This window comes from Paraburkholderia xenovorans (assembly GCF_046030735.1).
GTDB lineage: Bacteria > Pseudomonadota > Gammaproteobacteria > Burkholderiales > Burkholderiaceae > Paraburkholderia > Paraburkholderia xenovorans_A.
The window spans coordinates 1-57,455 of sequence record NZ_JAQQBV010000032.1 but is presented as its reverse complement, the minus strand read 5'-3'; the positions used below and the strand labels follow the sequence as shown (position 1 = coordinate 57,455).

General features: G+C 60.6%; 51 protein-coding genes and 2 pseudogenes (1 of these 53 running past the window's edge). 37 read left to right on the top strand and 16 right to left on the bottom strand.

The window, feature by feature from the left end:
- On the bottom strand, positions 1-256 hold the 5' portion of the coding sequence (locus PQQ51_RS26415; protein ID WP_408499905.1) for a DUF2471 family protein. Its footprint begins 146 nt before the window's first position; the window shows 256 of its 402 coding nt (coding positions 1-256); the start codon lies at positions 254-256; the stop codon falls past the left edge of the window.
- A 105-nt stretch (positions 257-361) separates the two neighbouring features.
- The gene (locus tag PQQ51_RS26410; RefSeq protein WP_408499904.1) at positions 362-988 is read right to left on the bottom strand and encodes a helix-turn-helix domain-containing protein; all 627 of its coding nucleotides are present in this window, start codon (positions 986-988) and stop codon (positions 362-364) included.
- A 152-nt stretch (positions 989-1,140) separates the two neighbouring features.
- Between PQQ51_RS26410 and kbl the strand changes: the two genes are divergently transcribed.
- Together kbl and tdh are read left to right on the top strand one after the other, a co-directional pair.
- Positions 1,141-2,340, top strand: coding sequence for a glycine C-acetyltransferase (kbl, locus tag PQQ51_RS26405; RefSeq protein WP_408499903.1), 1,200 nt, complete (start codon positions 1,141-1,143; stop codon positions 2,338-2,340).
- Between the two features lie 12 nt (positions 2,341-2,352).
- Positions 2,353-3,384: an L-threonine 3-dehydrogenase, zinc-binding type gene (gene tdh / locus PQQ51_RS26400; protein ID WP_408499902.1), complete on the top strand. Its 1,032-nt coding sequence runs from the start codon at positions 2,353-2,355 to the stop codon at positions 3,382-3,384.
- 55 nt (positions 3,385-3,439) lie between these two features.
- On the opposite strand, the gene PQQ51_RS26395 is transcribed toward tdh, so the two are convergent.
- A complete protein-coding gene (locus PQQ51_RS26395; RefSeq protein ID WP_408499901.1) occupies positions 3,440-4,090 on the bottom strand; it encodes a YceI family protein in 651 nt (216 codons plus the stop codon).
- Positions 4,091-4,200: 110 nt separating this feature from the next.
- Here PQQ51_RS26395 and PQQ51_RS26390 point away from each other — a divergent pair, with 110 nt between their 5' ends.
- The 6 genes from PQQ51_RS26390 to PQQ51_RS26365 all read left to right on the top strand — a co-directional run bounded on the left by PQQ51_RS26390 (position 4,201) and on the right by PQQ51_RS26365 (position 9,877).
- Complete coding sequence (locus PQQ51_RS26390) at positions 4,201-4,926, top strand: TetR/AcrR family transcriptional regulator (RefSeq protein WP_408499900.1); 726 nt, start codon at positions 4,201-4,203, stop codon at positions 4,924-4,926.
- An 18-nt stretch (positions 4,927-4,944) separates the two neighbouring features.
- A complete protein-coding gene (locus PQQ51_RS26385; RefSeq protein WP_408499899.1) occupies positions 4,945-5,424 on the top strand; it encodes a nuclear transport factor 2 family protein in 480 nt (159 codons plus the stop codon).
- A 213-nt stretch (positions 5,425-5,637) separates the two neighbouring features.
- Entirely contained in the window at positions 5,638-6,156 is a 519-nt protein-coding gene (locus PQQ51_RS26380) for a hypothetical protein (RefSeq protein ID WP_408499898.1), read from the top strand.
- 556 nt (positions 6,157-6,712) lie between these two features.
- Entirely contained in the window at positions 6,713-7,801 is a 1,089-nt protein-coding gene (locus tag PQQ51_RS26375) for a glycosyltransferase family 2 protein (protein WP_408499897.1), read from the top strand.
- On the top strand, positions 7,794-8,210 hold the full coding sequence (locus PQQ51_RS26370) for a GtrA family protein (protein ID WP_408499896.1): 417 nt from the start codon (positions 7,794-7,796) through the stop codon (positions 8,208-8,210). Before PQQ51_RS26375 ends, PQQ51_RS26370 begins: the two co-directional genes overlap by 8 nt.
- Before the next feature lie 173 nt (positions 8,211-8,383).
- Complete coding sequence (locus PQQ51_RS26365; protein WP_408499895.1) at positions 8,384-9,877, top strand: glycosyltransferase family 39 protein; 1,494 nt, start codon at positions 8,384-8,386, stop codon at positions 9,875-9,877.
- 440 nt (positions 9,878-10,317) lie between these two features.
- Here PQQ51_RS26365 and PQQ51_RS26360 read toward each other — a convergent pair whose 3' ends face one another.
- Positions 10,318-12,090: a phospholipase D-like domain-containing protein gene (locus PQQ51_RS26360; protein ID WP_408499893.1), complete on the bottom strand. Its 1,773-nt coding sequence runs from the start codon at positions 12,088-12,090 to the stop codon at positions 10,318-10,320.
- Positions 12,091-12,399: 309 nt separating this feature from the next.
- Between PQQ51_RS26360 and PQQ51_RS26355 the strand changes: the two genes are divergently transcribed.
- The 6 genes from PQQ51_RS26355 to PQQ51_RS26330 all read left to right on the top strand — a co-directional run bounded on the left by PQQ51_RS26355 (position 12,400) and on the right by PQQ51_RS26330 (position 18,899).
- Positions 12,400-14,787, top strand: coding sequence for an ATP-binding protein (locus PQQ51_RS26355; protein ID WP_408499891.1), 2,388 nt, complete (start codon positions 12,400-12,402; stop codon positions 14,785-14,787).
- Positions 14,788-14,820: 33 nt separating this feature from the next.
- Positions 14,821-15,543 (top strand): methyl-accepting chemotaxis protein, encoded by a 723-nt coding sequence (locus tag PQQ51_RS26350; RefSeq protein WP_408499890.1) that lies wholly within the window; start codon positions 14,821-14,823, stop codon positions 15,541-15,543.
- A gap of 9 nt (positions 15,544-15,552) precedes the next feature.
- Positions 15,553-16,092: a hypothetical protein gene (locus tag PQQ51_RS26345; RefSeq protein ID WP_408499889.1), complete on the top strand. Its 540-nt coding sequence runs from the start codon at positions 15,553-15,555 to the stop codon at positions 16,090-16,092.
- A 20-nt stretch (positions 16,093-16,112) separates the two neighbouring features.
- Positions 16,113-16,478 (top strand): response regulator, encoded by a 366-nt coding sequence (locus tag PQQ51_RS26340; protein WP_408499888.1) that lies wholly within the window; start codon positions 16,113-16,115, stop codon positions 16,476-16,478.
- A 186-nt stretch (positions 16,479-16,664) separates the two neighbouring features.
- On the top strand, positions 16,665-17,513 hold the full coding sequence (locus tag PQQ51_RS26335) for a class II glutamine amidotransferase (protein WP_408499887.1): 849 nt from the start codon (positions 16,665-16,667) through the stop codon (positions 17,511-17,513).
- A 213-nt stretch (positions 17,514-17,726) separates the two neighbouring features.
- A complete protein-coding gene (locus PQQ51_RS26330) occupies positions 17,727-18,899 on the top strand; it encodes a porin (protein ID WP_408499886.1) in 1,173 nt (390 codons plus the stop codon).
- A 183-nt stretch (positions 18,900-19,082) separates the two neighbouring features.
- Here the strand turns inward: PQQ51_RS26330 and PQQ51_RS26325 are convergent, their stop codons facing one another.
- Together PQQ51_RS26325 and PQQ51_RS26320 are read right to left on the bottom strand one after the other, a co-directional pair.
- Positions 19,083-19,499, bottom strand: a complete 417-nt coding sequence (locus PQQ51_RS26325; protein WP_408499885.1) for a type II toxin-antitoxin system VapC family toxin — start codon at positions 19,497-19,499, stop codon at positions 19,083-19,085.
- Entirely contained in the window at positions 19,486-19,719 is a 234-nt protein-coding gene (locus PQQ51_RS26320) for a FitA-like ribbon-helix-helix domain-containing protein (protein ID WP_408499954.1), read from the bottom strand. The genes PQQ51_RS26325 and PQQ51_RS26320 overlap by 14 nt, the downstream gene beginning before the upstream one ends.
- A gap of 406 nt (positions 19,720-20,125) precedes the next feature.
- Between PQQ51_RS26320 and PQQ51_RS26315 the strand changes: the two genes are divergently transcribed.
- Together PQQ51_RS26315 and PQQ51_RS26310 are read left to right on the top strand one after the other, a co-directional pair.
- Positions 20,126-20,617, top strand: a complete 492-nt coding sequence (locus PQQ51_RS26315) for a hypothetical protein (protein ID WP_408499884.1) — start codon at positions 20,126-20,128, stop codon at positions 20,615-20,617.
- Positions 20,618-21,235: 618 nt separating this feature from the next.
- On the top strand, positions 21,236-21,985 hold the full coding sequence (locus PQQ51_RS26310; protein ID WP_408499882.1) for a winged helix-turn-helix domain-containing protein: 750 nt from the start codon (positions 21,236-21,238) through the stop codon (positions 21,983-21,985).
- Between the two features lie 58 nt (positions 21,986-22,043).
- Here PQQ51_RS26310 and PQQ51_RS26305 read toward each other — a convergent pair whose 3' ends face one another.
- The gene (locus PQQ51_RS26305) at positions 22,044-22,799 is read right to left on the bottom strand and encodes an SDR family oxidoreductase (RefSeq protein ID WP_408499881.1); all 756 of its coding nucleotides are present in this window, start codon (positions 22,797-22,799) and stop codon (positions 22,044-22,046) included.
- An 82-nt stretch (positions 22,800-22,881) separates the two neighbouring features.
- A complete protein-coding gene (locus tag PQQ51_RS26300) occupies positions 22,882-23,844 on the bottom strand; it encodes a GlxA family transcriptional regulator (protein WP_408499880.1) in 963 nt (320 codons plus the stop codon).
- Positions 23,845-24,088: 244 nt separating this feature from the next.
- Between PQQ51_RS26300 and PQQ51_RS26295 the strand changes: the two genes are divergently transcribed.
- The 9 genes and pseudogenes from PQQ51_RS26295 to PQQ51_RS26255 all read left to right on the top strand — a co-directional run bounded on the left by PQQ51_RS26295 (position 24,089) and on the right by PQQ51_RS26255 (position 32,965).
- Complete coding sequence (locus PQQ51_RS26295; protein WP_408499879.1) at positions 24,089-24,727, top strand: HD domain-containing protein; 639 nt, start codon at positions 24,089-24,091, stop codon at positions 24,725-24,727.
- 97 nt (positions 24,728-24,824) lie between these two features.
- Positions 24,825-25,103, top strand: coding sequence for a YlcI/YnfO family protein (locus PQQ51_RS26290; protein ID WP_408499877.1), 279 nt, complete (start codon positions 24,825-24,827; stop codon positions 25,101-25,103).
- On the top strand, positions 25,100-25,408 hold the full coding sequence (locus tag PQQ51_RS26285; RefSeq protein ID WP_408499876.1) for a type II toxin-antitoxin system RelE/ParE family toxin: 309 nt from the start codon (positions 25,100-25,102) through the stop codon (positions 25,406-25,408). The genes PQQ51_RS26290 and PQQ51_RS26285 overlap by 4 nt, the downstream gene beginning before the upstream one ends.
- A gap of 22 nt (positions 25,409-25,430) precedes the next feature.
- Positions 25,431-25,601, top strand: a pseudogene (locus tag PQQ51_RS26280) (LysR family transcriptional regulator); the annotation flags it as partial.
- Between the two features lie 33 nt (positions 25,602-25,634).
- Positions 25,635-25,947: pseudogene (locus tag PQQ51_RS26275) on the top strand (MFS transporter); the annotation flags it as partial.
- A 293-nt stretch (positions 25,948-26,240) separates the two neighbouring features.
- Positions 26,241-28,298: a DUF6531 domain-containing protein gene (locus PQQ51_RS26270; RefSeq protein ID WP_408499875.1), complete on the top strand. Its 2,058-nt coding sequence runs from the start codon at positions 26,241-26,243 to the stop codon at positions 28,296-28,298.
- A 132-nt stretch (positions 28,299-28,430) separates the two neighbouring features.
- Positions 28,431-28,682: a hypothetical protein gene (locus PQQ51_RS26265; RefSeq protein WP_408499874.1), complete on the top strand. Its 252-nt coding sequence runs from the start codon at positions 28,431-28,433 to the stop codon at positions 28,680-28,682.
- 1,570 nt (positions 28,683-30,252) lie between these two features.
- A complete protein-coding gene (locus PQQ51_RS26260; protein ID WP_408499873.1) occupies positions 30,253-32,637 on the top strand; it encodes a DUF6531 domain-containing protein in 2,385 nt (794 codons plus the stop codon).
- Between the two features lie 88 nt (positions 32,638-32,725).
- On the top strand, positions 32,726-32,965 hold the full coding sequence (locus PQQ51_RS26255; protein ID WP_408499872.1) for a hypothetical protein: 240 nt from the start codon (positions 32,726-32,728) through the stop codon (positions 32,963-32,965).
- Positions 32,966-33,370: 405 nt separating this feature from the next.
- Here the strand turns inward: PQQ51_RS26255 and PQQ51_RS26250 are convergent, their stop codons facing one another.
- A complete protein-coding gene (locus PQQ51_RS26250) occupies positions 33,371-34,099 on the bottom strand; it encodes a GntR family transcriptional regulator (RefSeq protein WP_408499870.1) in 729 nt (242 codons plus the stop codon).
- A 153-nt stretch (positions 34,100-34,252) separates the two neighbouring features.
- Here PQQ51_RS26250 and PQQ51_RS26245 point away from each other — a divergent pair, with 153 nt between their 5' ends.
- The 4 genes from PQQ51_RS26245 to PQQ51_RS26230 all read left to right on the top strand — a co-directional run bounded on the left by PQQ51_RS26245 (position 34,253) and on the right by PQQ51_RS26230 (position 40,804).
- On the top strand, positions 34,253-35,473 hold the full coding sequence (locus tag PQQ51_RS26245; RefSeq protein WP_408499869.1) for a pyridoxal-phosphate-dependent aminotransferase family protein: 1,221 nt from the start codon (positions 34,253-34,255) through the stop codon (positions 35,471-35,473).
- Positions 35,474-35,690: 217 nt separating this feature from the next.
- On the top strand, positions 35,691-36,977 hold the full coding sequence (locus tag PQQ51_RS26240; RefSeq protein WP_408499868.1) for an MFS transporter: 1,287 nt from the start codon (positions 35,691-35,693) through the stop codon (positions 36,975-36,977).
- Between the two features lie 17 nt (positions 36,978-36,994).
- Complete coding sequence (locus PQQ51_RS26235) at positions 36,995-37,744, top strand: 2-keto-4-pentenoate hydratase (protein WP_408499952.1); 750 nt, start codon at positions 36,995-36,997, stop codon at positions 37,742-37,744.
- A gap of 24 nt (positions 37,745-37,768) precedes the next feature.
- Entirely contained in the window at positions 37,769-40,804 is a 3,036-nt protein-coding gene (locus PQQ51_RS26230) for an FAD-binding and (Fe-S)-binding domain-containing protein (protein WP_408499866.1), read from the top strand.
- A 5-nt stretch (positions 40,805-40,809) separates the two neighbouring features.
- On the opposite strand, the gene PQQ51_RS26225 is transcribed toward PQQ51_RS26230, so the two are convergent.
- On the bottom strand, positions 40,810-41,751 hold the full coding sequence (locus PQQ51_RS26225) for an AraC family transcriptional regulator (protein ID WP_408499864.1): 942 nt from the start codon (positions 41,749-41,751) through the stop codon (positions 40,810-40,812).
- A 142-nt stretch (positions 41,752-41,893) separates the two neighbouring features.
- On the opposite strand from PQQ51_RS26225, the gene PQQ51_RS26220 reads away from it, so the two are divergent.
- The 6 genes from PQQ51_RS26220 (at position 41,894) to PQQ51_RS26195 (ending at position 47,685) form a co-directional block, all read left to right on the top strand.
- Positions 41,894-42,793: a DMT family transporter gene (locus PQQ51_RS26220; protein WP_408499863.1), complete on the top strand. Its 900-nt coding sequence runs from the start codon at positions 41,894-41,896 to the stop codon at positions 42,791-42,793.
- A gap of 505 nt (positions 42,794-43,298) precedes the next feature.
- Positions 43,299-44,015, top strand: coding sequence for an ABC transporter permease (locus PQQ51_RS26215; protein ID WP_408499862.1), 717 nt, complete (start codon positions 43,299-43,301; stop codon positions 44,013-44,015).
- Complete coding sequence (locus tag PQQ51_RS26210) at positions 44,012-44,917, top strand: glycine betaine ABC transporter substrate-binding protein (protein ID WP_408499861.1); 906 nt, start codon at positions 44,012-44,014, stop codon at positions 44,915-44,917. The genes PQQ51_RS26215 and PQQ51_RS26210 overlap by 4 nt, the downstream gene beginning before the upstream one ends.
- Positions 44,918-44,931: 14 nt before the next feature.
- On the top strand, positions 44,932-45,585 hold the full coding sequence (locus PQQ51_RS26205; protein WP_408499860.1) for an ABC transporter permease: 654 nt from the start codon (positions 44,932-44,934) through the stop codon (positions 45,583-45,585).
- A complete protein-coding gene (locus PQQ51_RS26200) occupies positions 45,582-46,784 on the top strand; it encodes an osmoprotectant ABC transporter ATP-binding protein OsmV (RefSeq protein WP_408499859.1) in 1,203 nt (400 codons plus the stop codon). Before PQQ51_RS26205 ends, PQQ51_RS26200 begins: the two co-directional genes overlap by 4 nt.
- Positions 46,785-46,887: 103 nt before the next feature.
- Positions 46,888-47,685, top strand: coding sequence for a sce7726 family protein (locus PQQ51_RS26195; protein WP_408499858.1), 798 nt, complete (start codon positions 46,888-46,890; stop codon positions 47,683-47,685).
- Between the two features lie 3 nt (positions 47,686-47,688).
- Here PQQ51_RS26195 and PQQ51_RS26190 read toward each other — a convergent pair whose 3' ends face one another.
- The 3 genes from PQQ51_RS26190 to PQQ51_RS26180 form a co-directional block, all read right to left on the bottom strand.
- Positions 47,689-48,768: a beta family protein gene (locus PQQ51_RS26190; protein WP_408499857.1), complete on the bottom strand. Its 1,080-nt coding sequence runs from the start codon at positions 48,766-48,768 to the stop codon at positions 47,689-47,691.
- Positions 48,769-49,275: 507 nt separating this feature from the next.
- Positions 49,276-50,268 (bottom strand): LysR family transcriptional regulator, encoded by a 993-nt coding sequence (locus PQQ51_RS26185; RefSeq protein WP_408499856.1) that lies wholly within the window; start codon positions 50,266-50,268, stop codon positions 49,276-49,278.
- Positions 50,265-51,692: an MFS transporter gene (locus PQQ51_RS26180; protein ID WP_408499855.1), complete on the bottom strand. Its 1,428-nt coding sequence runs from the start codon at positions 51,690-51,692 to the stop codon at positions 50,265-50,267. The genes PQQ51_RS26185 and PQQ51_RS26180 overlap by 4 nt, the downstream gene beginning before the upstream one ends.
- A 65-nt stretch (positions 51,693-51,757) precedes the next feature.
- On the opposite strand from PQQ51_RS26180, the gene PQQ51_RS26175 reads away from it, so the two are divergent.
- On the top strand, positions 51,758-52,444 hold the full coding sequence (locus tag PQQ51_RS26175; protein WP_408499854.1) for a helix-turn-helix transcriptional regulator: 687 nt from the start codon (positions 51,758-51,760) through the stop codon (positions 52,442-52,444).
- Between the two features lie 147 nt (positions 52,445-52,591).
- Positions 52,592-52,849, top strand: a complete 258-nt coding sequence (locus PQQ51_RS26170; RefSeq protein WP_408499852.1) for a hypothetical protein — start codon at positions 52,592-52,594, stop codon at positions 52,847-52,849.
- Positions 52,850-52,950: 101 nt separating this feature from the next.
- Here PQQ51_RS26170 and PQQ51_RS26165 read toward each other — a convergent pair whose 3' ends face one another.
- The 3 genes from PQQ51_RS26165 to PQQ51_RS26155 all read right to left on the bottom strand — a co-directional run bounded on the left by PQQ51_RS26165 (position 52,951) and on the right by PQQ51_RS26155 (position 57,184).
- Positions 52,951-54,174, bottom strand: a complete 1,224-nt coding sequence (locus tag PQQ51_RS26165) for a winged helix-turn-helix domain-containing protein (protein ID WP_408499850.1) — start codon at positions 54,172-54,174, stop codon at positions 52,951-52,953.
- Between the two features lie 204 nt (positions 54,175-54,378).
- Complete coding sequence (locus tag PQQ51_RS26160; RefSeq protein WP_408499848.1) at positions 54,379-56,097, bottom strand: FAD-dependent oxidoreductase; 1,719 nt, start codon at positions 56,095-56,097, stop codon at positions 54,379-54,381.
- 94 nt (positions 56,098-56,191) lie between these two features.
- Positions 56,192-57,184, bottom strand: a complete 993-nt coding sequence (locus PQQ51_RS26155) for a DedA family protein/thiosulfate sulfurtransferase GlpE (protein ID WP_408499846.1) — start codon at positions 57,182-57,184, stop codon at positions 56,192-56,194.
- Positions 57,185-57,455 lie beyond the last annotated feature (271 nt).

The following is a 57,455-nucleotide window of genomic DNA, read 5'->3' as shown; positions in this document are numbered from 1 at the left end:
CGTCCGTTTCCGGATAAGGCAGATCGGACGGGCGTTGGAACAGCCCGAGCATGATCGCGTCGTGGCGGCTGGCAAAGCCGAGATCCGCGAGTGCTTCAGCCTCGATAGCCTGCAGGAGGCGCCACGTGAGCGGCACCTGCTGGACGATATAGCGCACGGCGATATTGCGCACGATATGTTCGAGATCGCGCGCGGCAGTTTGGTAGCGCCGCGCGGCCAATTCATGGTCGGCAGGCTCGGTCGTCAGGTCGTTCATGGTCGGCTCCAGTCGATACCCTGTACTGTACAAACATACAGTGTTCCGCGCAACCCAAGCCGTCCTTCCTATTCCGACAACGACCAGCACAACCGCGCCCGAAACTCAGCCGTGAATCACCACCAGCAGCGCTTTCGCCTCGCCTTTGCCGGCATTGCGGATCGCATGCGGCTCGTCGGCGACGTAACGCGCGGTGTCGGCGGCCTTGAGCCGTCTCGTCGCACCCGCCGCCTCGATTTCGATCGATCCGTGCAGCACGGTCAGGTGCTCCCGCGTGCCGGGTTCGTGCGCGTTCGACACCAATGCGCCGCCCGGCTGTAGCGTCAGCTCATACCATTCGAACTTGCCCGCCAGTTCGATCGGCCCCCACACGCGCAATTGATATTTGGCCTCGTGCCCGCTCAACGTCGGGATGTCGTGCGGACCGGACACGGCAATCGCTTCCGGCGCTTTTTGCGGCGCGAACAACGAGTCGAGACTGACGCCGAGCGCGTTCGTCAGGCGCCATGCAACCGCGATCGTCGGATTCGCCTTGTCGCGTTCGATCTCCGAGAGCATCGATTTCGACACGCCCGCCGCGCGTGACAGATCGTCGAGTGTCATCCGACGTTCGGCGCGCAGGCGCTGAATCTGATCGCCGACACGCGGCGGCGCCGCGATCGCCGCGACCGACGTCGCGCCTGAAGTGGGTGTCGCGCTGGCTGCCGCGCGCCGTGTCCCCGAACTTGCCATTTACAGACCTATCGTTTAGAGTTGTTCGACATACCGGATTTTAGTTCGGAAAAACGAAAATTTCCGATAAAACTGACAGCCGACTATAACAGGCCGCCGCATCGTCGAATATCCTGGCCGCGAGCGCCAATACCCATTCAGGAGTCTGGTTCATGCGTGACCAATATCTCGCCCATCTGCGGGGCACCCTCGAGCAGATCCGCGCCGACGGCTTTTATAAAAACGAGCGCGTGATCGCCAGCCCCCAGTCGGCCGACGTGCGGCTTGCGAATGGCACGAACGTGCTCAACTTCTGCGCGAACAATTATCTGGGCCTCGCGAACGATGTTCGTCTGGTCGAAGCCGCCAAACAGGGCCTCGATGTCGACGGCTTCGGCATGGCCTCGGTGCGCTTCATTTGCGGCACGCAGACCGTGCACAAAGACCTCGAAAAAGCGCTCGCCGCCTTTCTGCAAACCGACGACTGCATCCTTTACTCGAGCTGCTTCGACGCCAACGGCGGCCTGTTCGAAACGCTGCTCGACGACAACGACGCGATCATCAGCGACGAGCTGAATCACGCGAGCATCATCGATGGCGTGCGGCTTTCCAAAGCAAAGCGCTTTCGCTACAAGAACAACGACCTCGCCGATCTCGAAGCGAAGCTCAAGGAAGCAGATGCCGCCGGCGCGCGCTACAAGCTGATCGCGACAGACGGCGTGTTCTCGATGGACGGCATCATCGCCGATCTCGCGGGCATCTGCGATCTCGCCGACCGCTACGGCGCGCTGGTGATGGTCGACGACTCGCACGCGGTGGGCTTCGTCGGCGAACATGGGCGTGGCACGCCGGAACATTGCGGTGTGCTGAAGCGCGTCGACATCATCACCGGTACGTTGGGTAAAGCGCTGGGCGGCGCATCGGGCGGCTACGTTGCCGCTCGCAAGGAAGTCGTCGAATTGTTGCGTCAGCGTTCGCGTCCGTATCTGTTTTCGAACACGCTTACGCCGAGCATTGCCGCGGCGTCGCTGAAAGTACTCGAACTGCTCGCCAGCGACGAAGGCGCACAACTGCGCAAACGCGTCCGCGAAAACGGCGCACGTTTCCGCACAGCGATGAGCGCGCTCGGCTTCACGCTCGTGCCTGGCGAACATCCGATCATTCCGGTCATGCTCGGCGACGCGCAACTCGCGTCGAACATGGCCGATGCGTTGTTGAAAGAAGGCGTCTACGTGATCGGCTTCTCGTTTCCGGTCGTGCCCAAAGGCCGCGCGCGCATCCGCACGCAGATGAGTGCTGCGCACACGCCCGAACAGATCGACCGCGCGGTGGATGCATTTGCGCGAGTCGGCCGTCAACTCGGCGTGATCTGAACGGAGGCGCACATGAAGGCACTGGCAAAACTCGAACGCGCGCCCGGGCTCACACTCACGGACGTCAAAAAACCCGAAGTCGGTCATAACGATGTGATGATCCGCATCACACGCACCGCGATTTGCGGCACCGACATTCATATCTGGAAATGGGACGACTGGGCGCAAAAGACGATTCCGGTGCCGATGCATGTCGGTCACGAGTACGTCGGCGAGATCGTTGAAATGGGTCAGGAAGTGCGCGGCTTTGCGATCGGCGACCGCGTGTCGGGCGAAGGACATATCACCTGCGGTTTCTGCCGCAACTGTCGCGCGGGGCGCCGGCATTTGTGTCGCAATACGGTGGGCGTCGGCGTGAATCGTGAGGGCGCGTTCGCCGAGTTTCTGGTGATTCCCGCGTTCAACGCGTTCAAGATTCCGCCCGAAATTTCCGATGATCTCGCCGCGATCTTCGATCCGTTCGGCAACGCGACGCACACCGCGCTGTCGTTCAATCTGGTCGGCGAAGACGTGTTGATCACCGGCGCCGGGCCGATCGGCATCATGGCGGTGGCGATTGCAAAACATGTCGGTGCGCGCAACGTGGTGATTACCGACGTCAACGATTATCGTCTCGAACTCGCGCGCAAAATGGGCGCGACGCGCGCGGTGAACGTGTCGCGCGAATCGCTGCGCGACGTGATGGCCGACTTGCACATGGCCGAAGGCTTCGATGTCGGGCTGGAAATGTCCGGCGTGCCGAGCGCTTTTACCAGCATGCTCGAAGCGATGAATCACGGTGGCAAGATCGCGTTGCTCGGCATTCCGCCCGCGCAAACTGCGATCGACTGGACGCAGGTGATCTTCAAGGGCCTCGAGATCAAAGGGGTTTATGGTCGCGAAATGTTCGAGACCTGGTACAAGATGGTCGCGATGTTGCAAAGCGGCCTGGATCTCTCGCCGATCCTCACTCATCACTTCAAGGTCGACGACTATCAGCAGGCGTTCGCCACGATGCTCTCAGGCGAAAGCGGCAAGGTGATTCTCGATTGGACCGCCGCCTGAGCGGACAATCCGATCAGCGCTCGTTCAAAGCGCTTTAAAGACGCCCGCATCGCGCTCACGCGCCTGCGGGCGTTTTGCCGAATTCAGCCTGAATGCGCACGTGAATGTCGTCGCCGACGGCCGGATACCACGTCGCCAGCCCGAACTTCGCGCGGCTGAAATGGCCGTCTGCGGAAAAGCCCAGCGTGTCTTTCTTCGTTAGCGGATCGCGCGCGAAGCCATTGAAGGTGACGTCCAGCGTGACCGGTTGCGTGACGCCGTGAATCGTCAGATCGCCGGTCAGCGTGCCGCGCGATTCGCCGGTGCGCGCGAAGCGTGTGCTGACAAAGCGCACTTCCGGATAACGCGCCACGTCGAGCAGGCTGTCGCTTTTCACCATCTTGTCGAGTAGCGGCACGTTCGTGTCGATGCTTGCAGCGTCGATCGTGATCGCTACCGTGCTCTTGTCCATCCCGCCTTCGTTCCACTGGAGCTGCCCCTGCTTGCGATCGAAGCGCATTGTAAAGCGCGAGTACTTGAAGTGGTCGACGTCGAAGGTAATGCTGCAGTGGTCGTGATCGAGATCGTATTGACCGGCCGGCACACGCGCCTCGTTCTGGCTGACGCTGTGGGTGAGAACCTGCACGGGTGTGCAGGCGGCAGCGGCCAGCAGCACCGCGCCGAGTAATGTGCGCACGAAAGCGGCGCGGGCAATAGAGGCATTCATGAGCTTCGTTCCGGTTGATCGATCGTCGTCACGATAGCAGCTTGCGTCAAGAAACCGCAGAAGCAGCATAAAGTCTTGACGAGGGAGAATGATCGTTCTACCCTTCGCCTATGGCTACCCGAACACGAATTACCGCGCAAACCGAAACCCCGACCGAGGCCGCTGCAACCGGCAGCGCGCGAGAGCGGCTGCTTGCCGCTGCGGAGGCGTTGATCTACGCGGGCGGCATCCACGCAACCGGCGTCGACGCAATCGTCAAGCAGTCCGGCACGGCGCGCAAAAGCTTCTACACCCATTTCGAATCGAAAGATGCGCTCGTTGCCGCCGCGCTGGAGCGGCGCGACGAACGCTGGATGAACTGGTTTATCGCCGGTACGCAGCAGCGTGGCGAGCGCGCGCGGCAACGCCTGCTCGGCATGTTCGACGTACTGCGCGAGTGGTTCGCTTCAGCGGATTTTCACGGCTGTGCGTTTCTGAACGCCGCCGGCGAAATCGCTTCGGCGGAGGATCCGATCCGGATCGTCGCGCGTGAACACAAGGAGCGCCTGCTCGCGTTCGTCCGGACGCAATGCGATGTCTTTGCCGTGGAATCCGCTATGGACGCGAGCCGCGTGGCGCAATTGTCGCGGCAATGGCTGGTTTTGCTCGACGGCGCGATTGCCGTCGCTTTGGTGAGCGGCGAGGCCGACGCGGCGCTCGACGCGCGTGCGGTCGCCGAGGCTTTGCTCGAAAGCGAAGACCCGACCGGCTCGACGCGCGACACCGGTAAGCCGAGCACGAAGCCGAGCACGAAGCCGAGCACCAAACGACCGCCATCCCGGCGAATCGAACCGTAATCTGACCGAGGACTCACCATGACCGATACGATCGAAACCCGTCCACCGCTGCCGCCGTTCACACGCGAAACCGCGATCCAGAAAGTACGTGCCGCGGAAGACGGCTGGAATACCCGCGACCCCGAGCGCGTGTCGCTCGCGTACACGCCGGACAGCGTGTGGCGCAATCGCGCCGAGTTCACGCACGGCCGTGCGGAGATCGTCGGCTTGCTGCGCCGCAAATGGGCGAAAGAACTCGACTACCGGCTGATCAAGGAACTGTGGGCGTTTACAGAGAACCGCATCGCGGTGCGCTTCGCGTACGAATGGCATGACGATTCGAACAACTGGTTCCGCTCATACGGCAATGAAAATTGGGAATTCGACGAGCACGGTTTGATGGCGCGCCGTCATGCGAGTATCAACGATCTGCCGATTCGCGAATCCGACCGCCTGTATCACTGGCCGCTTGGCCGCCGTCCTGATGACCATCCGGGTCTGTCCGACCTCGGTCTTTGATCACGCGACGTGAAACGCGCGATGCGCGTTCACCGCTCTGCCATCGGTTCTCCGCTATTGTTGCGTCTGCGCCGTGGGGCACGTGTTGTGCCCGGGCGCCCGAGCGCGTCCTCGACATCGGCTGTGCGGCTTGAGGTACAGTGCGCGACGGACAGCAAACAGGCATAACCAGAACATTGATGACATCGGCACGCGACCGGTGGCGGAGAACACATGCATTGTCGGCAGATCAACAAAAACATTCGAAATATCGCGGTCGGCCTCGTTGCGAGCCTGACGGTCGCTTCGTCCGCGTATGCGGGCGACTGGTGCGGAGGCGGCATATGGGTCGACGCGATGCTCGGCTCGTACCACATCAACCCTGACCCGAACACGCATTTCGACCAGTTCAACCCTGGCCTCGGCGTGGAATGCTGGATCAACAATCAATGGGCGGTGACGGCAGGCGGCTTCCGCAACTCGCTGCGCCGGCCTTCTTACTACGGCGGCGGCGTTTGGGCGCCGGAGTTCGCGCACTGGGGCATCGTGCGGATTGCGGCGATCGGCGGAATTATCTCCGGCTACAACTACGGCAACTGGGGTCTTGGCCGCGATCACACGATCGGGCCGGTGGTCGCACCGATCGTGATGCTCGAATACAAACGCGTCGGCGCAAACTTCATTGTGATTCCGCCGATTCCTTCCGACGATTTGCCGTTTACGATTGGGTTTCAGGTGAAGGTGAAGTTTTAGGCGGATGCCTACGCGCGGAGCCGAAGAATCTGATGAAAAACTCCCAAGCGTTAGGGCCATCGTTGTCGAGCACGAAAACCGTCGAAAAGGTCAGGATTCCCGGATAAGCGGAGGCTGGCTGTAAGCACGGTCGGCAAGCAACGTTTCGCAAAGGTGAGACGTTCCAGGATGGTGAGCCCTTCCAGGAGATGTCCTCACCGATCGCCATCTCACCTCCCGCGGTGAAAAAGATATCGAATCCGCACGCACCTCTCACAAGGTGAGGATTTCCAGGGAGTCAACGCAAAGCCGCTCATCGGTGATGCCGACAACCTCCAATACTTCACCAACACTCCAGCTCTGCTCCTCGCTAAAAAGCGAAAAATTCGAAGCGGCACCTCACCTCAGGGATTGCCCGCACCCCGCACCCCGCGCGCGCGCTCAGGCAATGTGGGACGACGAACAAACGTTCAGACCGATCCCCGATACATTGGCCTTCAACGTCCCGACACGCGCGCGCAGCGCCGGGCGGCCCATTCACCGTACTCGTCGGCTGTGCTGTTGAGAGAGGCGAAACATGATTTATGTCGGTCGCGACGAACTACTGGCCTCGCCGCTCTTGAGAGAACGCTATCCGGAAGTACCGGGTCTCGGCGACAGCCGTGTGCCGCCCGCGCAGGCCCAGGCGACCTCCGTCGCCCACCAGGCGGAAGTAAAAACCGCGCTGCTGTCGCTCGTCGTCCCGTTCTTCAACGAAGAGGAAATGATCGCGCAGTTCTTCGACGCCACGCTGCCGGTGCTCGAAGCGATCGACGGTGTGAAGTTCGAAATCGTCTGCGTTAACGACGGCAGTCGCGACAGCACGTTGGCGAAGTTGCTGGCTCGGTCCGCGATGGACGGGCGCATTCACGTGATCGATCTCACACGCAACTTCGGCAAGGAAGCGGCGTTGTCGGCGGGACTCGACGAAGCCGCGGGCGACATCGTCGTACCGTTCGATGCCGATCTGCAAGACCCACCGCACGTGATCGTGCAACTGGTGAGCAAGTGGCGCGAAGGCTACGACGTCGTGCTCGCGCGCCGCAGCAACCGCGACTCCGACTCCGCGCTGAAACGGGTGACGGCGGCGCAGTTCTATCGTATGCACAACGCCGTCTGCGATACGCACATTCCGGAAAACGTCGGTGACTTTCGTCTGATTACGCGCGAGGTGGTCGACGCGCTGAAGAAATTGCCGGAAACGCGACGTTTCATGAAGGGACTATTCGCATGGGTCGGTTACCGCACGGCGGTAGTCGACTATGTACGCGAGCCGCGCGCGGCGGGAACCTCGAAATTCTCCGGCTGGAAGCTGTGGAATTTCGCGCTCGAAGGGTTCACGAGTTTCAGCACGCTACCGCTGCGCGTATGGACATATATCGGCAGCTTTGTCGCGCTCGGCGCATTTTTCTATGCGGCGTTCCTTGTTACGCGCACGCTGATCCAGGGCATTGCCGTGCCGGGTTACGCGTCGATCCTGACGGTCGTCCTGTTGCTGGGAGGCGTGCAGTTGATCGGCATTGGCGTGTTGGGCGAGTACATCGGGCGAATTTATGTCGAGTCCAAAAAACGGCCCGTGTATCTCGTGAAAAGCCGATACCGCAAGCCTGGCGCGAGTCATGATTGAGCGGGCGTCCGCGGCGCGCTTCGTCGCTTATGCCGCAGTGGGCGCGCTCGGCACGCTTGCGCAGTACGTGGTGTTGATCGCCACGGTGCATGCCGGCCTCGCGACACCGGCAGTCGGATCGATGGTGGGCGCAAGCGTCGGCGCGTTGATCAATTACGGGCTGAATCATCGCGTGACGTTCCGCTCCACTGCGAGCCATCGCTCGACATTGCCGAAGTTCGCGGCAATCGCATGCCTCGGCGTGCTGGTCAACGGAATGGTGATGAAGGTGCTCGCGGAAAGCCACCACGTGAATTACCTGTTCGCGCAGATCGTCGCGACCGGGCTGGTTCTGGTGATGACGTTCCTGATCAATTCCGCATGGACGTTCAAGCCGCAGCAACGTGCTCAAACGAGTGCGCGCCCGTAGTCGGTTCGCAATCCGGGTTTAAACACAATGCAGCCACAGAGAGCGCCGCAATGATGCCGTCCAAAACAATAGAAACACCGGGGAATCAACAAACGATCGTCGACAGGCACACGCTTTTCAACGGCGATCGAATCTCACGACTACTGACTCGCGTAAAGTCGATCGGCTGGTTCATGCCCACGGTCGTGCTGGTGTTGCTGCTGGCTTTCGTGTTTCGTCTGCCGACGCTGTCCGAGCGATCGGTGTGGATGGACGAAGCCTATAGCTACTGGTTCTCGAATCTTTCGTGGACTGCGCTGTGGACCCAGACGCCGTTCTATGAAACGCATCCGCCGTTCTATTACTCGCTGCTGAAAATCTGGACGTGGGCCGCGGGATCGTCCGAAGCCGGCATGCGGTCGCTTTCGGTGGCGGCGAGTTTGGCGACGGTTGCCGTCACTGCGTTCGCGCCGCGTCTGCTCGGGTTCGGAAACCGCTACGACCGGATCGGCTTTGTCGCGGCCTTTTTGCTCGCGATCAATCAAGGAAGCATCGAGTACGCGCAGCAAGCGCGGCCCTACGCGATGCAAACGCTGTTTGCCACGCTGATGATCGTCGCATCGGCGGCGTTGCTCAAACGCCTTCTGATCGATGCGCGCGACTCGGCCGAATCGTCGTCGTTAAAACTGGCTTACCTGCCGGCAGGGATCTACGCCGGCGTGACGCTGTGGTTGCACAACACGAGTCCCTTCATCATCTTCGGTAACTGGATCGGCATGTTCGGCGCCGTTCTGCTGTTCTCGACGAATCGTCGCCGCGACCTGATCGTGTCGATCAAGGCATTGCTCGTCGCGTTGCTGATCTGGGCGCCGTGCATTCCAATCGCGTTCATCGAATCGAAGACGGTGGCCGGTTCCTTCTGGGCGTCGATCTCGCCGAAGATGCTCACATGGCCGTTCACGCTTGCCGCTGGCGGCAAGTTCGCTTTCGTGCCGGCAAGCGTCGTCGCGGTACTCGCGTGGTTGCGTCTCTACAAGACCAGCCGTGCGTTCGCTGTTTATGTCGTCGGCGTCGTGTTCATTCCGGTGGCCGGCGTGTTCACGGCGTCCTATCTGATCAAGCCGATTTTCGTCACGCGCACCTTCGAATGGATTGCTCCAGTGTTTCTGTTTGTCGTTGCGCTCGGTCTTTTTTTGCCGGGCAGGATGCAGAAGCTGAAGTTCGTGATCTTGCCGGTTATGGCGTTGATGTGCGTAGGCCAGGACATCGGCTATTACCGAAGCAACACACAGGACTTGCGCGGTGCCGCTCAATACCTCGCGTCGAAATATCAGCCGGGCGATCTCGTGATGGTCTATCCGAACGAATTGCAGTTGGGTCTCGACTACTACACGCGCGATCAATCGGTCACGCTGAACATCGCGGCATTGCCTGCGGCGTATCCCGCCGTCGATATGCCGCGGCCGTATCTTCAAAGCAATAAAGGCGCGCCGTCGATCATCGAAAGCGATCGCCCGCAAATCAAAGCGCTGCTCGCCGCGCATAAACGCATCTGGTTCGTCGGTAAATTGACCGAGCCGGATAACAATATGAACGTCATTTCCAGCGAGCTTTATCACGCGTTGGGGATGCCGTTGTCGTCGGCGGATTTTGTCGATACACCGGTCGTGCTGTTCGCGAAGCGGTAACGGTAGCAGCAGCGACCGTAACAAAGAAACGTTTCGCGCAAAGGTGAGGATTACCAGGAGGGTGAGCTAATCCAGGATCTGCTCTTTAAAGGTGAGCCGTTCCAGGAGGGTGAGCTGTTCCAGGACCTCGACCGTCGAAAGGTGAGCGATTCCAGGAGGTGAGGAAAAGCGCGCATCGACTCGCACTCATGAGAAGGTGAGGATTTCCAGGGAGTGCATCCAGCATCGATTTCCGGTGATGCGATGAGCTGGAGAAAAACTCACCGGACCATTTAGCGCGATAGAAATGCAGGCGAAAACACCCAAAGGTGAGAACATTCGGGAGAACGTGCGGTGAAAAAGTCACTACCTGTCCTCGCACTTTGATTTCAAAGGTGAGGAGATTCGGGAGCTCGACGCAACGCGAGGCGTCGAACTCCCGCCGCCCCTTACATGCAACCTCAGTCGGCGCCGTGAGCCAGCGCAATGCGGGCCTTCGCTTCGGGGCTACCATCGACGAAATACTTCTTCGCCCAATCGCCATTCGGCTGCAGCATCAGGCGCGTGGGAGTGCCGCCTTGTTTCTGCTCGATCGCAAGCGCGCGCGCCCGATAGTGTTCATACAGACGCAGAAATTCGGCGAGGTAAGTGCCGGCGATACGGCGGTCGCGAATTTCCAGCAGGTTCTCGTCGTTGAAATGCTCCGAGTTATTGCTCATGTTCGCCGATCCGGTATAGACGATCGGGTTGTCGCTTTCCGCGTCGATCACCAGAAACTTGTGGTGGATGATCACAGGCGCGTAGCTCGGCGCGTGTTCGCCTGGAAACAGCCGAAGCTCGGGTTCGAAGCCGGCGGGCACGGTCGCGGGCGAGAAGTATTCGGCGTCGATCACATCGCGCTTGTCGCGGCTGCGGTGGTAAAGCTCCATGTTGGCGAGCGCGGTTGTCGTGACGATCTGGCCATCCTGCTGGGCCGTTTGCGCGGCCTCGGCCGACTTCGCGCTGATGTGGTTCACCAGCCCGAACATCATCAGACCTTTGTCGCCCGCGGCGAAGCAGGCGTCGCGCAGCGGCGCGTCGGTCGGCATGAACAGGCAGAACACGACCGAGTGCTTCGCTTTGCCGATCGCGTCGACGATCGTATCGATTTGCAGGCGCGAGTCTTTCGGCTCTGGCGAAAAGATCGCGCGGACTTTAGCGGTGCCGACCTGAACCGTCTCCGACCAGCCATGCGAGAGCTTCGCGGTATCGGCGATGCTGGGATTCGCGGCGAGGCGCTCCGCGCGATCGCTATATAACGCGGCCAGTTCCGGCGAATCGAACAGGTGCAGCACGTTGGCCTGTTCGGTGATGCCTTCTGTGGTGAAATTTGCCGAGCCTGTCAGCACACGCGACGGCGACGCTTCATCGCTGCCGTCGTCCACGACGATGAACTTGTCGTGCATGATGTGCGTCTTGTCGCGCGGCGCGAAGCTGGCGACATCGGCGAGTTCGTCGACGGCCGGTTGATTCGGCGATGGCGCCGGCGGCTTGCCCTTCTCCCGCACTTCGTGCGAGTCGTAGACGATCGCGAGCGACGCCTTGCCGTTCTTCTTGCCGAAAGCGTCGAATGCCGGAATGGCCCACAACGGATCGGTCAGGTGATACACCGCTGCCGCCGCGCGATGCGCAGGTGTCAGCGTGAGGCCGAACACCTGCTGCAAGTCGTTGGCAAGCCACGTGCGCAGGCGCAACGCCTGCGCGGGCGGCGGCGCTTCGTCTGGCTTCAGATGCAACGCGGCCACTTTGCGCGCGAACGCTTGCGAACTCACCACCGCGCGGTTGAACCACGTGCCGACGTTCGCCTCGACATGCGCGGGCAGCGTGAGCTTGCATTCGGACTTTTGCGCGTCGAGCAGCTGCGGCGCATCCGGCGTGCCGATCACCGGATACACCATATAGCTGAACTGCTTCTCACGATCGGGTTCGTCGATACGCGCATCCCACCACATGAATTTCTGGATCGGCGCTTCGTTCGACGGCGCGTCTTTCTGCGTATCCGGCACCGCGCCCTTGAAGGTCAGGCGATTCGGAAGCCAACTGCTCGCTTCGCGGTCGTGACCGTCGGCGGCGAAAAAGCCTGGCGTGCGTTTGATCGCGAAACCGAGGAAGTCGTCGCGGTTCTTGCCGTCCGGCCAGTCAAAGGCCAGCAGCACGAGCGTGGGAGAGAGATAGCTGCGGACGGAAACGGTCATCGGTGCGCTCCACGGGATGCGGTGGAGGCTAGTTTGGCGCTGCTGTCGTGACGGTTTCGTGTCGCCCCGGTCCCCGTTCAGTCACGACGAATAAAATTTGCAGCACAAGATTAACGGCAGCGAATAAATAAACTTTAGAAAATTCGAATTAAATTCCTAAAGCATCTTTCGATTCCATTGAAGTCATCGCTTAGTAACATGCCCCCGGAATAATCCGCAGCGCTGCAAGCATCGACCAGCTTCAGCCCATACGCGCTACCCCGGTAGAGGGTAACAAGCGCACAAGGCCATACGTTCGGGGGTTTCACCATGACGATTCGTCATCGCATCACGCTATTGGTTGTCTTGATGTTCGTCGCACTATCGGCAATCGGCGGTTACGCCGTTTATCAGACGCGCGGCAGCGCAACCGAAGTGCGCAAAGTGACCGAAGGTGTCGTGCCGAGCGCGCTGGCTTCCGCCGACCTCGTCTCGCAAGTCAAAGACGTGCAGCTCGCCATCATGACGCTGGTCTACGCGCCGGACGACAACATGGTCGCCCAGGCGCAAGACGAACTGAACAAGAAAAAAGTCTCGCTCCAGCAAGCGCTCGCGTTGCAGGCGAAAGACGCCGCGAGTCATGCGCAGAAGGGTCTCGTCTCGCAGGCAAACGACAGCCTCGAGAACTACTTCTCCGCGATCGCCGAGACCGCCAAAATGAAGGCCGCCGGCAAGAACGAACTCGCGCAGGCGTACCTGTTCGCCAACGTTGCGCAGTATCGCGACGAACTCGAAGGCATCGTCGAAACGCTGCGTGTGGAGAAGAATCGCGAGAAGGACGACGCGATCACCACGCTGAACACGACGCTCTCCACCACGACGACGGCCATTGCGATCGTCACCGGGATCGCGATCATTCTGCTGACGTCGATCGGCTCGCTGCTGTACCGCCAGATCACGCGTCCGCTGAGCCGCATGCAGGCGATGATGAGCGAGATCGCGTCGAGCCAGGACTTCACGCGCCGTGTGCCGGTGGGCCGTCTCGACGAGATCGGCCATTCGATCGTCGCCTTCAACGGGATGATCGAGAAGATTCAGGAGAGCTCCGCGCAACTCAAGCAGAAAACCGCCGACATTCAGGCGATGTTGCAGAACATGCAGCAAGGCATTCTGACCGTGATCGACGGCGCGGTGATCCACTCGGAGTACTCGGCCTATCTGGAAGACATCTTCGAGACTAAGGACATTGCCGGCCGCGGCCTGATGGAGCTGGTGTTCTCGGATACCGATCTCGGCTCGGACGTGCTGTCGCAAGTCGATGCCGCCGCGCATGCGTGCCTCGGCGAAGATTGCATCAACTTCGCGTTCAATCAGCACTTGCTGGTAGGCGAAATTTCGAAGCGCATGGCCGACGGTCGCGTGAAGATTCTCGACCTGAGCTGGTCGGCGATCACCGACGAAAACGACGTGATCGTGCGTTTGATGCTGTGCGTGCGCGACGTGACCGAGCTGCGCAAACTCGCGGCCGAAGCCAGCGAACAACGCCGCCGCCTCGACATGATCGGCGAAATTCTCGCGGTCAGCGAAGAGAAGTTCCATCACTTTATCGAAAGCTCGGCGGGGTTCGTCAGCGAGAACGAGCGGATCATCCGCAAGCATTCGGAAGCTGACCATGCGGCGATTGCCGAACTGTTCCGCAATATGCACACGATCAAGGGCAACGCGCGCACGTACAACCTGCAGCATCTGACGAACGTCGTGCATGAGACGGAGCAGAGCTATCACGAACTGCGTCAGCCGGATGCCGATCGTCCGTGGGATCAGGATCACCTGATGCAGGAACTCACGCGTGTTCGCGAGGCGATCGAAAGCTATGCGCGGATCAACGAGCAGAGCCTCGGCCGTAAAGGCAAGAGCGCGCCGAATCAGGCCGGCGACGCCAGCCGCTATGTGATGGTCGAGAAGGCGCACATCCAGCAAACGCTGAGCCTGCTGGACCGGACGAATGTAAGCGAACTCCAGGCGCTGCAATCGATGCGCGACGCCATGCGCCAGAACCTGCTCGCGCTGGGCAGCGAAAGTGTGGCCGATGCGTTGTCCGGCGTGTTGAACTCGCTGCCTTCGCTTGCGCAGGAGTTGGGCAAGGAAGCGCCGCAAGTTCGTATCGACGACAACGGTTACCGTCTGCGTGGCCAGGCGGGCGGCACGTTGAACAACGTGTTCATGCACCTGCTGCGCAACTCGATCGACCACGGAATCGAAACCGCCGAGGCGCGAGGAACGCAGGGCAAGACGCCGGCCGGCACGATCGATATCGAAGTCGGTGTGGACAGCGGCGCATTGCAGATCACGCTCAGCGACGACGGCCGCGGCCTCGCGCTCGAACGGATTCGCGGCATTGCGACGGAGCGCGGCTGGATCGGCAGCGACGAATCGCCGAGCGACGAAGCCATCGCCGATTTCATTTTCCGGCCGGGCTTCTCGACCGCCGAAACGGTCACCGAAGTGTCGGGCCGCGGTGTCGGCATGGATGCGGTGCGCGATTTTCTGAAGCGCGAGCACGGCGGCATCGAGTTGCGCTTCACCGACGACAACAAGGGCGCGGCGTTCCGTCAATTCCAGACCATCGTCAGTCTGCCCGATAGCGTCGCGGTGGATACGCTCGGTGAACAGGCACGGCGCGACACCGGCGAACTGCAACTCGACGCACTGGCGTAGCACTCCGCGCGACGGACTTATGAAGGAAAGGTTGTGATTCAACAGTATGTATTGGCGGCATTGGCAGGCAGCGCGGTGACCGCGCTGCTGGCGTTGGCCGCGCACAAGGTGCAGGCCGCGAATCTGACGGCGCGCTTGCGGGCCGAATCACGCACGCAGCTCGACGCGCTCAACGCCGAGCAGGCGGAGCGCAGCAGAACGAGCGTGGAGCGTGAGCAGGTCGCGCGCGATACGGAAGCGTTGATCGCCCAGTTGCGCGACGAACTGGCGCAACAAGCCGCCGCAACCGATGAATTGCGCGCGTCGTTCAAAGCCGCCACCGACGACAAAGACCAGTGGGCCCAACAGGCGCGCCAGATCGCCGGCGAGGCCGCGCGTCTGAAGAGCCTCGGCGCGACCTTCGAGCGCTGGCACGAGCAGATGATCTCGCTGATGACGCAGAACCACGACATGCACGCGAAGAACCAGGAGTTGTCGTCGATCGTGCGGCATGTGGTGATCGTGTCGCTGAACGCGTCGATCGAAGCGGCGCGTGCGGGTCCGGCCGGTCGCGGTTTCGCGGTGGTGGCGAGCGAGGTGCGCGCGCTTGCTGCGCGCTCGGAGGAGTTGTCGAAGAGCTATCGCGACAGTCTGCATCGCAACGATCTGACGACCACGTCGACGTTTCAGGACATTCAGGCCGGCGGCAAGATGATTGCGGCGTCGCTGTCCAGCGTCGAGTCGCTGGCAAACCAGTTTCATTCGAAGCTGCATTAAGGGGCTGATGTGATCACGGCTCAGGCGAAGGACAGCTTCGAACGTATTTTCCGTAAGGCCGCGCAAGCACGTTTGCCGGTGGATTCCAGCGATATCTGCGAGATCGTGCCGCTCGCCGACGCCTGTGAAGGGTCGACCAAAGACACGCAGGTGGTAGTGCTGACCATCTCGTCGATCGTCTTCAGATTGCTGCTGATCCTTCACTTCGACGAGAACGACGGCACGCGCGGCTACTACCTGCAAGGCGACGACGAGCGTCCGTTCCAGGAAGCGTTTCTGGAAATCTGCAACTTGTGCTGTGGCGCGATGAACCAGGAATTGCTGCACTATTTCCCGGACCTCGGCATGTCGACACCCTACGTGCTGAGCGCACGCTGTCTGCCGCATCTGCATGAATTGAAGCCGGGTTTCGTGCAATCGTATGCGATCACGCTCAATGGTTCGGCGCAGCTTGCCGCGACGGTTTGCGTCTGCGCGTATGCGCCGGTCGACTTCGTCGCGGACATGAGCGCTGTCGAGGAAACCAGCGGAGAGCTGGAGCTGTTCTGAATGTTGTCATAGGAAATATCATGTCGAAAATTCTGGTGGTGGACGATTCGAGCACGGTGCGCGACGAAGTGGCCGGCTTTCTGAAGAAGAACGGTCTGGACGTCGACACGGCGGTGGACGGCAAGGACGGCCTCGCGAAACTGAAGGCCAGCCCCGGCATCCGGCTCGTGATCAGCGACGTCAACATGCCGAACATGGACGGGCTCACGATGGTCGAGAAGATTCGCGGCGAACTCGCGAACACGTCGGTCAACGTCATCATGCTGACGACGGAAAGCAGCCCGGCGATGAAGGAACGTGGCAAGGCGGCCGGCGTGAAGGGCTGGATCGTCAAGCCGTTCAAGGGCGATGCCGTGCTGGAAACGTTCCGCAAGCTGGCGAGCTGAGCCTGCCGATAACGCGGACAATCACGCGCTCAACAGCGCGTCGGTCCATGCGGTAAGCATCGCCGCGAATGGCGCCCAGCAAGGCGCTCCGCCCCAAAGGTGAGGCTTTTCGGGAGCCGCTCGCGGCTGATTTGCAAAGCACGATTCGCTATAACGACAGCGCTGGAAACACGCTAGTCTGCGAACATGTGCCAATTGCTCGCCCTCAGCTGCGCCGAACCCACCGATGTCACTTTCTCGCTGACCGGTTTCGCCGCGCGTGGCGGTCTGACCGACCATCACGTCGACGGCTGGGGCGTAGCGTTCTATGAAGACCGGGCGTGCCGCGTGTTCGTCGATGAAAAGCCGGCGTATCAATCGCCGGTCGCGGAATATCTGAAGAGCTATCCGATCAAGTCACGCAACGTCGTCGCGCATATCCGCAAGGCGACGCAGGGTGCCGCGCGGGTGGAGAACTGCCATCCGTTCATGCGCGAACTGCGTGGTCAGCAATGGGTGTTCGCGCACAACGGCGATCTGCGGCCGTTCGGCGAAATCGAGCAGAGTCCTTTTGCGCCGGTCGGCACGACTGACAGCGAAGCGGCGTTCTGCTTCATCATGAATCGCCTTTACGCGCATTTCGGCAATCAGTCGGATATCGACGACATCGACGCGGTGTTCGACGTGATCGAGCAGGCGACGCGTACGCTAAACCCCTACGGCATTTTCAATTTCGTGCTGTCGAACGGCAAAGTGCAGTTCGCGTATTGCTCGACGCGTTTGTCCTACGTGATACGGCGTTGGCCGTTTTCGAGCGCACGTCTCGTCGACGGCGATCTCAGCGTGGACTTCGCCGAGCGCGGCACGCCGGCCGATCGTACGGCGGTCATCGCCACCACGCCGCTTACCGACGAAGCCTGGACCTTCTGCGAGCCGGGCGATCTGCTGATGTTCCACAGCGGCGTGCTGATGCGGCGCGCGCATGTGCCTGTTCCCGCCGACGTCCTCGCGACATCGAAATACGCGCCTTCCGAACAGTCCGCCGTGGCGGCGTGACGTCTCGTTGTAGGGCGCTGCACGGCGCCGGGATGGCGCTTCCTCTCGTTTCCCCGCGCTTTTAACACACGGAAACGTGTCGTCATATAAGCCGACACAAAACTGTCGTTTTTATATTCTTCGAAGAATTAGTTCTTTTGCCGACAGCGGGCCGTCTCGTATCGTTTCGCCAGTTTTAAACAAATAAAACATTGATACGGGAACTCGATGAAAATGAAAAGACTTTCTCTGCTCGCAATCCCCGCAGGTCTTCTGCTCGCGGCCAACGCTCAAGCGCAAAGCAGCGTCACGCTGTACGGTATCGTCGATGCCGGCATCGCTTACGTGCACAACGCACAGGGCGCGAATGGCCTGAATCAGTCGTCGCTCGTGAAGTTCAGCAGCGGCAATATGTCCGGTAGCCGCTGGGGCCTCAAAGGCACCGAAGATCTGGGCGGCGGTCTTGCTGCTGTGTTCCAGCTCGAGAACGGCTTCAACGTCGGCACGGGCGCGCTCGGCCAGGGCTCGCGCGAGTTCGGCCGCAAAGCGGTGGTCGGTCTGTCGAGCGGCAGCTACGGTACCGTCACGCTCGGACGTCAATACGACCCGGTCGTCGATCTGGTTCAAGGTCTCACCGAAGACAACTACTTCGGCGGCACGTTCGCGTCGCCGGGTGACCTCGACAACTACGACAACAGTCTGCGCGTCAGCAACTCGATCAAGTACGTGAGCCCGCTGTTCGCCGGCTTCCAGGTCGAAGCGTTGTACGGCGTGGGCGGCGTGGCCGGGGCAACCGGCAACGGTCAGACGTACAGCTTCGGCGCGGCCTACGCGAACGGGCCGCTGTCGGTCGGCGCAGGTTATTTCTACGCGAACGGTGGCAACACCACCGTGACGAATACGAACACACGCACGTGGACGAGCACCTCCGACACGCTGTTCAACACCGTGATCAACGCGGGCTTTGCCAGCGCGAAGTCGATTCAGATCGTGCGTGTCGGCGGCCAGTATGTGATCGGCGCGGCAACGGTCGGCGTGGCTTACTCGAACACGCAGTACGCGACCGACGCGTTCTCCACGTACCGCGACACCGCGAAGTTCAACAACGGTTCGGTGTTCTTCAACTATCAGATCACCCCTGCGTTGCGCGCCGGTGTGGGCTACAACTACACGTCGCTCACCGGTCCGGCCTCGGCGCACTACAACCAGGTCAACCTGGGTGGGGATTTCGCGTTGTCGAAGCGCACCGAACTGTATGCGCTGGCGGGCTACCAGAAGGCGAGCGGCAACACGCTGAACGCGAGCGGCAAGGTCGTGGGCGCGCAAGCTTCGATCGGCAGCTTCGGCGTGAGCTCGGGCACGAACAGCCAGGAACTGGCCGTTGTGGGTATTCGCCACAAGTTCTGATTTTGCCTGCATGAACGAACCGGCCGTTGCAATGACGGCCGGTTTTGAAGGTACTCCGAACGCTTCCGGATGTGCGTAAAACACCCAAAGGTGAGGGTATTCGGGAGCTGGCTCACCATCCCTGCGATCGCGAGACGTGAACCCGTTGGCCCAGCAGCCTGGCCGACATTGGCCCACGTTTCCTTAGTCAAAGGGATTCAACAACCGGACCCCTGTTCCCGCAAAGTCATCGACGTTACGCGTCACGACGGTCAGGTCATGAATCAACGCAGTGGCCGCAATCAGTTTATCCAAAGCATGCTCCGGATGCGGGACCCGAAGCCGTCCCCATAGTTGACCGATTTCCTCGTCCACTGACAGGACGTTGTGCGCATAGTCAGCCATGATCGCCACAAGCCACGTTTCCAGGATTGTCGCCTGCTGCGCGTCACCCCTGTAGCGGATCAGTTCAACGCCACGGCGCAATTCGGCAACGGTAACCACCGACAGATAAATATTGCTGTCGTCGCGCACCGCTTGACGGAAGAACGCACGTACCCCTTTGTTCGCGCGGTCACGCTTTCGGACCTCGCTGATAACGTTCGTATCAACCAAATACACGCGGTGCCTCGCCGTCATCGACGCGCTCAAAATCCGAATCCGCGCCAACGTTCGGAATAGCCATCAACACTTCCGCAAAGCTCTTACGCTTGGGTTTTCGCAGCGCCTTTGCCAGTATTTCGCGATGCTCGGCTTCGGCGCTGCGGCCATGCGCAGCCGCCAACTCGCGCAGACTCTGAACCAAAGTGTCGTCTACATTACGTACCAAAAGATTTGCCATTGCAGTACCTCCTGTGATGTTGCTATCAATGATAGCAACCGGGTGGGGAATTGCAAGCATTGCTATCACCGAAACGGCATGCGGTTTTGAGCTGAAATTCTTCGTATATGGCATCGATTTTTCGGACGTCGCAGCTACCGGCGATCACGTGGATGATCAAATGCATTCCCACATCGCTTGTCCAAAATCGCCGCGACATGAAGCCATGAAATCAGTTTCGTTCACCTCCGCCTCCACCTCTTCGCACACGGCAGATCCGAGGCCGACTTCCCACACATCACCGACGACTCCCAAGGTCACGGTGCAGTCGACTATTCCAGCTTTGTTGGACGGCCTATCCCGGCCTCCTTCTCCAAATCGCCCCAGGCCGTCCGGGCCCAGCAATCTGTCGCGTGGGCTTGTCGGGATGGGCGAAGGCGTGCTGTTGAAGGAGGGCGCGTCCAACTCGCTGAGGAGCGCGGCCACAATGGGCCTCAACCCCTGTCTCGGCCTCGCGGTCACGTACGAAGATGGAGTGAAAAGGCAGGCGTTCCTGGCTCATATGCAGCCGGAGGCCAATCGGAGCGAAGTCGCTAACGAGTTGGCTCAGCAGATGCCCGACAACTTCAACGCAGAGATGCATGTTCACATCACGAGCGAGCGAGCAGACGATCCCCGTGTGCATGCTGATCAAGAGGCTCGGGCGGAGCAGCTAATCAGCGAAATCGCAGCGAAGTACAACTTCATCGACTTCGATGCAACAAACGTGCATCGTCACGCGGCGCATTCTTTATCGGTGAGTCTCGACCGTCTCAAGGTATCGACCCAGCCGGTGACCCAGAACTTCACCAAAGACGAACTCAATGAGATGCAGCGCCGTATGGAAGCTGATTCAAGCAAGGTGCTGTTCTATCGTTAAGGATGTGCACCGTATGCGGAAGTAGAGGACGCGGCGCCGCATATTCCGGCGATCGCGGACCAAGCAGGCATCCGCGATCGCTCGACGACGCCTCCTAAGTGCTGGTCCGCAAGCCGTAACGACTATGCGGAGCTGACTCCTAACACAGCGTCAGCCCGCACCTCATCCTGCAGACTCGACGGTTTTCGTCGGCGTCACTTACCTGGGTATGCCGATTACTCCGAACGCTCCAAAGGTGAGCGTTTTCGGGAATGGCCTGTTTGATCACCCTCCCACCCCGCCCAGCATGCCTTTGCGGCCTGCCCCCAAACGCTTGAGGTGAGACTTTTCGGGAGTATCCCGAGCGAGCTTGCACGCCTGGCCCCGGCTGCTTCGTGTCAAAGGTGAGACTTTTCGGGAGCTGGCGCGCGTGGGGAGATCGTATCGCGCGTGGGCCTATAACACGTTCTCAACTGAAAGAGTTGGGAAGAAATTGCCAACCTTATGGGCTGTTCCCCGTTTTGAGATAAGCGCCATGCGGGGAAGATGGCGACGCGGACGACAAGCGGTCAGCGGCTTCGCTATTCCTGCAAGCCATCGCCTGTCTCTGAAAACCGATCGTCTCCTGGAATCAGTTGGATGAGTCAGCATATTCTCTTTGTAGGCGCCGCCTCCGGTTTAACGGCCGTGGTGGGCGAATCTTTACGTGGGCAAGGCTGCGGCGTATCCGCACGCCCGCATTCTGCTGGCCTGAAGCATGTGATCGAGGCGGAGCGCCCGGCGCTGCTGGTGCTCGACGTGTCCGCGCCGCACGGCGACGGGCTTGCCGTCTTGCGCGACTTGCGCATGAGCGGCAACGACCTGCCGGTGATCCTGCTGTCGGCGAGCAGTAAGGCGATCGATCGCGTGATCGGTCTCGAACTCGGCGCCGACGATTACATGAGCAAGCCCGCCGATCCCGCCGAATTGCTGGCCCGCATCCGCGTGTTGTTGCGCCGGCGCGGCGCGCTCGCGCCAGGCGCGCCGGAGACGCGTCCACCGTATCGCTTCGGCCGCTGCGAGCTGAACTTTTCCGCGCGCGAATTGCGTCGCGACAACGAGCGTTTCGCGCTGCGCAGTTCCGAATTCGCGTTGCTGAAGATCTTCGTCAATCACGCGATGACGGTGCTCACGCGCGCGCAACTCAACGAGCAATTGCGCGGCAATAGTGTCGTGCATCAGGGACGCAGCCTCGATGTGTCGATCTGGCGGCTGCGTCGTCTGATCGAAATCGATCCGTCGGAGCCGCGCTATGTGCAAACGGTGTGGGGGCGCGGCTATGTGTTCGTGCCGCACGGAGAAATTGGTGCGGCCGAACGCGACGTGATGATCGCGTCCGGCGCGAGTTGAGCGGCGAGCCGCTCAAAGGTGAGATTTTTCGGGAGCGTTGAGCGGGTTCGTCAGACGCTTAGCGAGCTTGCTTCGCGACCTCGCGAATATCGGCAACCGGTGTGTCGCCGAATGCGTCGCTGAACGCGTAATCGAGCAATTGAGTGGCGCAGGCTTCGGGCGTCGAAAGCTGGTTGTTGCGCTTCAGGTCTTCGAATTTTTCGCGCATCGGGAACTGCGCTTCGCCGCTGCCGCGAATTTGCGCCTGCATGTTCGTATCGATCACGCCCGGCGCGAGGCTGCAAATGCGCAGCGCGCGATTTGCGTCGAGCGTGACGGCGCGGGCGTGATGATCGAGCGCGGCCTTGGTCGCGCAGTAGATGCTCCAGCCGGGGTACGCGTTGCGCGCCGCGCCGCTGGAAATATGCACGATGCGCCGGTCGGTCGCATCGACACTGGCGACGGCGCTCGCCAGCATCAGCGGCGTGGCCACGTTCAGGCTCACGGCGGTCGCGATGTCCGCGGCGCTTTGTCCTTCAATCGGGCCGATCGGCTGCACCATGCCCGCGTTGTTGATCAGCAGCACGCTTTGGGCACCCTTCACGAATGCGCGCAACGCATCCGTCGCCAGCCATTGCGCGACGCGCGCCGGGTCGGCCAGTTCCACTTCGATTTCTTCCAGCAGGGCCGGGAAGCGCTCGTTGAGCGTGGCATGACGCGAGCGCGACAAACCCAGTACCGCGACGTTGCGTGCCAGCAGTTGTTCGGCGAGCGCGGCGCCGAGGCCGCGGTTATGGCCGGTGACGATCGCGCGGATCGGAGAGGAAGAGGTCATGGCGTGCCCTGTGCTCGTTGACTTGAAGAGGCCGTCATTTTCTCACGCGACGCTCGCTGCCCGCAGCGGCGCCGGCATCCGCTCAGGTGGAACGGAACCGCTCGCGATACTGCATCGGCGTCGCGCCGATACGTTTTGTGAAGACGATCCGCATCCGGTCGGCGGTGCCGAAGCCGCAGTCGTAGGCAATCGCCTTCAGTGCGGCGCCGCTGCTCTCGAGCAGTTTGCGCGCCGCGTCGACACGCGCGCGTTCGACGAATTCGTGTGGCGTGATCCCGGTTTCCTGCACGAATACTCGCGCGAAATTGCGCGCGCTCATGCCGGCTACGTCCGCTAATTGCCGGACGGTGAAGCTCTCCTTGATCCGCTCCATCACGTGCGCCTGGACTTTGGCGACCGGCGACGTGTCGTCGGCGGGCGCGGTGAGATAGGGACTGAATTGCGACTGGCCGCCCTGGCGCTGCGCGAATACGACGAGCCGTTTGGCGACGGCCAGCGCGGTATGCGGGCCGTGATCTTCCGCGACCAGCGCGAGCGACAGATCGATGCCGGCTGTCACGCCGGCCGACGTTACGAGCTCGCCGTCGCGTAGATAGATGCGATCGAAATCGACGCGCGCCTTTGGGAATTGCGCCGCGAGTTGCGCCGCGTGCTGCCAGTGCGTGGTGACGTTGCGCGCGTCGAGCAGACCCGCGTGACCGAGCGCAAATGCACCGGTGCAGATCGAACCGTAACGCGCGCATTGCGAGGCGGCGCTCGCCAGCCATTCGAGCAGGCGCGAGTCCGGCGCGGCGCCCTCGGGCAACGCGGGACCGCCCGCAACTAAAGCCAGATCGAACGGGCGGCGCGCTTCGTGGAAGGTGGCGTCGGCGCTCAGCGTCATGCCGTTGGACGCGCGCAGCGGACCGGGATCGGCGCTCAGCAGCGTCACCTGATAGCGATCTTCGGGCGCGACGAAGCGGTTCGCCTCGGAGAAAACGTCGACCGGACCGGCGACGTCGAGCGCCTGCACGCCTGGAAAGATCGCGATCGCGACGGTGGGCATCGAAGGAATTCCTTGGACGGTGAACGATGAGCGATGAGCAGGGTGCCCGCGTCACGGCAGTCAACGCGGTGCGCCTGGCAGGGTTCAACGGTGCGCGGCGATTGCCCGCGAAAGCGCGCTAGCCAATACTGAACTTCATCGACGCACGGCTCGCCAGGCCGATCAAGCGCCGCGGATCAGCATACCAAACGCGCCTTTGCGTGACAAAGACGCGTGTCCTCATCACCGCAAAGGAGCACTTCACATGACGACGATTGCAGGCATCCAGATTCCCGACAGCATGATGGCGCGCGAAGCCACCCAGCTCGTGCGCGATACCGAAACCGAACTGCTGTATCACCATTCGCGCCGCGTGTTTCTGTTCGGCTCGCTCGCTGGCCAGCGCAAGCAGCTCAAGTACGACCCGGAGTTGCTGTACATCGGCGCGATGTTCCACGACATGGGGCTCGTCGCGCCGTACAGCAGCGAGCATGATCGCTTCGAGGTGGACGGCGCGAACGCCGCGCGCGATTTCCTGCAACGGCATGGCATCGGCGAGAGCGACATCGAGCAGGTGTGGAATTCGATCGCGTTGCACACCACACCGGGCATTCCGCAATATATGAAGCCGGTGGTCGCGCTGGTCACGGCGGGTGTCGAGATGGACGTGCTCGGCCTCGCGTACGACGAGTTCACCGACCATCAGCGGCACGAGGTGATTCATGCGCATCCGCGTGGCGCGCATTTCAAGGAAGGCATCATCGACGCGTTCGCGCACGGCACGATCCACAAGCCGGAGACGACCTTCGGCAACGTGAAGGCGGACGTGCTGGCGCTGAAAGACCCGCATTATCATCGCGAGAATTTTTGCACGATGATTCTTGGGTCGGCGTGGAAGGATTGAACGGACGTTTGGCCTGCCGTGCGCTGTTCGCCGTGCGCTTGCGGCGAGGACGAGATGGCGCGATAATGCATCGCAAATGCGATGCATGGAGTGAATCATGAAAAGCGCCAATTTTCCGTCGGTGCGTGTCGAGCCTGAGTTGCGAGCGGCGGCCGAAGATGTGCTGCTCGACGGCGAAAGCATTTCCAGCTTCGTCGAGCAGGCTATTCGCGACAATGTCGCGCGGCGTCTGAATCGTCGTGAATTCGTGGCGCGCGGGCTTGCGTCGCGGGAAGAGGCGAAGCAAAGCGGCGATTACGTGTCGGCCGACGATGTGGTCGCCGCTCTGCAATCCCGGCTCGACAAGGCAAAGGCGCGGGCGAAGAAGAAACGATGACGTATCAGGTTCGTTTTACGCGTGCTGCTGCCGCTGACCTCGACCGGCTATATGACTTCATCCTCGACAGAGACGAGACGGATTTCGCGTTGGCCGAGCGCGCGTTGCAAGCGATACGCGATGGGATCGCGACGCTTCGCACGTCGCCGTTCACCTGCCGCAAGGCGCAGTCGGACACGCCATTTCTGCGCGAATTGTTGATCCCGTTTGGCGGCGCGGGATATGTCGCCCTGTTCGAGATAGAAAGCAGTCAGACGATCACCGTACTAGCTGTGCGGCATCAGCTAGAGGATGATTACCACTGATCGAACTCCCGCACGCCCCGCCATGGTCATCAAAAACCTCCTGCGCAGGCGCGACCTCACCACGCTGCAACTGTTCCTCGCCGTCTACGAGGAAGGCACGCTTACGCGTGCCGCCGAGCGCGAGGCGATCGCCGTGTCTGCGGCGAGCAAGCGTCTGCTGGAACTCGAGCAGGCGGTCGGCGCGACGCTGTTCTAGCGCAACGCGCGCGGCATGACGCTCACGCCGGGTACCAACAACCCGACGGTGATCGGGCTGCTGACCGCAGTGCCTTATGTGTGTGGCGCGATTTGCATGGTGGTTCTGGGCGCTGCCGCCGAAGCGTGTCACCGGGGCAGGGGCTGCCGGCGGGATCGCGTTGATCAACACGCTTGGGCAGCTCGGAGGGATTGTCAGTCCGGTGATGGTCGGCCGAGTGCGAGACCTGACCGGCAGCACGACGCCCGCGTTGTATGTGATCGGCGCGATGAGCCTGGTTTGCGCGCTGATCGTGTTGTATGGATTGCCCGAATCACTTCGGCAGAAGGATGCGTCGCGTTGAAGTCATTTTGGATGTACACGTTGAGAAGCCGAATATCTGTCAATGGATGACAGGCACTGGATTGTTTTCGTACATCGCATGTAGGTGTGGATGGAAGTCAACGCAACGTTGTGAAAGGCCGGTGTGATTTTAGGAATTATCGGATTTTCTGTTCATTGTCGTTCCGATACGGTGCTTTGGCTTTAGCCAAGTACTAACAAATAGGGACAACATGAAAAGAAACAGGATCAGGGACTGTTCAGGTGGGATGTTGGTCCGGCTCCTGGCCGGATTCATGCAATACACTTGGCGGGATGGGCAACTATGCCTGTATCAGTGACCTCGCGCTGATCGACCAGTGGTGCAATTCAACCGAAACGCCGTCGGACGAAACCTGTCCCGTGGCAGACCCGGTGTTTCCGGCGAACGGGATTGTCACGCTTTCTGAAACTGACTTTGCAAGCGGTGACGCATCACCGCTTGTGTTCAGTCGTAGCTACCTTTCGAAGCCGTTCGATAAGGCGCAGACAGCGATGGGCGGGTACTGGGCAAGCAACTGGCAGCGACGGCTTGATCTGACCTCGGTCAATGCAGGCACGCCGAAGATCACTGCGTATCGGAATAACGGGCAGCCTCTGATATTCAAGTGGGTGAGCGGAGCGTGGGCGGTGCCGGGTACGTCGGGTCTTTCGCTCACGAAAGCTGGCGACGGATACTTTTACCTGAAGGACGAACGGCTTGGCACAACGGAAACATACTCTGCCAGCACAGGTCAGTTTCACTCCGAGACAACCCGCACGGGTATGTACCGTGAAGCTGAATATGTTGGACAACGGATTGATTCGATCGCACAGTGGCCCGTTGACCGGATAGGCCAGGCAGCATCGCGGCTGACACTGAGTCTGACATACGACAGCAATGGTCGCATCCTGAGTGTAGTGCCGCCTTCGGGTAACGCGACGCATTATGCGTACGATGCGAAAGGTAATCTTGTTTCTGTCACCGCGCCGATTGGAAAGGTTCGTCAGTACCTCTATGAGGATGCCCGCTTCCCCAACGCGATGACGGGGATCAAGGACGAATCTGGTTCGCGGATTGCAACATGGGCCTACGATTCCAGCGGACGCGCTATCTCGGTCACCCATCCCGACACGACACGTAACGTTTCGCTTAGTTATGGCACGAACGCGACCACTGTTAGCAATATGTCCGGCAATAGCACGTATTCCTTTGATGTTGGAGATACGTCTCGTCCCGGCTCAATTGTTACGCCTGGGGGCGCGGTCTCACGTACATGGGACACATCAGGGAACCTGAAGCAGACCGTTACACCGGATGGGAGTACACAGTACACGTGGGACGGCGCCAACCGGCCGACGAAAGCGATTACAACAGTTGCGGGCAGCAAGACGGTAACGACGATTGAGTACGGCGACAGTACCTCGTTGCGTCCGCATCTGGTCGCCACGCCAGGAAAAATCCGTGCGTTTGTCTACGACCAGCGCGGCAACGTCACTGGCTACGCCGAAACGGAGACGACCGATCCAACGGGCGACCAGGGGATGCAGGCCATTGGGACCGGTAATCAGTGGACAGTTGGCGCACGCTACGATCCGGCGAACCGTCTTCTGTCGGCTGCGATCACCGGCAATGGCTCGAAGCGTGAAGACTGGACCTACACATACGACGTACGGGGCAATGTCGAGTCAGTGCAGGATGCCGTATCTGGCTGGTCGATGCGGACGCTTGCCCGCAATGCTGAGAATCGCGCAACGCAGATAGCGGGTAACAGTGGTCAGGCGAGCATCGGATACGATGAGCGCGGTCGCGTGATTTCTTTTCAGTACAACGAGCCAGGAAGCGCGCTGAATGGCGGACTTGCCCGTGTTCTTCAGGTTAATTACCGGTACGGTCCAGATGGTACGGTATCCTCGCGCACAGCTCAGGTGTCAACGAATGGCGCCAGGTGGAAGCCGATCAGTGATGCTGAACTGGGTGTCTGGCTGACGAACTGGGAACTCGGGAACGACCCGGTTGCGCCACCCGCGAACCTGACAGGACTCCAGTCGGATGCTCCGGCATTCGTTCCTGACATGTGCGTCGAATGCTACATGGCCTGGAGGGCATTGCCGACACGCAAGCTGTTCGGGCATGAACTGAGCGAACCACTACCGGCATGGCGTGAAACCACCGAGTTGATGGCGAGCGATCAGGCGCAGGTTCCTCATCCAGTGCTTGTGCCGGATCTGACGAGTTCTGCGAAGCGGTCAACGCTCTACAGTACGCTTTTTGGTGGCGGGAGCGGGGATGGGGGAATGGTAAAGTGCGGTGGTCGCGAATCCCATGAGGCATGCGTGCCATGCACATTATGAAAATGATGTTGATGCATGCCGGCTGTTGGCCGGGACAAGAGGGAAGCGGAACTGGGCCCTATGCATGGAGAACGCTTTTGACAGATATCAGGAATGTAGGGGTTATTAATGCGTAAACGTCCACCATATTCAATGGTTGTCACCTACGTCGAAGATCCACAACAATTGATTATGCAAATGGTCGAGTCAGCCAGCGTGGCTCCACTTTTGGCGGAATGTATAGAGGTCCCCTTCTTCGTGGACGACCAAGAGTTCGAATTCGACGATGAATTAGCACGACAGCTCGGCGTTGCAATGCTCAACGTGATCGCAGAGGGACGCCCGGAGGTCAAAAGGCGTTTAAACGTCACGCAGCACCCCATTGACGAGCCACCAGAGGAGTGACTGGCCAAGGCGCCTGGTGCTGCGACCGTCGCATTTCTGGTCGCAGCACCGAGTAGCCCGCTAGTTCTACGAGCCAAGTCAGCCTTTAGGCGGTCTTCTCTTCACGGCTCCCCCGCAGAATCGGCAGCGTGACCCGCAAAAAATCATGGGGTGTGATTTATGACATTGAGTTTCCGGCCAGGCATGAGCGCCTGCGCCTTTATCACGGACGGGCTTTACCGGTATCTGAAGGAATCGCGGGGAGCAACCTGTCGAGCTGGTTCTTCATCCCGACCACAAGCGCATGCTGTGTGATGAACTGCACGTGCGACGCTCGGGCATTCATTACGACGGGTGCGAATTCAATGGCGTCCCGGTGCTTGAAGACCCGTGCTGCCATACGCCCTGGCTGGTCACGGAAGACGGGCAGCGCTGGGAGCTGTAGCCCTATCATCGCGCGGCGTGGGGAATATTCCTGGCGTTCCCCATCGTGTGTGCGCCGCAGCACGCACAACCAGTCCGTCAGCTTCCTGCTTTAACAAGTGACTTGTAGAATCGGCGCCCGAATCGCCGTTAGCTTGAACGCTTTACAAAACACATGTCTAATATGTCGGCCCTTTCCCGTTGAGGGGAAAGGCAGTTTCCCCGCGCCGCAGCGTGTGGGGAAACGTGGGGGAACGATGTTTGGCGGCCAGCGGGGAATGCTCAATTTCCCCTCACATGGCCCGCAAAGCCTTGTGGCGTGGCGTTGAGCGCTGTGGGGGAAGACTTATCCACGGAGTTGCAAACAATTTCTGTGGAGAACTTGGCCGGGACGCGCCTGCTAACGTTGTCGATAAATGCACCGTTCGACATTCCACACTCAGATGACCATAAACCTTCGTTCTTCCAGTTGATACGATGACGAATGAAAACCATTGAAGTCGTCATACGCAATGTTCCCCGCCAAAGACCGATGCGTCGGATTTTTCTTCAGGATTTTTCACCACGTGCCTATCTCGTATTGATTTCGTTAACCTGATGATTGTTAAGTGATCAATTAGCAGGTTTGGCAGCTGACGCTGCGTCGCTGGGAACGAGTTGCGCAGGTTATGAAAAATTACCTTGGTCACTACACGGGGATCTACCGGATAGGTTGCGGACATGGCGGGCCAAGTGGCATTACGTTGATGACAGGAGCCGCACGCTCTGGCGTTACACGACGGCGGAACTCGTGAAAGGCGGGCAGCAGATTCGCAGGCAGACTGATCTCGCGGCCGCGTAGCTCAAGCAGACCGATTGGGGCCACGTTCTAATTACTGCCGTCGAGGGCGTCGCGACCTTCACTTGTCGATCAATTGCTTACTCCGTTTTCATGCGCTTGTTCCTTGTGTCCTTCAGTCTTTCGGCACATTGCTAATCCGCAATGTCATCTTCACGTTTGGCAATTTCTGACAGACGAGTGCACGTTGACATACCTGGCTCGTCAGTTTCGATCGACCGATGTGGTCACAAAGTAAAAAAGACTACGCTTTTAGGAGTTGTCGGATATCGATCGATCGCGATCTCATGAAAAGTTGGCGTGCCCGTCAACCAGATGAGAAAGAAAAGTATGAAAGCGTGGAAGCGTTTTAGTCGATATCTAAGAAAAATCAGCTGCCTATTTTTGATGTCCGGACTATTGGCTTCTGCTACTTACACTCATTCGGCGACAGAAGACCAATGCATGCTCTTGTTCCAAAAGTCATCAGGAATTCCGGGTACTCCTGAATGTGCATTACAGACTGGCGGTACCATGCCCATGAACGACGGTCCGGATGATCCCTTCAACTATTTGAATTACTACAACTGCGGAGCCTGGATACCGGACTATTGCGCTGGCGCGGCAGGCGGTACCCCGTCCGACGCGACCTGTCCAGTAAATGACCCAGTATTTGCCGCTAGCGGTGTTGTCACAACGACTGAGAATGACTTTGTCAGCGGCGACGAGATTCCCCTTGTGTTCGCGCGCACTTACCGTTCCGTACCATACCCATTAAATACGAAGGCTGTTGGTTCGAACTGGGTGCATAACTGGCAGCGCAAGCTCGATATCGTTGGTGCCGGGGTCAGTGTCGTGAAGGTCAATGCTTACCGGGCAAACGGAGAGCCCATTACCTTTAGCCTGACGAACGGCACATGGCGCACCTCGGTCTTCAGTGGCTTAACACTCACGCACAATGGAGCGGATTGGTTGCTTACCGATCTCGTGACGGAAATGGTGGAAACATATTCCGCGCAGGGCGTCTTGTTGGCAGAGACAACCAAAACCGGGTTCGTCAGAACGTTAACTTACGATGGGTCGGGGCGGCTTTCTATTCTCACCCAGCATGGTCCCGGAACCAAGACTGCGCACGACCTGATCCTTCGACTCGAATATGACACGGCCGGTCGGCTTGCGCGATTAGTGGATCCTGTGGGCAGGATCACGCAATATAAGTACGGTCTATGGGGCAATCTGACTTCCGTCACATGGCCGGACGGGAACGTACGGCAATACGTGTACACAGACGCTTATTCAAAACGTGCGCTGACCGGCGTTGTCGACGAAACCGGCTTGCGCGTTGCAACTTGGACATACCATCTACAGGGCCGGGCGACTGCGGTCAGTCATCCCGACACGACGCGAAACGTGCAGTTCGCATACGGATCAGAGGGCACTTCAGTCACGGATAGCAATGGAACACGGACGCTTTCTTTTTTGATCATAGCGGGGGCATTGCGCCCAACGGGCAGCCTCGGATCACTGCCGAGTGCTTTGATATGGGATGCCTCGGGTGATCTTTTGGGGACGACTGCACTGACGCGCAAAGCTGATTACCTATATGACGCCACCGGGCGCCCCGTCAAAGCAACGGTTACAACCTCCACCGGAGTTTCGGTTATATCCGTGCAGTATGCAGATGCAATAAGCCTCCATCCGGCAACCGTTGCCATGCCGGGGAAGTTGATGTCATTCGTATATGACACCAAGGGAAACGTCACTGGTTATAACGAACGAATCACAAACGATTCTACGGGCGAGGCGGGGTTTGACGCGACTTGGGATGGAAGGCAGCAACAATCCATTGGTGCTCGCTATGACCAATTTAATCGCTTGGCAGAGGCGATAACGTACGTCAACAATGTCAAGGTCGCGGACTGGGTGTACTTCTACGACTTCACAGGTAATCTCAACACAGCGCAGAACCTCATTTCCAATTGGTTGTTCGGCGACCAGGATCGGGATGCAGCGCACCGAGTCACGTGGCAAACCGGTAACTATCGCGAAACGCAGATTGCGTATGACGTGAGGGGGCGGGTAAGTCGCTTCGCGTATGACGAGCGGCCGATATGGTCAATTGGCAGGGAGCGGCGTCTGTTGACCGTTGATTACCGCTACTCGGCCGATGGAAAAATAGTGTCCCGCGATGCCTCGGTCGCAACCAATGGTGCCCTGGCGACTGCGATCAGCAGTGACGACACCGACAAGTGGCTTGATAACTATCAGTCGGGTGTTGATCCTGTCGGACCTCCCGCTAGCCCTCTTGGCTGGGCAAGATCGCTTGCTTCGGATGCATCCGTGAGTGTCGGCGCCGTTTGTCCGGAATGCGGCTTTATTCAGGCACGCCCGGCGTGGTCGCTGTTCATGCGTGATCTTTATATCGATGCGAGGACCGGGAAGCCGGTCACGGATGATCCCATCGAGATTCAGATTGCGGCGCAGAATCAATTACCGTTTCCTGTATTGACTCCGAACCTGTCGCAGCGGAGTGCGCTATACGCGAAGCTGTTTGCGACCGATGCGGTCCAATCGTCCGGATTTATAAAATGCAAGGACGACTCTGATTGCGGGGCCATCAGAACGGTGTGCCGGAGAAAATGTTCAAGCACCGTGCTACCTAGCGGCGACAGCGGATACAGATTCTGGAATTGTGTTAACGATTGTGCTGAACTCAGCGGGTGTCCGAGAATTTAGCGCAACATGTAAGTGTTCACAATTTTGACGAGCAAGTTGCGCTGCCACTGAAATTCGGAATTGATCTATTGAGAAGGAGTAGAAAGTCATGTTTCAAGAAAAAACATCGGCAGTCGAAGTAAGTCGCCGGATGCTGAAGATAAACGAGGCGTTGGATGAGGCGATTTGTTTTGTTCAGAATCATTGCTCAAGTGAGGAGCTGGAAAATTTCAAAATTGCCGCGGGAGAGATCATGTACACGGTGTTTGAGCAGACACTTATTCCGATATACAAGCAACACCCAGACTTGGTACCAGAAGGACAAAGAGTGAGTGGAATCACTGACTAACTTCCACTCCATCACGCGGGGCAAGTTTGTCAGGCGGGTTCATCCGGTGCTGAAAAAGGGCGAACGGTATCGAGGCAGCTTGTGCGGGCAGTTATGTCGATGTTGAATCGCCTTTGATCAAGGATGCCCATAGATGAGCCCCGCGCAAATATTCCCACAGGGTCAAGTACTTGGCCCGCTTGTGCGGCGCTTGTACGCAGGATCGAGAAAATGATCGAAAACTCGGAAACCGCCGCAGATGTCATTGCGCGTCTGTATAACGCGAACAAATCTGTCAATGACGCCCCTGCTACGCAAAGGCGCCCTGAATCGCCGCTGCCTACGAACAACCCGCCGCCAAATACCGCCGCCGCATCAACCACTTACCCGCGCTATGCCAAACTTATCCACACCCTTGCCAACATTTTAAGTGGACAACTTCCCGCCCCCGGCCATCTCCTCGCGCGACTGCACCTGCAAAACCGCATCCCGCTTTTCCAGCAAATGCTGCCGCAAGATCGCGCTCAACTTCTTCCCGTCCCGCGCCTCGAGTGCCTTCAGCATTTCGTCGTGGTCATGAATCGCCCGATCCCATTTCGGCGTCTGAAAATTCGAGCGAAATCGCAACGCCTGCAAGCGCCGGTTCACCGCGATATAGGTCTGCCGCAGCGCCGAGTTTCTCGCCGCCTCATTGATCTTGTCGTGAATCGCCTGATTGCGGCTGTAGTACCCCGCCAGATCGTTCTGCGTGCGGCACGCGAGCATCGCGTAATGCAGTGCCTTGATCTCGGCCAACTCCGCCGCCGTCATCCGCTCGGCCGCCAGTTCGCCTGAGAAAGCTTCAAGGCCGCTCATCAATTCGAAGGTCTCGCGCAACTCCGCTTCCGACATTTTCGACACCGACGCGCCACGGTTCGGCGAAATCTCGATCAGCCCTTCGGCTGCCAGCACCTTCAGCGCCTCGCGCAGTGGCGTGCGCGAAATCCCAAGCGTCTCGCACAACTCGCGCTCGTTCAGTTTCTTGCCCGGCTCCAGCACGCCTTCGACGATAAAGCGCCGGATGTGCTCCACCACCGTGTCATGCAGACGCTGCCGCTCGACCTTCGGCATCAGCGGGGAAGCGGTCACACCTGAATCGAAATCCGAATTTTGCATACAAAAACCCCTCACCCTCTCTGTTGGTTGAGATTTTATCGGAAGCGGAAATATTAAGTAACGCGCGGGTAAACACCGGCGATTTTCGCCTTGGGACCGTCACAGATCGTCTGATATAGTTTTTTGAATGCAAAATTCAATCGGAGGAACCCCATGCTGAAGCTCGACTTTCATCCCGCTGGCCGCCACTTCCTGCAGATCCCGGGTCCGAGCCCGGTGCCCGATCGTATCCTCCGGGCGATGAGCTATCCGACCATCGACCATCGCGGTCCCGAGTTCGGCGAACTGGGCCTGAAGGTGCTCGACGGCATCAAGAAAATCTTCAAGACGCAGCAACCGGTGGTGATCTATCCGGCATCGGGCACCGGCGCCTGGGAAGCCGCGCTGTCGAACACGCTGAGCCCCGGCGATAACGTGCTGATGTTCGAAACCGGCCACTTTGCGACGCTGTGGAAAAAGATGGCCGAAAGCCTCGGCCTCAAGCCCGAGTTCCTCGGCTTGCCCGGCATCGAAGGATGGCGGCGCGGCGTGCAGCCGCAAATGATCGAGGCGCGTCTGCGCGCGGACACGCAACACGCGATCAAGGCGGTGTGCGTGGTGCACAACGAAACCTCGACGGGCGTCACCTCCGACATCGCCGCCGTGCGTCGCGCGATCGACGCCGCCGGCCATCCGGCGCTGCTGCTGGTCGACACGATTTCCGGCCTCGCGTGCGCCGATTATCGCCACGACGAATGGGGCGTCGACGTCACCGTGTCCGGCTCGCAAAAGGGTTTGATGCTGCCGCCGGGCATCAGCTTCAACGCGATCTCGCCGAAGGCCTTCGCGGCCAGCAAAGAGGCCAAACTGCCGCGCAGCTTCTGGGACTGGACCGACATCGTCGAGATGAACAAGACCGGCTACTGGCCGTACACGCCGAACACGAACCTGCTGTACGGCCTCAATGAAGCACTGGAAATGATCCTCGGCGAAGGGCTCGACAACGTATTCGCGCGCCACGAGCGTCTCGCCGAAGCCACGCGCCGCGCGGTGCGGGCGTGGGGGCTGGAGATCCAGTGCGCGGACCCGTCGGTGTACAGCCCGGTGCTCACCGGCGTGATGATGCCGGACGGCGTCGATGCCGACGCGGTGCGCAAGCTGATCTACGAGCGTTTCGACATGTCGCTCGGCACAGGCCTCGGCAAGATGAAGGGCCGCATGTTCCGCATCGGCCATCTCGGCGACTGCAACGACCTGACGCTGCTCGCGACGCTCGCCGGTTGCGAAATGGGTCTGCGTCTTGCGGGTATACCCCTTAAGGAAAGCGGTCTTCCTGCCGCTATGGAGTGGTTGAGCCAGCCGACCCACGCGTCCGGCCTGAAAGCCGTCGCCTGAACACAGCAACGCAACACAGCAGCGCAAAACAGCAACGCAACGAAAAGCAAAGAAGCAGTCACTCGCAGCAAGGGAAGGCGGGGAATCCTTCCCCAAGAAAGCCGTGCGCAGAACGCGGCCCTGAACACCATGCGATGCCCCGCGGCGTGTGCCGGAGGGCAACGAGGCGGCGCGCCACTCGATGCGCGCCGTCGAAACACTGCAACGGAGAGCGACGATGAAGCGGTTTCGTGTGACCAGTGCGACCAGTATCGTTCTAGTGATGCTCTGCATCATGTACTTCATCACTTACCTCGACCGCGTGAACGTCAGTACCGCGGCTGCGGGTTTCGGCAAGGAATTCAATCTTTCTCATACTGAAGTGGGCCTCGTGTTCTCGGCCTTCGCGTATCCGTATCTGATTTTCCAGATCATCGGCGGCTGGGTCAGCGACCGTTTCGGTGCAAAACGCACGCTGATTTTCTGCGGCGCGATCTGGGGCGTCGCGACTTTGCTGACCGGTTTCGCCGGCGGCCTGCTGTCGCTGCTGGCGGCACGCGTGTTGCTCGGTTTCGGCGAAGGCGCGACGTTTCCCGCCGCGACGTCGGCGATGGCGCGTTGGGTCGCAAAAGAAAAACGCGGCTTCGCGCAGGGCATCACGCACGCCGCATCGCGGATCGGCAATGCAGTCGCGCCGGGTCTGATCGTGCTGGTGATGGCGACCTGGGGCTGGCGCGAATCGTTCTATATCTGCGGTGTATTCAGCTTGTTGTGGGTGGCCGTGTGGGCCTTCACGTTCACCGAACATCCGAAGGATCATGCGCGCATCACCGCCGCCGAACTCGCGGTGCTGCCGCCGCCGAAGCCGCAACCCGCTCGCGTGCCCTGGGGCAAACTGTTTCGCCGCATGTGGCCCGTCACGATCGTCTACTTCTGCTACGGCTGGACCTTGTGGCTGTTCCTGAGCTGGATTCCGCAGTACTTCCTGCACAGCTACCACCTGCAATTGCAGAAGTCGGCGATCTTCGCGTCAGTGGTGTTCTTTGCGGGTGTGATCGGCGATACCCTCGGCGGTATCGTCACGGACTGGATCTTCACGCGCACCAGCAGCCTCAAGCGTGCGCGGAGCTGGATGGTGTCGGTCTGCATGATGTTCTGCCTGATCTCGCTCGTGCCGCTGATGTTCACGCACAGCCTGTATCTGTCGATGGCGTGTCTCGCGTCCGGTTTCTTCTTCGCGGAAATGACGATCGGCCCGATGTGGGCGATTCCGATGGACATCGCGCCGGAATACTCGGGCACCGCCAGCGGCATGATGAACACCGGCTCGGCACTGGCCGCGATCATTTCGCCGGTAGTCGGCGGCTTCCTGATCGATTACTTCGGCAGTTGGGAATTGCCGTTCGTCGGCAGCATGCTGTTGATGGCGATCGGCGTGGTGCTCGCATTCCGCATGCAGCCCGAAAGCAGGTTCTCCCTCAGCGACAACGCGGATGCGCAGACGGCAACAAGCCTCGGCGTGTAAGCGAAAACCCAATGACTATGACTCCATCCTTGAGCCAGCGTCTTGCCGACGCGCGCCGCGATCACTTCACACTCGACGTGTTGGCCGCGGACCAGACTCCCGCCGACGGCGTGGCCGCCTATGCGATCCAGCACGAGATTCTGCGCGTGAACGGCGCGCAAATCGGCGGCTGGAAGATCGGTGCGAAGTCCGATAGCGGCCCGATTCAGGGCGCGCCGTTACCTGACACCGATCTGCACGCCGACGGCGCACGCTTGCCGCGCGATGTGTTCACTCCGCTGGGGCTCGAACTGGAAATCGCTTTCCGTTTCGCGCGCCGCTTCGAGCCGTCGAGCACGCCTTATAGCGAAGCCGATGTGCACGCGGGCATCGGCTCGATCGGCGCGACGATCGAAATCGTCGCGAGCCGTTACGCCGGGTGGCCGAACGTCGACAAACTCGCGCAACTGGCGGATCTGCAGAATCACGGCGCGTTGATCGTCGGCGAATTTACGCCGTATCGCGACGACTTTGCGTTCGTCGCGCCGTCGCTGCGTTTCAGTTTCGACGGCCACGATGTGGTAAAGGCCACGCCGGCGAATCCTGCCGGCGATCCGCGGCGTTTGCTCGCGTGGCTCGTCAATCACGCGACGTCGCGCGGTATCGCGGTGACGCCCGAGATGGTCGTCACCACCGGTTCCTACACCGGCATGTTTTTCCCGAAGCACGCGGGCACCGCGAGCGGACGTATCGAAGGACTCGCGCCGGTCAGTGTGACGCTTTACTAGCCTGTCTTCCCACAAGGCGACGATATGAAGAACCCCACTTCCGCATTACTCGTCAAGCCGATCCATCTGGTGCCCTCCGCCGCGCGGCTCACCACGCCGCTCGCGCAGCATCTGCGCAAGGCGCTGCGCGGCGATGTTCTGTTCGACGCGGCGAGCCGCGGCCGTTATGCGACCGACGCGTCGATCTATCAGATCACGCCGATCGGCGTGGTCGTGCCGCGCGATCAGGACGATTTGCGCGTCGCGCTTGAAATCGCGCGCAGCGAGAAAGTGCCGCTGCTGGCGCGCGGCGCGGGCACGAGCCAGTGTGGCCAGACGGTCGGCGAAGCGCTGGTGATCGACACCAGCAAGTGGCTGAACAACATCGTCGCTTTCGATGCCGACGCACGCACGGTAACGGTCGAGCCGGGCGTCGTGCTGGATCATCTGAACGCGTGGCTGAAGCCGTACGGCCTGTGGTTTCCCGTCGACGTGTCGACCGCCGCGCAATGCACGATCGGCGGGATGGCGGGCAACAATTCGTGCGGCTCGCGTTCGATCGAATACGGCAACATGGTGCACAACGTCGACGCAATCGACGCGATTCTCGCCGACGGCAGCGAAGCGCGTTTTGCGTCGTTGCATGAGACGCCGCAAGGTGAGCGCTTGCAGCAGATAGTCGAAGGCGTGAAGCGGATCGCGCAACGCGAGCGCGACGAGATCGTCGAGCGCATTCCCAAGGTGTTGCGTCGCGTGGCCGGCTACAACATCGACCTGTTCGATTGCCAGAACCCGCGCGCTTATACCGACGACGGCAGCGCGAACCTCGCGCATCTGCTGGTCGGCTCGGAGGGCACACTCGCGTTCAGTCGGCAATTGACGTTGAAGCTGGCGCCGCTGCCCGCGCATAAAACGCTAGGCGTGGTCAACTTTCCGACCTTCTGGCAAGCAATGGATCTGACGCAGCACATCGTCAAGCTGAAGCCGGTGGCAGTGGAGCTGGTCGATCGCACGATGATCGATCTGGCGATGAGCAATCCGTCATTTAAACCGGTGATCGGGAAGGCGCTGGTCGGCGAGCCGCAAGCGATCCTGCTGGTGGAATTCGCAGGCGAGGAGTGCGATGCGCAGCTCGCGTCGCTGAAGCAGTTGACCGAACTGATGGCCGATCTCGGCTTGCCCGATTCGGTCGTCGAAATGCCGGCTGCGAGCGAGCAGAAAGCGTTGTGGGAAGTCCGCAAGGCAGGCCTGAACATCATGATGAGCATGAAGGGCGACGGCAAGCCGGTTTCCTTCATCGAAGATTGCGCGGTGCCGCTCGAGCATCTCGCCGACTACACGAGCCGTTTGACCGACGTGTTTCACCGCCACGGCACCGAAGGCACGTGGTACGCGCACGCGAGTGTCGGCACGCTGCATGTGCGGCCGATTCTCGACATGCGCCGCGACGGCGCGCAGAAAATGCGCGCGATCGCCGAGGAGGCAGCGGCTCTCGTGCGCGAATACAAGGGCGCGTATTCGGGCGAACACGGCGACGGCCTGTGCCGCGGCGAGTGGGTTGCATGGCAGTACGGGCCGCGACTGAATCAGGCTTTCAGCGAGATCAAAGCGCTGTTCGATCCGGACAACCGCTTCAACCCCGACAAGATCGTGCGTCCGCCGAAAATGGACGACGCGCGCAATTTCCGCTTCGCACCGGGTTACAAGGAACAACGGATCGACACCGCGCTCGACTGGTCCGCATGGAACGTCGTGCGCGATCCGCTGACGGGCGAAGAGACCTTGCCGGGCAGCGGCAACGATCTGTCCGGCGGTCTCGCGAAGGCCGTCGAAATGTGCAACAACAACGGCCATTGCCGCAAGTTCGACGCCGGCACGATGTGCCCGAGCTATCGCGTGACAAAGGACGAGCAGCATGTGACACGCGGACGCGCGAACACGCTGCGTCTCGCGATCTCAGGACAACTCGGCGAAGCGGGACTCGCAAGCGACGATGTGAAGGAGACGCTCGATCTGTGCGTGTCGTGCAAAGGCTGCAAGCGCGATTGCCCGACGGGCGTCGACATGGCGAAGTTCAAGATCGAGGCGCGGGCGGCGCGCGTCAAGCGGCACGGTTTGCGTCTGCGTGACAGGCTGGTTGCGTTCATGCCGCGCTATGCGGCCGCCGCGAGCCGGATGCCGGGGCTGATCGCGTTCGCCGATAACGTGCCGGTGTTGTCGGCGTGGTTCAAGCGGGCGGTGGGTTTTGCGCCTGAGCGAAGCTTGCCGGGGTTCAGCCGATCGTTTCTGTCCACTGTTGGGCGTCGTTCCGACAAACCGGCTCTGGGCGGCGGCGCGTTGAAGGACGTGTTGCTGTTCGTCGATACGTTCAACAACCATATGGAGCCGGACAACGCTCGCGCTGCGCAGAAAGTGCTGGAGGCGGCGGGTTACACAGTGCATTTCAACACGCGGCCGGGTGAACGTCCGGTGTGCTGCGGACGCACGTTTCTCGCCGCCGGTCTGGTCGATGAAGCTAAGCAGGAAGCGCGGCGCATGCTCGATCTGTTCAGGCCGTTCGTGGAGCGCGGCGTGCCGATCGTCGGTCTGGAGCCATCGTGCCTGCTGTCGTTGCGCGACGAGTTTTTGCACTACGGTTTCGGCGAAGAAGCGCAGCGCCTCGCCAAGCAGGCGTTTCTCTTCGAAGAATTTCTCGTGCATGAGAAAGCCGCGGGACGCTTGCAGCTTGCTTTGAAACCGTTGGCGAAAGAGCAGGCGCTGGTACACGGCCATTGCCATCAGAAGGCGTTTGACGCGTTCACGCCCGTGCAAACCGTGCTGAGCTGGATTCCTTCACTGAAGGTGTCGACGGTGGACTCGTCGTGCTGCGGGATGGCGGGGAGCTTCGGCTACGAGGCCGAGCATTATGCGACGTCGCAGGCGATGGCCGAACTGTCGCTATTGCCTGCGGTGCGCAAGATCGACGCCGATACCGTGATGGTCGCGGATGGCACGAGCTGCCGTCACCAGATTCACGACGGTGCCGGTGTCGATGCGATTCACGTGGCGCGCGTGCTGGCAATGGCGTTGGAGTTGGAGTAACACCGCTACCGCGCGCTGACCAACTGCCGGTAAGCCGTAGGCGACACCCCGACGTTTTCGCGAAACCGATGGCTGAAGTGGCTCGCGTTCGCATATCCGCAGCGCTCGGCAACCTGCACGAGCGGCAGCGCCGTAGTGCGCAGCAACGTGCGTGCGCGTTCGAGCCGCTGCTGCGCGATCCACGCGGCGGGCGGCAAGCCGAACGACGTGCGGAACATCCGCGCGAGATGAAACTCCGACAACGCTGCGACGGCCGCCAGTTCGCCGAGCGTAAGCGGCTGCGCGAGATGAGTCTCGATGTAGTCGCGCAAGCGCCGCCGCGTGGCGACCGACAACCCGCCCTTCAACGATGCGTCGCTGCGGCGCACGCCTTGCGCACGCAGCAGCAGGCTCAACACCTGGTGCGAGGTTTCGTTGCTGCGTATGCGTCCGTCGGGGTCGTGCCAGTCTTCATTGGCGAGCGACTGACACAGGCTCGCGATCCGCGGATCTTCGAAATAGGTGCGATCGGCGAGCGTCAGTTCGCGTGGCTCGAGATCGAGTTCCTGCACGGCGCGCTGCGTGAAATGTTCGGGCAGGAAATACAGATGCATGAAGTGCATGTGGCCGCGCACCCACCAGCGTGATTCGTGTTCGCCGGGCAATGCGCACAGCCGCGCCGGCGCGCCGTAGCGGCCGGGCATCTTCTGCCGTTCGGTGCGATAGCCGCCGTCCAGATAGCACGACAGCGTGTGATGGCCGGGCCGCTCGTATACCGTCTCGGCTTCCTCGGTGTCGCGCGTCCAGATGGCGATCGCCAACTGGTCGCCCAGCCACGCGAAGCGGTCCAGATTCGCGTTCGCGCTGCGCAGCGTGTGACATACCGACTGAAGGCCGAACGGCGTTTCGTCGGGGTTCGTCACGGGATCGAGGCAGGGGGTGGCGTTCACGGCGCGAGCGGCGGGCATCGGATGGGGGGGAAGCGCCCAGTATAGGGCGACGCGCGGGTGTCGGCTTGCGTCCGCGAAAAAGTGCGCAAGTTTGGACAAGTGCGGCTGGCCGGCGCGCAGCATAGTCGGGGCTTCCGAATTCCACGCTGCGGGCCTTGCCATGAATCTGTCGTTGTACGCCGTCACCGTCCTCATCTGGGGCACCACGTGGATCGCGATCAAGTGGCAATTGGGGACGGTGCCGCCGCCCGTTTCCATCGCGTGGCGATTCTGGATCGCGGCGCTCGTGCTGTTCGCGCTGCTGCGTCTGATGCGCCGCCCGATCTGGCCGCCGCGCGCCGCATGGCGCTATCTCGTCGCGCAGGGATTCGCGCTGTTCTGTCTGAACTTTCTATGCTTTTACTACGCCGAGCAGGTCGTGCCGAGTGGACTGGTCGCGGTGGTGTTCTCGATCGCGCCGTTGATGAACTCGCTCAATGGCCGGCTGTTCATGGGCCGTCCGTTGCAACCGACGGCGATTGCCGGCGCCGTGTTAGGACTCGTCGGCATCGTGTGCCTGTTCGTGCAGCAGATGGCCGGTCACGTCACCGATCACGCGGAATGGGTCGGCCTCGGCGTCGCGTTCCTCGGCACCTTGTGCTTCTCCGCAGGCAACCTGCTGTCGAGCCGGATGCAGTCGATGGGCCTGCATCCGTTCGCGACCAATAGCTGGGCGATGCTGATCGGTGCGAGCATCCTCACCGTCGGCAGCTTGATTGCGGGCTATTCGTTCGACATCGAGCCGTCCGCGCGCTATATCGGCGCGCTCGCGTATCTGGCGATCTTCGGCTCGGTGATCGGCTTTACCGCCTATCTGATGCTGGTCGGACGCATCGGTCCGGAGCGCGCCGCGTATTGCACGGTGCTGTTTCCGATCGTGGCGCTGGCGGCGTCGACGGTATTCGAAGGTTATCGGTGGTCCGCGCTGGCGGTGGTCGGCCTCGTACTCGTGCTGGCCGGAAATCTGGTCGCCTTCGATTTGACGAAGCGGATTTTCGTGCGGCGAGTGCGGGCGTCGTGACGATGCTTTACCTCGCCCGACAGTGAGCTTTTCCGGGAGAGAAAACGTTACACGGTGAGCCTTTACGGGAACGACAAAAACTATGGATTAACCACATGGGTAGACGAAGTCTGCCCATGTCCGTATAATCCCCCTCACCCTAACCGTGAAATCACCGCTACATAAGCAAAGTTAGAAGGGGTTAAATGCTAAATAGCAGCAATCAGCATTCATCCCGGCGTCGGTAGAAACCGGCGTTTCATGGGGTTCCACACCCCGTCAGGCAAGCGGCTCAGCGCCGCTACCCACTTCATCGATGGATCTGGCACCAGTTTTGCTGACTGGCAAGCCATCGAGGGCGACACCACATCGCAGCCCTCGCGCTGGGGCGAACACAAAACCCCGGCACCACTCGGTTCAATTCGCGGCTGCTGCCGCGTCCCGAACTTCCCATTCGCAGCGTCGTTACGACGCCTGCGCGGCGCGGCCGTTTGCGCGCGTCGCTCGAACAAGGAGGCGCATCTTCATGATTCAACGTCCTGCCAGACTGATCGGCAGTCTTGTGGCCATCGGCATTGTCGTCGCGTTGTTGTGTCGCGCTATCGACCCAGGCGCGCTGCATCAGTACGCGCCCGATCTCGTCTACTACACGAAACGGCATCTGCTGCTGGTCGGCTACTCGATGGCTTTCGCGCTGCTCGTCGGCATTCCCGCCGGCGTGCTGCTGAGCCGCCCGTCCTTCGCGCGTCACGCCGAGCGCTTCATGCAGATCTTCAATATCGGCAATACGGTTCCGTCGCTGGCCGTGCTTGCAATCGCGCTCGGCATCTTCGGTATCGGCGACATCCCGGCGCTCGTCGCGCTGTTTCTCGCGTCGTTGCTGCCGATCACGCGTAATGCGTACGAGGGCATGAAAAACGTCTCTCCCGCGCTGCGCGAAGCCGCGCGCGGCATCGGCATGACCGGTTGGCAATCGCTCGTGCGAGTCGAGTTGCCTAACGCGATGCCTATCATCATCGGCGGCGTGCGCACGGCGCTTGCAATCAACGTGGGCAGTGCGCCGCTCGCGTATCTGATCGGCGCGGACAGTCTCGGCACGCTGATCTTCCCCGGCATCTATCTGAACAACCAGCAGCAGCTTTTGCTCGGCGCCGCGGCCACCGCGATCCTCGCGCTGGTGCTCGACGGCATCGTTTCGGCCGGCAGCCGCTACCTGCTCGCACGGCGCGGGGTGACGGCATGATCAATCTGCTCAAACGCAAAAGCACCCGCCGCTGGCTCGCGGCCGGCGCATTGCTCGTGACGGGTTTGCACGCGAGCGCGGCGACACTGGTGCTCGGCGGCAAGAACTTCACCGAGCAATACGTGCTGACGGAAATCACATCGCAGTACCTGCGTTCGAAAGGCTATACGATCGACGCCCGCACCGGTCTCGGCAGCACGCTGCTGCGCAGTGCGCAGGAAAACGGCCAGGTCGATATCACGTGGGAATACACCGGCACTGCCGCAATCGTCTACAACAAGATCACCGAGAAGCTCGATCCGAAGACGATGTACGAACGCGTGAAAGCGCTCGATGCAAAACGTAGCCTGGTGTGGCTCGATTGTTCGCCGCTGAACAACACGTACGCGCTGGGTCTGCCGCAAGAAGTGGCGCAGCAAACCGGCATCCGCACGATCTCGCAACTTGCCGCGAAACTGGCTGCCGAGCCGAAAAAGAAACACGTGTTCGCGATGGATGCGGAATTCGCCAATCGTCCCGACGGACTGAAGCCGCTCGAAGCCACCTACGGCATGCATTTCAGCCGGGCGGAAACGCGCCAGATGGATCCGGGTCTCGTGTACACCGCGTTGCATAACAACCAGGTGTCGATCGGTCTGATCTACACGACCGACGGTCGCGTGAAGGGCTTCAACATCGTGCCGCTCGAAGACGATCGTCACTACTTCCCCGCGTACAACGCGACGCCGGTGGTGCGCAAGCCGATCCTCGACCAGAACCCGCAACTCGCGGCGCAGTTGAACGCGCTGTCCGGCGCGCTGAACAACGACGCGATGCTGGAGATGAACAAGCAGGTCGATATCGACGGCAAACCGGTGCATGAAGTCGCGGCGGAATTCCTGCGTACGCACGAGCTGCCCTGAGCGGAGATCTATTGATGACTGTATTCGACTATCTATCGGCCAACTGGCCGGAACTGCTGCAACTCACCGCGCAACACGTGTGGCTGGTGGGGATTGCGGTGGGTTGCGCGATTGTCGTCGGCGTGCCCCTGGGTATCCTGATCAATCGCCATGAGTGGCTTGCCGCGCCGTTGCTGAGTATTGCCACCGTGGTGCTGACCTTGCCGTCGATCGCGTTGTTCGGCCTGATGATTCCGGTGTTCTCGCGCTTCGGGCAGGGTATCGGCGCGGTGCCGGCGATTACCGCCGTGTTTCTTTACTCGCTGCTGCCGATCATGCGCAACACGTATCTCGCGCTACGCAATGTCGACGCCGGGATCAAGGAAGCCGGTATCGGCATCGGCATGACGGTGTGGCAGCGGCTGCGCCTCGTCGATCTGCCGCTCGCGGTGCCGGTGATTCTCGGCGGCGTGCGCACGGCGGTGGTGATGAACATCGGCGTGATGACGATCGCGGCCGTGATCGGCGCGGGTGGCCTGGGCACGCTGATCATCCGCGCGATCGGCCAGAGCAACATGATGAAACTGTTGGTGGGCGCGGTGCTCGTGAGCGTGCTCGCGATCGTCGCCGACTTGCTGCTGCAAGCGTTGCAACGCTTGCTGACACCGAAGGGAGTGCAAAAGACATGATCGAACTCGACAAACTGACCAAGACGTTTACGCAGAAAGACGGCCAGCCGGTGCGCGCCGTGGACTCGGTGAGCCTGACCGTCGGCGAAGGGGAAATCTGCGTGTTTCTCGGCCCGTCGGGCTGCGGCAAGACCACCACGCTGAAGATGATCAACCGTCTGATCGAGCCGACTTCGGGCCGTGTACTGATCAACGGCGAGGACACGTCGGGTCTGAACGAAGTCGAATTGCGCCGCCACATCGGCTATGTGATCCAGCAGATCGGCCTGTTCCCGAACATGACGATCGAAGAGAACATTACCGTCGTGCCGCGTTTGCTCGGCTGGGACAAGAAGCGTTGCCGCGAGCGCGCGACCGAACTGATGTCGATGGTCGCGCTCGATCCGAAGCAATATCTGAAGCGCTATCCGCGCGAATTGTCCGGCGGACAGCAGCAGCGCATCGGCGTGATTCGCGCGTTGGCTGCGGATCCGCCGGTGCTGCTGATGGACGAGCCGTTCGGTGCGGTCGACCCGATCAATCGCGAGTCGATCCAGAACGAGTTCTTCCAGATGCAGCGTCAGTTGAACAAGACGGTGATCATGGTGAGTCACGATATCGACGAAGCGATCAAGCTCGGCGATCGCGTCGCCGTGTTTCGCCGTGGGCAACTGGTGCAATACGATCATCCGGATACGCTGCTCGCGCATCCACGCGACGAGTTCGTCGGCGCGTTCGTGGGGCAGGACAGTACGTTGAAGCGTCTGCTGCTGGTGAAGGCCGGCGATGCCGCCACGCAACCGGAAACCGCGCGCGCGGATACGGCGGCGGCGCGCGCTTTCCAGATGATGGACGAAAGCGACAGCCGCTATCTGACCATCGTCGACGACAACCAGCAGGCGCTCGGTTATGTCACGCGTCGCGCGGCGCGCGCGGGGCAGGGTACGTGCAGCGATCATCTGACGCCGTTCAAGGCGACGGTCAGCGCCGACGAGCATTTGCGCATCGTGTTGTCGAAGATGTACCAGTTCAACTCGTCGTGGATGCCGGTGATGGACGGCGACGGACGTTATGTCGGCGAAGTCACGCAGGATTCGATCGCGGACTATCTGAGCTCGGGCCGCTCGCGCCGGCAAACCGGGCAGCCGGCGATCGTGTCGCCGGCGGTTGTGGCGGCAGAGGCGGCGGCTGCGCAGGCGGCTGCTGCGGAAAATGCCTGAAATTTACCGGGCGGCCGTTCGTACCATCGACGGCTGCTGCGCGATATCCTGGTACTCGAACGCTATGAAATGCCTATAATTCCAGCTGACGGGGGGACATTCAATGGATGTGTTGAACGAGGCGATTATCAAGGCTGCGGTCATCGATAGGCTTTTGCGCCATCATATCGATGACGACGCGGTACTGATCAGCGAGATGGTCCTCTCGAAAGGTGTGCGTCGTGCCGATCTCGCGGTGGCGAACGGTTACCTTCAGGCTTTCGAAATCAAAAGTGAGTTAGATACGTTGGTTCGTCTGGATGGCCAACTCGAAGCTTACTCGGCCCAGTTTGACAAGGTCACCCTCGTTGTTGCAGCCCGATTCGTCGACGCGGTTTTGAGTAAATATCCGAAGAACGTAGAGGTCTGGGAAGCGCGCAATGGCGACAACGGTGTGCAAATTAAACAGCGCCGGCGCGGCGAATGCCGCCCGGTGAAGTCCGTTGCGGCACTCGGAGGTTTTCTCAGGAAAACAGATATTGTGAATTTCCTGAGATCGGAAGGGCGAATGGCATCAACCGAGGATTCGCGGATCGATCTGATGACTGCGCTTGAATGCACAAATGTGTCGTGTCTTCGGCGATTCGTGCTGTTGACTATAAAGAAACGCTACAAAGCACTCCATAGTGCATTTATCGCGCGGCGCAACGGGGTTACGTTGGCGGGTGACCTCGTTGCTTTGCGCCGGACCGAGTCTGGAGTCGCATGCACGCAGGTTCGGCCCGAATTCCGGTCCAATAAATATGAAGTCGAAAGCGGATATCGGACCGGGCGTTCCGTTAATATCGATCGGCTTCGCAAGCGCTACGGAATAGTTGCAGACGATCTTCCGCAGACCGTACTGCTCCGTGGCGCTGCGTAAGCGTTAGAGCCAATCGTCAAGTGGGTCGTCGTCCGCAGGTGAGCCCGAGGCCTGTGAGAGATGAAATTGCCGCGTGATATGCATGTTGACTCGCGCGGCAATCCAGCTTGACGGAGTCTTCATCTTTTCAATGTATCCCGATGCGGCCGATACAATTTTGCGGGCTCCCCACGAACCGTTTTTTTCGATTTCCGGAAAACTTCCGATAAGGGCTTTCGCGGCGTCGATATATCCTCGAGCATCGGTGTCGGGGCGTCGTTCAAATTCCCAGGACTCGGCGGTTGGATAGTCGATGCGTGGGGTATATCTTCCGCCGCTTGCCGCCGACACCTTGGGATGAATCGATGCATGGTCGCCGTAAATGCAGGCGTCGCTACCGACTTCCTCGAAGAGTTCGCGTTCAAGAATGGGGATGCTGCCGCGCGTGCCACCGGACTCCTTGTCGAATGACTTGGTAACCGATGACGGGAAACTGGACGCCATCAAACATAGGGTTGCGTCCGGGATGTCCTGTCGAATCTGGTTGATGGTTCGCAGCGATTCCGCGATACATTTGCCGATCAATTCCCTGGTTACCAGTTCAAGATCGATGATGACTAACGCCTGCTCGGCGGAGTCTAACGAAGACAGCGCGGCGACGACCCGAGGCGTGTCTACTGCAAGGTCTATGAGCCGAAATACCACACGCTCCTGAGCCAGCTTCGCAAGTTCTCGTGTTTGCCGCATGAGATCAGGCAGACGAAGATCCTTGGGCATCTGTACTACGGGAATGGCAAGTGGATTTTCTTTTATAAGTTTTCGCCAGGCACTGAACGAACCTTCGGATGAGCGCAAGGCCAGAACTTCCGGGTTTTGATATTTGGATTCGCTTGTAATGTCAAGAAAATATGGACGATTGCCAATAGCGGCTCTGGCGTTTTCAAGCGACGCGGCTATGCCCGACTGCTTCGGCCACGCACCCAGCGTGATGAGCGGAAGTAGTTCGTCTTTGATCTCATCAGAGATCTCGTGGTAACCCAGCATTTCGGCTGGGCGAGTTCTTAGGGCTGGATAGTAGGAGAATTTTTCGAAATAAGACGGCAATTTATTGCTCCTCGGATAGAGGTGAACTGACAAGAATCAATTTTATTATTTTGGATATCTTAAGATGTTCGACTGTCTTATTTCAACGAAGCCAGCAAGCAGACGGTTCGACGGTAGATTGTCGGAACGCGAATTTAGTGTTAGTGCCAAGCGTTGGAAATTGCGATTTCGTTGTGCGCGCGCCGAGATGATCTGACAGACACTTATCTACTACTGACAGAAATGCATCACGCGTTTGGCGAGAGGTCATGCGTAAGATTGCTTTTAACGCTTCAGATAAAGCGATTTATGCGCGTCAGATCAGTTGAGGCAGCGAACCCGGGAGTGAGTACGTTTTAGAGCGAGTGAAGGACGACAATAGTCGAAAAATTACTTGCAATTGGTTTGATCTAGATCAGCTTTTGGTAAATTTAATGGCGCGGCCATTGTGGCTTTGTCGACGTTGGCGAGCAAATCCACGCGAATCCGGGCGCTCAGTTCTGGAATGTTGGAGCAACCCCACCATCCTCACAAAACCACATCAATCCCATGAAGCCGCTGCGCATCCATCACCGGCCACGCTGGTGGATTGATCAACGGCTTCGCTCGTGTTCGCGCCATCCCCGGCGCATCGTCGAACACATCAACCAGCCAATCGACAAACGCGCGCACTCGCGGCGAAATCTGTCTGCTCTTCATATAAGCGACAGAAACCGCGACCGGCGCCGGCTTACACTTCGGCAGTACTTCGACCAGTTGCCCCGACGCCAGATATGGTGCCGCGGCGGCGCGCCCAGGCTGGATCAGCCCCATCCCTTCGAGTCCGCACGCAAGGTAAGCGTGGTCGTCGCTCACCTGAATAAAACCGTCCACCTTCACCCGGCTCGCGCGGGCCGCCACGTTGAATTCGAGTTCGACACGTCGGCCGGTTTGCGTCGGGAGCCAGGTCACCGCGCGATGGCTGGCGAGGTCGTCGAGATGACTCGGCTCGCCATAGCGGGCGAGATAAGCCGGGCTCGCGCAGGTCACGCGCTCAAGTAACCCGAGACGCCGCGCGAGCAACCGCGAATCCGGCAATTCACCCAGTTCGATGCTGCAATCCACGCTCTCGCCAATCTGATCGAGTGAGCGATGATTCGCGCCGAATGTGATCCCAACATGCGGATGCAGCGCATGAAACGAACTCAGCGCGGGAACCACGATCGACGTGGCGATCGTCCCCGGCATCGCCACGCGCAAGTGGCCACGCAGATTCTCAGGGCGGTTGAACAAACCCGATTCGACTTCGTCGATTGCGGCGAGAATCTGCGCGCAACGTTCGTAATACGCAGCACCTTCGGCGGTGAGCGTGACCTTGCGTGTCGTGCGCACCAGCAATGGCACGCCGAGCAGAGACTCGAGCGCCTGCACGGTGGTCGACGCCGTCGCGCGTGGAATCTCCAGCGCTTCGGCGGCGCGCGTAAAGCTGCTCGTGTCGACGATCCGCACGAAAATCCGCATGGCCTGCACGCGATCTATCACGATGCTTCTCCGGTTGCGCGCGGCTTGCGACTGGCCAGCACGAATGCAAGGAACGGCGCCACCGCAAACGTCGCGAACAGCCACGACGCGGTGCGCTGCGCGCCAGGCAATGCGGCTAACGTGGTGAGACCCGCGCCATTCGCGATCAGGCCCGCAAGCGCCGAGCCGAGCGCCATCGCGAACAGTTGAATGGTCGTGATCGACAGCGACGCGAGGTTTTCCTCGCCGGGTTGCGCGGCGGTAAACACGCTCGTCAGCAGATGCGGCCAGCCGATGCCCACGCCGAGCCCCACGCTCGTGAGCACCGCGCACAGTGCCAGCGCGCCGGCTGGGTGGTCGAACAAGCCGGCGATCGGCATCAGCCATGCGAGCGCGCCGAGTCCCAGCGCCGTGATCAGCGGACCGACGCGCGTCAGCCGCTGCGCGGCAAGCGCCGAGCGGCCCGCGCTGAACATGGAGCCGACCGACCAGCCGGCCGCCATCAGTGCGGTGAGATAGCCCGCGGTCAGTGGCGAACGTCCGTGGATCGTTTGCAGCAGATACGGCACGAAAATCTCGGTCGTCATTCCGATGCCGAGCAGATTCATGCACACATACAGATGCCCGATGCGCGTGCGGATCGAATACGAGCCGCTTGGAAACAGACGCGGTTTCGTCGTGTTGCGTTCGAGTCGCGCGAGGATGACCATCAACGCGAGACCGGCGATGACGCCCGCTGCGCTCCAGCGCAGGTCGTCGGTCAGTGCGGTGAGCGAGATAACCAGCACCGTAGCGCTGAGCAACATGACCTTGAGCAAGGGAATAGGCTGGGCCGCGTCGTCGGCGGGGCGCTGGTTATCCACTTCGCGATTCACGATCACGGCGAGCAGCAATACCACCGGCAGTAACGCCCAGAACGCGAGGCGCCAGTCGCCGAGTTGCGCGAAGATGCCGCCGACCGCCGGTCCGCATAACGTCGCGACGCCCCACATGCCGGACACCAATCCCATCGCGCGAGACCAGAGGCGTTCTTCGAATACCACGCGAATCAACGCATAACTGAGCGCGAGCAGCACGCCGCCGCCGAGGCCTTGCAGCGTGCGTCCGCCGAGCATCCACGGCATGGACGGCGCGCTCGCCGACACCACGGTGCCGAGCGCGAAAACCGCGAGTGCACAGAAATACGCGGAGCGTGGGCCGAGCACCGTCAGCAAGCGCACGGACAACACCGAGCCGAGAATCGACGCGACGACGAATAGCGTCGTATTCCACGCATACAGTTCAAGACCGCCGATATCCTGTACGACCGACGGCAGGATCGTCGTCGCGATATACACGTCGGTCGCGTGTAGCGCGACGCCGCCTGCGAGCCCCAACGCTCGCCAACCGTTTCTGCCGCTGAGGAGATCGCCCCAGGAAGGACCCGCCGATTGCAGATTTTTCATGTCGTGGACAGCCGCACGAGGCTGGCTTATTATGCAAGTATTGGCTTGGATAATAATGTGATCCGATGAGATATGCAAATGAAAGCTTGGATAATTCGCCGGCCGTCGCGCAAACCGCGTCGACAGCCGCGCCGGTGGATCGCATCCTGAATCTGTTGAAAACGCAGGGCCCGTCGTCGACGGCGGCGATTGCGGGCGAACTTGCTATTACGGTCGAGGCCGCGCGTCAGCAGATCCAGAAACTGCTAACGGGCGGTCTGATCGAAGGACATCAGGCGTCGCAGGCGGGGCCTGGGCGGCCGAGTCAGAACTGGGGTTTGACGGAGGCGGGCAACGCGCGCTTTCCGGATACGCATCCGCAATTGACGGTGCAGTTGATCGGATCGATTCGTCAGTTATTCGGCGAAGAGGCGCTCGACAAACTGATCGATCAACGCGCAGTCGAAACGCGCGCGAGCTATCTGGCGGCACTCAAACCGCTGAAGGGACTCAAGGCCCGGCTCACGAAGCTCGCCGACATCCGCAGCGCCGAGGGCTACATGGCCGAGTTGCGCAAAGACGGCCGCGACTGGTTGCTGGTCGAGAAACACTGTCCCATTTGCGCGGCGGCGCGTGTATGCCAGGGTTTTTGCCGGACGGAGTTGGAGTTGTTCGCGGAGATCGTCGGCGAAGAGGGCACGGTGGAACGCGAGGAACATGTGCTCGTCGGTGCGCGGCGATGTGCGTATCGGGTCAGCGTAAAAAGCAGATGACCCGGCATCTTGCGCGGGCGGGTATCTATATCTGCGTCGCCGGTTGATCGCGGGCAGATCGCGGATGGACGCCAGCGCATGATCGGTATATAACAACATGAAAGAATGGCTTGTTCACCGCTGGATCAACAGGAGCAAAGTTTCATCATGACGCAAGACGTTTCGCCAAAACCGCCCGCGGGCGACCGCCCGGATCTCGAACATCTCGACGCAGCGCTGAGTCACGTCGATCAGCAAGTGTCGTCCGGCAGCATTGCTTCCGGTGCCGCGAAGGGCATTCTGTATAGCCTGATCGAAACGCTCGGTGCGTTCGTCGGCGATCCCGATCTGCCGGAGCACGCGCGTTCGGGTTACGAAGGCCTGCTCGAAGCCGCTCGCGAATTGCGCGCGAAACTCGACCACTGAAACACGGCGGCATGCGTGCCGCTGTCGAGCGAGTGTTGTGCGCCGCGCAGGTCATGACATTTCGGCGGCGCGGTGGTCGTCGTCTGGACCACCGCCGCGACTCACGCCTGCGCAGTCTCGCCAATCGTCAACGCATCCAGCCACTCGGGCGGCGCGGACGCAATCTCCAGTTGTGGTGTGCCGTGCCAATCCGCGCAACGCTGCAACGCGCGTCGCAGATCGCCCGCAAGGCGTGCGCTCAGTCGCACGCCGGGTTCGATGTGCAACGACTTCAATTCGAACACGCCACTGCTGCGATGCGCTTTCGCATCCACGCGACCGACCAGACGACCGCGACTCAGCAGCGGCAACACGAAATAGCCGTATTTGCGTTTCGCTGCCGGCGTGTAGCACTCGATCGCATAGTCGAAGTCGAACAGCGCGGCGACGCGCTTGCGATCCCACACCACAGGATCGAACGGCGAGAGCACTGTGGTGACGCTCGACGTGAGCTTGCCGTTCGCCGCGTCGTCGATCAACGGCGCGAATTCATGATGGACGAACGTGTCCTGCTTCCAGCCTTCCACCTGCACCGGAATCAGCTCGCCCCGATCGGCTAGCGCATGCAGATCGTCGCGATACGGGCGACGCGGCAGCCGGTAGTAATCCGCGACCCAATCGGCGCGCGCGACACCGAGCGCGCGGCAGGTACGGCGCAACACTTCTTCGACAACGGTATGCGTGGGTTGCAGATCGCGCGCGTCATTCCAATCGGGTAGCACGCGTTCGGTCAAATCGTAGACGCGCTGAAAATTGCGCCGCTCGGCCACCATCAACTGGCCGATCGCGAACAGCACTTCCAGATGACGCTTCTCGGGTTTCCAGTCCCACCAGCCATTGCCTTTGCCTGCTTCGCGCGCAAAATCCGCGGAGCGCACCGGGCCCGTCGCGCGGATATGCGCGAGCAGCTTCTCGATGTCCTTGCGATACTTTTTGTGCCAATCGGCCGCGTATTTCCAGCCCATGCCGCTCGGGTCGAGCATCCGGTGACGCAGCAGGCCGTAGTCTTCCGTCGGCACGAAACAGGCTTCATGCGACCAGTATTCGAACAGCTTGCCTTCGGCGAGATGTTCGTCGAGCCACTGCTGCGGATACGAGCCGAGCCGGCTGAACAGCACCAGATAAGGACTGCGCGCGACCACATGAATCGTGTCGATCTGTAATTGCGCCATGCGGCGGATCGCGTCGAGCACGTCGGCTTTGACGGCCTTGCGGCGTGGCGGCGCGAGCAAACCTTGTGCGGCCAGGTGGAGGGTGCGGGCGGCGGAGAGCGGGAGCGTCTTCAAGCGTGGCGTGGGTCGTTGGTTGGCTACGATGAGGGGCTGCGAGGAGAGCCGGACGAGAGGTCCGCGTGGGCTCAGCAGCCGCTAATGTAGCGCGATTCTGCGGGTTGAGTCGCGGCTCGAACCGGCACCGACTGACGCGCGTGACCGGCCGCGCCGATGATGCCTGTCCCAGCCGTTCGCCGCCAAACGTCTATCAAGCGCCTATCAAGCGCCCAGCGCCACCGCCTCCCCGGCCGACACCGCGAGCAACTGATGAATCTGCGCAACCACTGCCGCGCCTTCGCCGACAGCCGCGGCCACGCGTTTCGTCGACCCGGCGCGCGCATCGCCGATCGCATACACGCCGTCGACGGTCGTCGCGAGATCGCAGACAGAGTTGCCGTCAGCACTCGTGCCGGTCAGCACGAAGCCCTTGTCGTCGAGTTCCACGCCGCAGGTGCGCAGCCAGTCGGTATTCGGGTCCGCGCCGGTGAAAAGGAACAGATGCCGCGTGTCGAAATGATCGGTGCCGTCCGGCAAAGGCTGCTTCAGAACGACCGACGACAAACCGACGTCGTCCGCCTCGAGCCGGCCGATCTCCGATTTCGGATGGACGAACACATTCGGCAGCGAACGGATGCGGTCGATCAGATAGCGCGACATGGTGGCCTCGAAACCGCTCCGGCGGATCAGCACGTGGACCTTGGCGGCATGCGTCGCCAGATAGACGATCGCCTGTCCCGCCGAATTGCCGCCGCCGACCAGCACGATTTCCGCGCGCTTGCAGAGCTTCGCTTCCACCGGCGACGCCCAGTAGTAGACGCCGCGTCCATCGAAACGGTCGAGACCTTCGAGCGCCGGGCGCCGGTACACGGCGCCGCTCGCGATCACGATCGCGCGGGCGCTGATATGGCCGCCGCACTTCAGTTCAAGCCGATGCGGCGACGCCGCGCAATGCAGCGCCTTGACGTTGACCGGAATCGCGACGTGCGCGCCGAACTTCTGCGCCTGCACGAACGCGCGGCCCGCCAGGGCCTGACCGGAGATGCCGGTCGGAAAGCCGAGATAGTTTTCGATCCGCGAACTGGCGCCCGCCTGGCCGCCCGGCGCGCGGCTGTCGAGCACGATGACCGACAGGCCTTCGGAGGCCGCGTACACCGCGGTCGCGAGCCCTGCAGGCCCGGCACCGACGATCGCGACGTCGTACACGTGGGAGTCGTCGAGATCGGGCAGCAGGCCGAGGCAAGTGGCGAGCTCGGGCATGCTCGGATGACGCAGCACCGACCCGTCCGGACAGATCACCAGCGGCATGTCGTGTTTCTGCGCGGCGAACTGTTCGATCAGACGCAGTGCGTCTTCGTCGCGTTCGTCGATCACCGAATGAGGGTGGCCGTTGCGCGACAGGAAGCCCTGCAACATGACGAGCCGCGCATCGTTGCTGTTGCCGATCAGAATCGGACCGCCCGCGCCTTTTTCAATCAGCGACACGCGCCGCAAGATCAGCGCGCGCATGATGCGCTCGCCGAGTTCGGCTTCGGCGACGAGCAACGCCCGCAGTTGCACCGGCGGAATCAACAGCGCATCGACGGCGCCTATCGCCATTCCGTTGACGAGCGCGGGCCGTCCCGACAGTTGACCGACTTCCGCCAGAAAATGCCCGGCGCCATGCTCGGCGATCGCGATTTCCCGGCCGATGCCGTCGCGTTGATAAACCTTCACGCGTCCTTCGAGCACCACGAACATGCCGGGGCCCGTGTGGCCGGTTTCGAACAGCAATTGACCGGCTTCCCAGTGGCCGACTTCGCCGAACTTGCGCAGGCGCTTGATTTCGTCGCACGTGAGTGCGGGGAACATCTGATGCATGCGAGTCGCGAGCGACGAAAACGGCGCATCGGCGACAACTGCCTGTTGTCCTTCAGTATCAATTTCTTGAGTCGAAAGCATTGAACCGCTCCTTCTGTGTTCATCCTGATTGATCGACACGGGGGCGAAGCGGCGTGGGGCGCACGAGCGCGCGCGGATTCGGGGCGCTGCTGCGCTACACGGCCTTGGGCGCGATATCGTCGACCGCCACGTCGGGCGGCGGCGTGTCGGGCAGCCCATCCACCGGCTTGCCCGAATCGCGCCAGGCTTCCATGCCGCCGCGCAACGGCAGCACGTCGGAGAAGCCGGCTTCGTTCATCTGCTTGGCCATCCATGCCGCGGAAATCTCGTTCGGGCATGAGCAGTAAATCACTACCTTCTGGTCGTGCGGATACGTCGCGATGATCTCGTCGAGTTGACGTTCATCGGCGAATTGCGATCCGGGGATCACGAAAGGATCGAGCTTACGCTTTTCCTGCGAACGGATATCGAACAGCACCGGCGTTTTGCCGGCTGCAACGAGCGTTGCCAGTTCGTCGATTTCCATGCGCTGCGAAGCGAGTTTCGATACCAGTTGACGCCGGCGATACCAGCGATAACCGGCGTACAACAGCAACAGCGCGACGGCGACCAGCGCAGCGGTGCGGCCGAGGCGACCGGCCATCGCGAACAGCATGTCGATCTGCTGGGCGAACAGGGCGCCGATCGCGAGACCCGTACCGGACCACAACGCCGCGCCGATGCCGTCATACGTGAGGAACGTGCGATAGCGCGCGCCCATTGCGCCAGCCATCGGAATCGACACGATCGACAGGCCCGGTACGAACTTCGCCACGGCCAGCACCCGCACGCCCCAACGTCCGAAAAACCGTTCGGTCTTTTTTACACAGGTGTCACGCGACAGCGACAGGCGGCAGATGGTCTTCAGCGTATTGCCGCCGTACAGGCGCCCGGCGAGATACCACGCGCTGTCGCCGATCAGCGTAGCGAAGATCGACAGCACGAGCACCGGCATCAATTGCGTACCCACCGAGCCCGGATGCATGGCCGCCATCGCGCCGAACAGCACGAGCGACGGCATCGCCGGAACCGGCAGCCCAAGCGAGGCGGCCAGCACGTTCGCGAAGACGAGCGCCGGCCCATATTGCTCGACGAGATCATGTAGCATCGGCTTACAACCGCGGCCCTTACGGGCGCGGCGCTGGTAGGAAAACGAAAAGAGGATGCAAGGATTATGGACGCAATTTCAAGACGTGCAAATGTCCTGAAAACTTGTCCACTATCGAGGGGTATAAGGCGAGGGCTGGCGCACGGTGGCGCGCTGATCGATTGTCCGGCCGGTCGGGCGGGCGACGCAGCGCCGCCGGGCGGTGAGGTTGCAGGCGCGGGGGGGGCGGGGGGGGGGGGCGGGGGGGGGGGGGGGGGGGGGGGTTGTTTTG

Excerpts from the sequence above, each read along its gene's own strand:
- PQQ51_RS26410 (WP_408499904.1), bottom strand. The coding sequence starts at position 988 with ATGGCAAGTTCGGGGACACGGCGCGCGGCAGCCAGCGCGACACCCACT.
- kbl (WP_408499903.1), top strand. The coding sequence starts at position 1,141 with ATGCGTGACCAATATCTCGCCCATCTGCGGGGCACCCTCGAGCAGATC.
- tdh (WP_408499902.1), top strand. The coding sequence starts at position 2,353 with ATGAAGGCACTGGCAAAACTCGAACGCGCGCCCGGGCTCACACTCACG.
- PQQ51_RS26395 (WP_408499901.1), bottom strand. The coding sequence starts at position 4,090 with ATGAATGCCTCTATTGCCCGCGCCGCTTTCGTGCGCACATTACTCGGC.
- PQQ51_RS26390 (WP_408499900.1), top strand. The coding sequence starts at position 4,201 with ATGGCTACCCGAACACGAATTACCGCGCAAACCGAAACCCCGACCGAG.
- PQQ51_RS26385 (WP_408499899.1), top strand. The coding sequence starts at position 4,945 with ATGACCGATACGATCGAAACCCGTCCACCGCTGCCGCCGTTCACACGC.
- PQQ51_RS26380 (WP_408499898.1), top strand. The coding sequence starts at position 5,638 with ATGCATTGTCGGCAGATCAACAAAAACATTCGAAATATCGCGGTCGGC.
- PQQ51_RS26375 (WP_408499897.1), top strand. The coding sequence starts at position 6,713 with ATGATTTATGTCGGTCGCGACGAACTACTGGCCTCGCCGCTCTTGAGA.
- PQQ51_RS26370 (WP_408499896.1), top strand. The coding sequence starts at position 7,794 with ATGATTGAGCGGGCGTCCGCGGCGCGCTTCGTCGCTTATGCCGCAGTG.
- PQQ51_RS26365 (WP_408499895.1), top strand. The coding sequence starts at position 8,384 with ATGCCCACGGTCGTGCTGGTGTTGCTGCTGGCTTTCGTGTTTCGTCTG.
- PQQ51_RS26360 (WP_408499893.1), bottom strand. The coding sequence starts at position 12,090 with ATGACCGTTTCCGTCCGCAGCTATCTCTCTCCCACGCTCGTGCTGCTG.
- PQQ51_RS26355 (WP_408499891.1), top strand. The coding sequence starts at position 12,400 with ATGACGATTCGTCATCGCATCACGCTATTGGTTGTCTTGATGTTCGTC.
- PQQ51_RS26340 (WP_408499888.1), top strand. The coding sequence starts at position 16,113 with ATGTCGAAAATTCTGGTGGTGGACGATTCGAGCACGGTGCGCGACGAA.
- PQQ51_RS26335 (WP_408499887.1), top strand. The coding sequence starts at position 16,665 with ATGTGCCAATTGCTCGCCCTCAGCTGCGCCGAACCCACCGATGTCACT.
- PQQ51_RS26330 (WP_408499886.1), top strand. The coding sequence starts at position 17,727 with ATGAAAAGACTTTCTCTGCTCGCAATCCCCGCAGGTCTTCTGCTCGCG.
- PQQ51_RS26320 (WP_408499954.1), bottom strand. The coding sequence starts at position 19,719 with ATGGCAAATCTTTTGGTACGTAATGTAGACGACACTTTGGTTCAGAGT.
- PQQ51_RS26315 (WP_408499884.1), top strand. The coding sequence starts at position 20,126 with ATGGGCGAAGGCGTGCTGTTGAAGGAGGGCGCGTCCAACTCGCTGAGG.
- PQQ51_RS26310 (WP_408499882.1), top strand. The coding sequence starts at position 21,236 with ATGAGTCAGCATATTCTCTTTGTAGGCGCCGCCTCCGGTTTAACGGCC.
- PQQ51_RS26305 (WP_408499881.1), bottom strand. The coding sequence starts at position 22,799 with ATGACCTCTTCCTCTCCGATCCGCGCGATCGTCACCGGCCATAACCGC.
- PQQ51_RS26300 (WP_408499880.1), bottom strand. The coding sequence starts at position 23,844 with ATGCCCACCGTCGCGATCGCGATCTTTCCAGGCGTGCAGGCGCTCGAC.
- PQQ51_RS26295 (WP_408499879.1), top strand. The coding sequence starts at position 24,089 with ATGACGACGATTGCAGGCATCCAGATTCCCGACAGCATGATGGCGCGC.
- PQQ51_RS26290 (WP_408499877.1), top strand. The coding sequence starts at position 24,825 with ATGAAAAGCGCCAATTTTCCGTCGGTGCGTGTCGAGCCTGAGTTGCGA.
- PQQ51_RS26285 (WP_408499876.1), top strand. The coding sequence starts at position 25,100 with ATGACGTATCAGGTTCGTTTTACGCGTGCTGCTGCCGCTGACCTCGAC.
- PQQ51_RS26270 (WP_408499875.1), top strand. The coding sequence starts at position 26,241 with ATGGGCAACTATGCCTGTATCAGTGACCTCGCGCTGATCGACCAGTGG.
- PQQ51_RS26265 (WP_408499874.1), top strand. The coding sequence starts at position 28,431 with ATGGTTGTCACCTACGTCGAAGATCCACAACAATTGATTATGCAAATG.
- PQQ51_RS26260 (WP_408499873.1), top strand. The coding sequence starts at position 30,253 with ATGAAAGCGTGGAAGCGTTTTAGTCGATATCTAAGAAAAATCAGCTGC.
- PQQ51_RS26255 (WP_408499872.1), top strand. The coding sequence starts at position 32,726 with ATGTTTCAAGAAAAAACATCGGCAGTCGAAGTAAGTCGCCGGATGCTG.
- PQQ51_RS26250 (WP_408499870.1), bottom strand. The coding sequence starts at position 34,099 with ATGCAAAATTCGGATTTCGATTCAGGTGTGACCGCTTCCCCGCTGATG.
- PQQ51_RS26245 (WP_408499869.1), top strand. The coding sequence starts at position 34,253 with ATGCTGAAGCTCGACTTTCATCCCGCTGGCCGCCACTTCCTGCAGATC.
- PQQ51_RS26240 (WP_408499868.1), top strand. The coding sequence starts at position 35,691 with ATGAAGCGGTTTCGTGTGACCAGTGCGACCAGTATCGTTCTAGTGATG.
- PQQ51_RS26235 (WP_408499952.1), top strand. The coding sequence starts at position 36,995 with ATGACTCCATCCTTGAGCCAGCGTCTTGCCGACGCGCGCCGCGATCAC.
- PQQ51_RS26230 (WP_408499866.1), top strand. The coding sequence starts at position 37,769 with ATGAAGAACCCCACTTCCGCATTACTCGTCAAGCCGATCCATCTGGTG.
- PQQ51_RS26225 (WP_408499864.1), bottom strand. The coding sequence starts at position 41,751 with ATGCCCGCCGCTCGCGCCGTGAACGCCACCCCCTGCCTCGATCCCGTG.
- PQQ51_RS26220 (WP_408499863.1), top strand. The coding sequence starts at position 41,894 with ATGAATCTGTCGTTGTACGCCGTCACCGTCCTCATCTGGGGCACCACG.
- PQQ51_RS26215 (WP_408499862.1), top strand. The coding sequence starts at position 43,299 with ATGATTCAACGTCCTGCCAGACTGATCGGCAGTCTTGTGGCCATCGGC.
- PQQ51_RS26210 (WP_408499861.1), top strand. The coding sequence starts at position 44,012 with ATGATCAATCTGCTCAAACGCAAAAGCACCCGCCGCTGGCTCGCGGCC.
- PQQ51_RS26205 (WP_408499860.1), top strand. The coding sequence starts at position 44,932 with ATGACTGTATTCGACTATCTATCGGCCAACTGGCCGGAACTGCTGCAA.
- PQQ51_RS26200 (WP_408499859.1), top strand. The coding sequence starts at position 45,582 with ATGATCGAACTCGACAAACTGACCAAGACGTTTACGCAGAAAGACGGC.
- PQQ51_RS26195 (WP_408499858.1), top strand. The coding sequence starts at position 46,888 with ATGGATGTGTTGAACGAGGCGATTATCAAGGCTGCGGTCATCGATAGG.
- PQQ51_RS26180 (WP_408499855.1), bottom strand. The coding sequence starts at position 51,692 with ATGAAAAATCTGCAATCGGCGGGTCCTTCCTGGGGCGATCTCCTCAGC.
- PQQ51_RS26175 (WP_408499854.1), top strand. The coding sequence starts at position 51,758 with ATGAGATATGCAAATGAAAGCTTGGATAATTCGCCGGCCGTCGCGCAA.
- PQQ51_RS26170 (WP_408499852.1), top strand. The coding sequence starts at position 52,592 with ATGACGCAAGACGTTTCGCCAAAACCGCCCGCGGGCGACCGCCCGGAT.
- PQQ51_RS26160 (WP_408499848.1), bottom strand. The coding sequence starts at position 56,097 with ATGCTTTCGACTCAAGAAATTGATACTGAAGGACAACAGGCAGTTGTC.
- PQQ51_RS26155 (WP_408499846.1), bottom strand. The coding sequence starts at position 57,184 with ATGCTACATGATCTCGTCGAGCAATATGGGCCGGCGCTCGTCTTCGCG.